General features: G+C 60.7%; 42 protein-coding genes and 1 pseudogene (2 of these 43 only partly in view). 13 read left to right on the top strand and 30 right to left on the bottom strand.

What is annotated here, in order from left to right:
- The 3 genes from mnmH to AC5SEM_RS15600 all read right to left on the bottom strand — a co-directional run.
- A protein-coding gene (gene mnmH, locus AC5SEM_RS15590; RefSeq protein WP_495470746.1) for a tRNA 2-selenouridine(34) synthase MnmH crosses the window boundary here: on the bottom strand, nucleotides 1–249 show its start. 855 nt of this gene lie to the left of the window's left edge; the window shows 249 of its 1,104 coding nt (coding positions 1–249); the start codon lies at nucleotides 247–249; its stop codon lies off the left edge, out of view.
- A complete protein-coding gene (gene selD, locus AC5SEM_RS15595; protein WP_212621473.1) occupies nucleotides 249–1,283 on the bottom strand; it encodes a selenide, water dikinase SelD in 1,035 nt (344 codons plus the stop codon). The genes mnmH and selD overlap by 1 nt, the downstream gene beginning before the upstream one ends.
- 248 nt (nucleotides 1,284–1,531) lie before the next feature.
- Nucleotides 1,532–12,055 (bottom strand): autotransporter-associated beta strand repeat-containing protein, encoded by a 10,524-nt coding sequence (locus tag AC5SEM_RS15600; RefSeq protein WP_495470747.1) that lies wholly within the window; start codon nucleotides 12,053–12,055, stop codon nucleotides 1,532–1,534.
- Between the two features lie 510 nt (nucleotides 12,056–12,565).
- Between AC5SEM_RS15600 and AC5SEM_RS15605 the strand changes: the two genes are divergently transcribed.
- Together AC5SEM_RS15605 and AC5SEM_RS15610 are read left to right on the top strand one after the other, a co-directional pair.
- Nucleotides 12,566–13,525 carry a nucleoside-specific channel-forming protein Tsx gene (locus AC5SEM_RS15605; RefSeq protein WP_495470748.1) on the top strand — a complete coding sequence of 320 codons (960 nt, stop codon included), beginning with the start codon at nucleotides 12,566–12,568 and terminating at the stop codon, nucleotides 13,523–13,525.
- 15 nt (nucleotides 13,526–13,540) lie between these two features.
- Nucleotides 13,541–14,563, top strand: a complete 1,023-nt coding sequence (locus AC5SEM_RS15610) for a purine-nucleoside phosphorylase (RefSeq protein WP_495470749.1) — start codon at nucleotides 13,541–13,543, stop codon at nucleotides 14,561–14,563.
- Nucleotides 14,564–14,687: 124 nt separating this feature from the next.
- Here AC5SEM_RS15610 and AC5SEM_RS15615 read toward each other — a convergent pair whose 3' ends face one another.
- From AC5SEM_RS15615 to AC5SEM_RS15625, 3 genes are all read right to left on the bottom strand, one after another.
- A complete protein-coding gene (locus AC5SEM_RS15615; RefSeq protein ID WP_495470750.1) occupies nucleotides 14,688–15,644 on the bottom strand; it encodes a quinone oxidoreductase family protein in 957 nt (318 codons plus the stop codon).
- 30 nt (nucleotides 15,645–15,674) lie between these two features.
- Nucleotides 15,675–15,848 carry a DUF1427 family protein gene (locus AC5SEM_RS15620; protein WP_007969534.1) on the bottom strand — a complete coding sequence of 58 codons (174 nt, stop codon included), beginning with the start codon at nucleotides 15,846–15,848 and terminating at the stop codon, nucleotides 15,675–15,677.
- A 220-nt stretch (nucleotides 15,849–16,068) separates the two neighbouring features.
- Nucleotides 16,069–16,851, bottom strand: a complete 783-nt coding sequence (locus AC5SEM_RS15625; protein WP_495470751.1) for an AraC family transcriptional regulator — start codon at nucleotides 16,849–16,851, stop codon at nucleotides 16,069–16,071.
- A gap of 136 nt (nucleotides 16,852–16,987) precedes the next feature.
- Here AC5SEM_RS15625 and AC5SEM_RS15630 point away from each other — a divergent pair, with 136 nt between their 5' ends.
- Both AC5SEM_RS15630 and AC5SEM_RS15635 read left to right on the top strand, forming a co-directional pair.
- A complete protein-coding gene (locus tag AC5SEM_RS15630) occupies nucleotides 16,988–17,215 on the top strand; it encodes a DUF6555 family protein (protein ID WP_034154602.1) in 228 nt (75 codons plus the stop codon).
- Between the two features lie 39 nt (nucleotides 17,216–17,254).
- Nucleotides 17,255–17,527: a hypothetical protein gene (locus tag AC5SEM_RS15635; RefSeq protein ID WP_077573616.1), complete on the top strand. Its 273-nt coding sequence runs from the start codon at nucleotides 17,255–17,257 to the stop codon at nucleotides 17,525–17,527.
- Between the two features lie 26 nt (nucleotides 17,528–17,553).
- Here AC5SEM_RS15635 and AC5SEM_RS15640 read toward each other — a convergent pair whose 3' ends face one another.
- The 3 genes from AC5SEM_RS15640 to AC5SEM_RS15650 form a co-directional block, all read right to left on the bottom strand.
- The gene (locus AC5SEM_RS15640; RefSeq protein ID WP_077573617.1) at nucleotides 17,554–17,718 is read right to left on the bottom strand and encodes a metallothionein; all 165 of its coding nucleotides are present in this window, start codon (nucleotides 17,716–17,718) and stop codon (nucleotides 17,554–17,556) included.
- A 1,072-nt stretch (nucleotides 17,719–18,790) separates the two neighbouring features.
- On the bottom strand, nucleotides 18,791–19,243 hold the full coding sequence (locus tag AC5SEM_RS15645) for a DMT family transporter (RefSeq protein ID WP_495470752.1): 453 nt from the start codon (nucleotides 19,241–19,243) through the stop codon (nucleotides 18,791–18,793).
- A gap of 3 nt (nucleotides 19,244–19,246) precedes the next feature.
- The gene (locus AC5SEM_RS15650) at nucleotides 19,247–19,732 is read right to left on the bottom strand and encodes a DMT family transporter (protein ID WP_016987941.1); all 486 of its coding nucleotides are present in this window, start codon (nucleotides 19,730–19,732) and stop codon (nucleotides 19,247–19,249) included.
- A gap of 114 nt (nucleotides 19,733–19,846) precedes the next feature.
- Between AC5SEM_RS15650 and AC5SEM_RS15655 the strand changes: the two genes are divergently transcribed.
- The gene (locus AC5SEM_RS15655) at nucleotides 19,847–20,782 is read left to right on the top strand and encodes a LysR family transcriptional regulator (RefSeq protein WP_495470753.1); all 936 of its coding nucleotides are present in this window, start codon (nucleotides 19,847–19,849) and stop codon (nucleotides 20,780–20,782) included.
- Nucleotides 20,783–21,005: 223 nt separating this feature from the next.
- Here the strand turns inward: AC5SEM_RS15655 and ctpM are convergent, their stop codons facing one another.
- Entirely contained in the window at nucleotides 21,006–22,688 is a 1,683-nt protein-coding gene (gene ctpM / locus AC5SEM_RS15660; RefSeq protein ID WP_123595127.1) for a methyl-accepting chemotaxis protein CtpM, read from the bottom strand.
- A gap of 196 nt (nucleotides 22,689–22,884) precedes the next feature.
- Nucleotides 22,885–24,201 carry a Na+/H+ antiporter family protein gene (locus AC5SEM_RS15665; RefSeq protein ID WP_495470754.1) on the bottom strand — a complete coding sequence of 439 codons (1,317 nt, stop codon included), beginning with the start codon at nucleotides 24,199–24,201 and terminating at the stop codon, nucleotides 22,885–22,887.
- Between the two features lie 1,517 nt (nucleotides 24,202–25,718).
- Between AC5SEM_RS15665 and AC5SEM_RS15670 the strand changes: the two are divergent.
- Nucleotides 25,719–25,865: pseudogene (locus AC5SEM_RS15670) on the top strand (HAMP domain-containing protein); the annotation flags it as partial.
- Nucleotides 25,866–25,967: 102 nt separating this feature from the next.
- Nucleotides 25,968–26,723 carry a methyl-accepting chemotaxis protein gene (locus AC5SEM_RS15675; RefSeq protein ID WP_371857720.1) on the top strand — a complete coding sequence of 252 codons (756 nt, stop codon included), beginning with the start codon at nucleotides 25,968–25,970 and terminating at the stop codon, nucleotides 26,721–26,723.
- A gap of 386 nt (nucleotides 26,724–27,109) precedes the next feature.
- On the opposite strand, the gene AC5SEM_RS15680 is transcribed toward AC5SEM_RS15675, so the two are convergent.
- The 4 genes from AC5SEM_RS15680 to AC5SEM_RS15695 are packed head-to-tail and all read right to left on the bottom strand — an operon-like array spanning nucleotide 27,110 to nucleotide 29,711.
- Nucleotides 27,110–28,423 (bottom strand): sensor histidine kinase, encoded by a 1,314-nt coding sequence (locus tag AC5SEM_RS15680; protein WP_212621465.1) that lies wholly within the window; start codon nucleotides 28,421–28,423, stop codon nucleotides 27,110–27,112.
- Entirely contained in the window at nucleotides 28,420–29,088 is a 669-nt protein-coding gene (locus tag AC5SEM_RS15685) for a response regulator transcription factor (RefSeq protein ID WP_016986295.1), read from the bottom strand. Before AC5SEM_RS15685 ends, AC5SEM_RS15680 begins: the two co-directional genes overlap by 4 nt.
- Before the next feature lie 3 nt (nucleotides 29,089–29,091).
- Nucleotides 29,092–29,403: a PepSY domain-containing protein gene (locus AC5SEM_RS15690; protein WP_064118601.1), complete on the bottom strand. Its 312-nt coding sequence runs from the start codon at nucleotides 29,401–29,403 to the stop codon at nucleotides 29,092–29,094.
- Nucleotides 29,403–29,711, bottom strand: a complete 309-nt coding sequence (locus AC5SEM_RS15695) for a PepSY domain-containing protein (RefSeq protein ID WP_371044120.1) — start codon at nucleotides 29,709–29,711, stop codon at nucleotides 29,403–29,405. The genes AC5SEM_RS15690 and AC5SEM_RS15695 overlap by 1 nt, the downstream gene beginning before the upstream one ends.
- Before the next feature lie 246 nt (nucleotides 29,712–29,957).
- Here AC5SEM_RS15695 and AC5SEM_RS15700 point away from each other — a divergent pair, with 246 nt between their 5' ends.
- The 5 genes from AC5SEM_RS15700 to codA all read left to right on the top strand — a co-directional run bounded on the left by AC5SEM_RS15700 (nucleotide 29,958) and on the right by codA (nucleotide 35,345).
- A complete protein-coding gene (locus AC5SEM_RS15700) occupies nucleotides 29,958–31,037 on the top strand; it encodes a patatin-like phospholipase family protein (RefSeq protein ID WP_495470755.1) in 1,080 nt (359 codons plus the stop codon).
- Between the two features lie 85 nt (nucleotides 31,038–31,122).
- Entirely contained in the window at nucleotides 31,123–31,479 is a 357-nt protein-coding gene (gene queD, locus AC5SEM_RS15705; protein ID WP_007915588.1) for a 6-carboxytetrahydropterin synthase QueD, read from the top strand.
- A gap of 201 nt (nucleotides 31,480–31,680) precedes the next feature.
- A complete protein-coding gene (locus AC5SEM_RS15710) occupies nucleotides 31,681–32,493 on the top strand; it encodes an alpha/beta fold hydrolase (protein WP_495470756.1) in 813 nt (270 codons plus the stop codon).
- 317 nt (nucleotides 32,494–32,810) lie between these two features.
- Nucleotides 32,811–34,082, top strand: coding sequence for a cytosine permease (codB, locus tag AC5SEM_RS15715; RefSeq protein WP_495470757.1), 1,272 nt, complete (start codon nucleotides 32,811–32,813; stop codon nucleotides 34,080–34,082).
- Between the two features lie 15 nt (nucleotides 34,083–34,097).
- On the top strand, nucleotides 34,098–35,345 hold the full coding sequence (gene codA, locus AC5SEM_RS15720) for a cytosine deaminase (RefSeq protein WP_495470758.1): 1,248 nt from the start codon (nucleotides 34,098–34,100) through the stop codon (nucleotides 35,343–35,345).
- 247 nt (nucleotides 35,346–35,592) lie between these two features.
- Here the strand turns inward: codA and AC5SEM_RS15725 are convergent, their stop codons facing one another.
- Entirely contained in the window at nucleotides 35,593–36,573 is a 981-nt protein-coding gene (locus AC5SEM_RS15725; RefSeq protein ID WP_495470759.1) for a diaminopimelate epimerase, read from the bottom strand.
- A 288-nt stretch (nucleotides 36,574–36,861) separates the two neighbouring features.
- On the opposite strand from AC5SEM_RS15725, the gene AC5SEM_RS15730 reads away from it, so the two are divergent.
- Nucleotides 36,862–38,013: an MFS transporter gene (locus AC5SEM_RS15730; RefSeq protein ID WP_495470760.1), complete on the top strand. Its 1,152-nt coding sequence runs from the start codon at nucleotides 36,862–36,864 to the stop codon at nucleotides 38,011–38,013.
- Nucleotides 38,014–38,098: 85 nt separating this feature from the next.
- Here AC5SEM_RS15730 and AC5SEM_RS15735 read toward each other — a convergent pair whose 3' ends face one another.
- The 14 genes from AC5SEM_RS15735 to AC5SEM_RS15800 all read right to left on the bottom strand — a co-directional run.
- Nucleotides 38,099–40,525 carry a TonB-dependent siderophore receptor gene (locus AC5SEM_RS15735; protein WP_495470761.1) on the bottom strand — a complete coding sequence of 809 codons (2,427 nt, stop codon included), beginning with the start codon at nucleotides 40,523–40,525 and terminating at the stop codon, nucleotides 38,099–38,101.
- Between the two features lie 98 nt (nucleotides 40,526–40,623).
- Nucleotides 40,624–41,607, bottom strand: a complete 984-nt coding sequence (locus AC5SEM_RS15740; protein WP_495470762.1) for a FecR family protein — start codon at nucleotides 41,605–41,607, stop codon at nucleotides 40,624–40,626.
- An 88-nt stretch (nucleotides 41,608–41,695) separates the two neighbouring features.
- Nucleotides 41,696–42,187 (bottom strand): sigma-70 family RNA polymerase sigma factor, encoded by a 492-nt coding sequence (locus tag AC5SEM_RS15745; protein ID WP_368968686.1) that lies wholly within the window; start codon nucleotides 42,185–42,187, stop codon nucleotides 41,696–41,698.
- A gap of 101 nt (nucleotides 42,188–42,288) precedes the next feature.
- Nucleotides 42,289–42,894 carry an anthranilate synthase component II gene (locus AC5SEM_RS15750; RefSeq protein WP_495470763.1) on the bottom strand — a complete coding sequence of 202 codons (606 nt, stop codon included), beginning with the start codon at nucleotides 42,892–42,894 and terminating at the stop codon, nucleotides 42,289–42,291.
- Nucleotides 42,875–44,398: an anthranilate synthase component I family protein gene (locus AC5SEM_RS15755; RefSeq protein WP_123595112.1), complete on the bottom strand. Its 1,524-nt coding sequence runs from the start codon at nucleotides 44,396–44,398 to the stop codon at nucleotides 42,875–42,877. The genes AC5SEM_RS15750 and AC5SEM_RS15755 overlap by 20 nt, the downstream gene beginning before the upstream one ends.
- 141 nt (nucleotides 44,399–44,539) lie before the next feature.
- Nucleotides 44,540–45,151 (bottom strand): glutathione S-transferase family protein, encoded by a 612-nt coding sequence (locus AC5SEM_RS15760; RefSeq protein WP_137218740.1) that lies wholly within the window; start codon nucleotides 45,149–45,151, stop codon nucleotides 44,540–44,542.
- A gap of 92 nt (nucleotides 45,152–45,243) precedes the next feature.
- Nucleotides 45,244–46,056: a glutamate racemase gene (gene murI, locus AC5SEM_RS15765; protein ID WP_495470764.1), complete on the bottom strand. Its 813-nt coding sequence runs from the start codon at nucleotides 46,054–46,056 to the stop codon at nucleotides 45,244–45,246.
- Between the two features lie 31 nt (nucleotides 46,057–46,087).
- On the bottom strand, nucleotides 46,088–46,753 hold the full coding sequence (locus AC5SEM_RS15770; RefSeq protein ID WP_161986593.1) for a LysE family translocator: 666 nt from the start codon (nucleotides 46,751–46,753) through the stop codon (nucleotides 46,088–46,090).
- A gap of 29 nt (nucleotides 46,754–46,782) precedes the next feature.
- Nucleotides 46,783–47,496, bottom strand: coding sequence for a glutamine amidotransferase-related protein (locus AC5SEM_RS15775; protein WP_077573779.1), 714 nt, complete (start codon nucleotides 47,494–47,496; stop codon nucleotides 46,783–46,785).
- A 46-nt stretch (nucleotides 47,497–47,542) separates the two neighbouring features.
- Nucleotides 47,543–48,721, bottom strand: a complete 1,179-nt coding sequence (locus AC5SEM_RS15780; protein WP_495470765.1) for a 4-hydroxybenzoate 3-monooxygenase — start codon at nucleotides 48,719–48,721, stop codon at nucleotides 47,543–47,545.
- A gap of 117 nt (nucleotides 48,722–48,838) precedes the next feature.
- Nucleotides 48,839–49,213 carry a c-type cytochrome gene (locus tag AC5SEM_RS15785; protein ID WP_116030947.1) on the bottom strand — a complete coding sequence of 125 codons (375 nt, stop codon included), beginning with the start codon at nucleotides 49,211–49,213 and terminating at the stop codon, nucleotides 48,839–48,841.
- A gap of 1,832 nt (nucleotides 49,214–51,045) precedes the next feature.
- Nucleotides 51,046–55,515 carry a hemagglutinin repeat-containing protein gene (locus AC5SEM_RS15790; RefSeq protein ID WP_495470766.1) on the bottom strand — a complete coding sequence of 1,490 codons (4,470 nt, stop codon included), beginning with the start codon at nucleotides 55,513–55,515 and terminating at the stop codon, nucleotides 51,046–51,048.
- A gap of 109 nt (nucleotides 55,516–55,624) precedes the next feature.
- On the bottom strand, nucleotides 55,625–57,352 hold the full coding sequence (locus tag AC5SEM_RS15795; RefSeq protein WP_495470767.1) for a ShlB/FhaC/HecB family hemolysin secretion/activation protein: 1,728 nt from the start codon (nucleotides 57,350–57,352) through the stop codon (nucleotides 55,625–55,627).
- 108 nt (nucleotides 57,353–57,460) lie between these two features.
- Nucleotides 57,461–57,671, bottom strand: the 3' portion of a protein-coding gene (locus AC5SEM_RS15800) for an MFS transporter (protein ID WP_495470768.1). 923 nt of this gene lie beyond the right edge of the window; the window shows 211 of its 1,134 coding nt (coding positions 924–1,134); its start codon lies beyond the right edge, outside the window; it ends in the stop codon at nucleotides 57,461–57,463.

The raw sequence follows: 57,671 nt of genomic DNA on the forward strand, positions 1-57,671 counted from the left end.
ATCGGCCCAGGCCTGGATACGCTCGGATTTCAGCGCTCCCGAGACCAATTGATGACCCAACTCGATGGCGGCCTGCTGCCCGTGCTGTTTGTAGCAGGTGCCGATCTTCTGCCGTTCGACGTCGTTCATCAGCGGCAGGTTGATCACACCGGGGAACGCACCCTTGTGAAACTCGACCGGCGCGCGGGCATCCATCAGCGGCCGGTCGTTGAGAAAAATATCACGGTAGTCAGTGCAGTCGCGGAGCATCAAATCACCTCGACTGCGTTCGTCTGTCGCTCAACCAGTTCGCCGATTGGCGCCAGGTTCAGGCCCAGTTCGGCCGCAACGGCGAGGAATTCTTCGTTGCCTTCAGGCGTCACGGCGATTAGCAGACCACCGCTGGTTTGCGGATCGCAGAGCACGCGTTTATGCAGCTCCTGCACGCGGCCGACCTTGCTCGCATAGCTGTCGAAATTACGCAGCGTACCGCCGGGCACACAACCCTGATCGAGGTAATACTCGACGCTGTCCAGACGCGGTACGCGGTCATAAGCGATGCGTGCAGTGAGCTGGCTGCCATCGGCCATTTCCACCAGATGCCCGAGCAGACCAAAACCGGTGACGTCGGTCATCGCCGTAACGCCGGCGAGTTTGCCGAAGCGGCTGCCGGGTTTGTTCAGGGTGCACATCCAGTCGCGAGCCACGCCAACGTCGGCGGCGCGCAATTTGCCTTTTTTCTCGGCGGTGGTGAGGATGCCGATGCCCAGCGGTTTGGTCAGGTACAGCAGGCAACCGGCGGTCGCGGTGTCGTTGCGCTTCATGTGGCGCTTTTCCACCAGACCGGTGACGGCGAGGCCGAAGATCGGCTCCGGCGCATCGATCGAATGCCCACCCGCCAGCGCAATGCCCGCCGCGTCGCAAACGGCACGGCCGCCACGAATCACTTCACGCGCCACTTCCGGCGCCAGCACATTGACCGGCCAGCCGAGAATCGCGATGGCCATCAATGGATCACCGCCCATCGCATAGATATCGCTGATCGCGTTGGTCGCGGCGATGCGGCCGAAGTCGAACGGGTCGTCGACGATCGGCATGAAAAAGTCCGTGGTCGAGACCACACCGCGCTCAGCATCGATCTCGTACACCGCCGCGTCATCGCGCGAGGCATTGCCGACCCACAGTTTCGGATCAAGGTTCTGCGCGCCGCTACCGGCCAGAATCACTTCCAGCACCTGCGGGGAAATCTTGCAGCCGCAACCGGCGCCGTGGCTGTATTGGGTCAGACGAATCGGCTCGCTCATGGGGGAGTCTCAGGCTGTTGATGGGGGCGATTCTAGCAGAGCGCGGACGGCCGGACCGAAAGCCAACAGTTATCCGATCGTTCCCACGCTCCGCGTGGGAATGCAGCCCGGGACGCTCCGCGTCCCTTACGGAGCCGGAACGCGGAGCGTCCCTAGAGGCATTCCCACGCAGAGCGTGGGAACGAGCAGCTTGAGGCAAGGCAAAAAAAACCGCCCTTGCGGGCGGCTAAAAGTGCTTCGACCCTAAATCAGAAGCCCAGGCTGAAGCTGATGGTCATCGCATGGTCGTTGCTGTCGTTCGACAGTTGCCCCGAGTAGCCGACGCCGAGTTTGCCGGTCGGGCTGATCTGGAAGTCGACCCCCGCTTCAACAATCGCGCTGTCCTTGGCAATCGGCACACCCTGGGTGCTGAACGAGGCGCCGCCGTCGATGAAGGTCAGATCAGCATCAGGCTTGGTGTCGCCGAAGGCATGGCGCCAGCCGATGGCCGCGCGCGGGGTGAATTGCCCGCCGTTGGCCAAGGTGATGACTTTGCCGGCGCGCACACCGAGGGTCGAGAAGGTGATGTCTTGATCGGCATCCGCCTCCAGGCGCCCTACTCCGCCTTTCTCCTTGGCCTTGTCGGTGTCGTAGTTGACGTAGGCGAGCCCTGCGAACGGCTCAAGGGCAATGCCGCCGGCGTCAATCGTGTAACCGACTTCACCGAACACCTGGGCGCTGCGCGCATCGTAATTGGCTTTCAAGCGATCGTTGTAGCTGCCGACGCTGACGTTGCGTTTGGTCTCGATGTCGTGCCAGCTGTAAGCCGCGCCGAGGCGCACGGCCAGGGCATCGAACTGCGAGTTGAGGTACGCCGCCAGGTGGTAGCTTTCAACGGTGGCATCCGAGCGACGATCATGCGCGTCGAGGTCGCTGCGGGTGTAACCGGCGGCCATGCCCACGCGCCACTGGTCATCGAGTTGCTTGTCGGTGCCGAGCATGAAGCCGCTGAGGTTACGGTCGAGTTTCGCCGCGTTGCTGTCGCCATCCGACTCACCCCAGGCACCGAGTGCCCGCGCCCAGCCAACCATTTCGCCGTGGCAACCGTTGCTGCTCAGTTGGTTGCCACTTGGCGCCAAGGCACGGCGTGGATCATCCGCGGCGCTGCATGACGGTTGGCGCATGCGATCGTTGACAGCGTCACGCACATAGCGCGAATCCTCGAGGATGGCGCTGGCGGTGCTGGCGTGGATCTCACCGGACAGGCTGTCGTAGGCATTACGCGCACCGGCAACACTGAGGTTGACGATCTCGTTCTGCAACGCCGCGCCCGCCGGGCCGTTGTTCGACAGCGCGGTGGCGGTGCGGAACTGGTTGCCAGTGGCGGCGACATCGGCGAAGGAATTGCCGTTGCGGCTGACCACCAGGTTCACCGCATTAGCGTCATACACCAGTGCGCTGTTGAGGAACGCGTATTGCGGCAGGTCTGCGGCGCTGAAGGTGCCGTTCACGCCACCGCCCGCCGTGATCAGCGAGTACGTGGTGTTGCCGGTGAACGGTGCCAGCGAGTTCACTTGCAAGGCGCCGCCCAGCGTTGCGCTGCCGCCGATTGCCAGTGGCGTCGCGGTTGGCGAACTGACCGTCAGCGCCAGCACACCGTCGCTAGCGTTGGTCAGGTTACCGGCCACGCTCAGGGTGCCTGCTTCGGAGCCCGAGGCGACAACGCCATGGTTGACCACCGAACCGACACTGCCATTACCGCTCAGGCCGGCTCCGTTGGCCACGGTGACTTGCCCACCCAACGAAGCCCGCGCCGCACGGCTGCCGACTTGCAGCACGCCTTGATCGACCGCGACCGTGCCGCTGAACGGATTATCACCGGTCAACAGCAAGGTGCCGGTGCCGCGTTTGAGCATCGCGCCAAGTCCGCGCAGCGATCCGTTGAACTGACCATTGAAGTTCTGCAAGAAGAGCAGCGATGCGTTGTTAAGGATATTGCCCTGCAGGCTGGTGGTGTTACCGACCAGCGTACCGCCGCTGACCGTGGTGCCACCGCTGTAGGTGTTGGCGCCGCTCAATACCAGCGTGCCGGAATCAAGCTTCTCGATGCCGCCCGTGCCCACCAGCGGCGCGGAGATTTCCGCACTCGCGCCGGCGTTGACGCGCACCGGTGCAAGGCTGCCGTCCGTGCCGTTGACCGGGGTCAGCGTACCGCCAGCCCCCGGAACCAGGCTGTAGCCGCCGGAGAGGAATTGCAGGCCGGTGAAGTTCTGATTGCCCTGCACGGTAACCGTACCTGCCTGACCGCCGAACACCGCGAACTGACCATTTGCAGCCAGGGCCTGAGTACCGCTCGGATCGGTCCAGTTGGTGCCCGGCCCCCACACGCCGCTGCCACCACCGATGCTGCCGTCCGGATTGGTGGTGCCACCGTTCCAGAACTGCACCTCACCCGGCGTGCCTTGCACCAGCAGGTTGATCTGATTGGCAATCGCGGTTTGCAGGGTCAGATTGGCCGCCGAAACCGGCAGGCTGCCGTATACCAGACCGTTGTCGGTCAGGCTGCCGCCGTAGCTGAACAGTTGATAGACGCCGGTGCCGAAACCGCCGGCATTGCTGATGTTCAGCGTACCGTCGAGGGTCAGGTTGCCGGCGACATTGACCACCGTGGTCGAACTGGCCGCCGAGCCGAGACTGAAATCCAGATTGGTTCCCGAGGACAGTGCCAGCGAACCGACTGACAATGGCGTAGCCGTAGCGCCACCCAGCAGCGTCGCGCCGCTGGCCAGTTGCACGGCACCCCCAAACTGGCCACCGCCGCCGATGCCCGCACCGCTGGCAACGTCGACATTGGCGCTGTTGAGCACGCCGTTGACGATCAGGTTGCCCGCCTGCACCGAGGTGTTGCCGGTGAAGGTATTGTTGCCGGCCAGCAGCAGATCACCCGTGCCGGTTTTGTTCAGCGTACCGGCGCCAGTGAGATTGCCGGTGTAGCTGCCATCGGCGTTTTGCTCGAAGGTCAGGGTCGCGTTGTTGACGATCGCGCCTTGCAGGCTGCTGGTGTCACCGCGCGTCGTGCCGCCGTTCAGCGTGGTGCCACCGCTGTAGGTATTGGCACCACTGAGGACGAGATCACCGCTACCATTTTTCAGCAGACTGCCGGTTCCAGTCACAGCACCGATCAGCGTGGTGTTCTGGTTGCCGGCGAGGGTCAGTTGCGCGCCAAGGTTGATGGCGTTGGCCAGTTGCAGCGCCGAGGTGCTGTCGAGCGTGCCGTTGCCGGTCACGTTGAGCGCAGCGCTGCTGAGGGCACTGTTGTTGCCGAGGATCAGCGTACCGCCGGCGAGTTGAGTACCACCGGTGTAAGTGTTGCTGCCGTTTAGGGTCAGGCTCGAAGCGCCGGCCTTGATCAGGCTACCGCTGCCGCTGACCACGCCGCCGAGGGTCAAGGCATTAGAGCCAGCGACATTCAAGCCACCGTTGAGCACAACATCGTTGCCCAGACTGACGGCCGCGTTGCTGTCCAGCGCTGTGCCGTCAGCAGCAGTCAACAGGCCAGTGCCGAGCGCCGCGTCGTTACCGACCACGATCTTGCCGCCGTTCAGCGCCGTGCCACCGGTGTAGCCGTTGGCCGCGTTGAGCACCAGCGTACCGCTGTCGTATTTGCCCAGCGTGCCGCTGCCGTTGAGCGCGACACCGATGGTTGCCGTGGCATTCGGGTCAACCCGCACCGTGGCATTGCCCAGCGAACCATTGACCAGATTCAGCGAGCCCGCCGTGCCGCTCACCAGGCTGTAGCCGTCGGTGACGAACTGCAGACCGGTGATGGTTTGCGCGCCGTTGACGGTCACTGTGCCGGCCGCGCCCTGGAACACTGCGAAACTGTTGGCCCAGGCCTGATTGGTGGTGCCGTTGACGTCGGTCCAGTTGGTGGTGCCGGTGCCCCAGGTGCCGCTGCCGCCTTCGACCGAACCGTTGGCCACCAGTTGGTTGCCGTCCCAGAACTGCACGGTGACGCCCGGTGCGCTGACCAGCAGGTTGATCTGATTGGCCAGCGCGGTTTGCAGGGTCAGATCGCCCGGGCTGACGCTGCCCGGCAGTGTGCCGAAGAGCATGCCGTTGTCGGTCAGGCCGCCGGTGTAGTCGATCAGGCGATAGACGCCGCTGCCAAAACCACCGATGTCGCTGACATTGAGGGTGCCGTCGAGGGTCAGGTTGCCGCCGACATTGACCAGCGCATTGCCGCCACCGGACACCGGTGTGCCGAGGCCGACGTCGAAGTTTGAGTTGCCGTTGAACAGCAGCGAACTGACGCTCAGCGTACTGCCGGTGACGCCCGCCAGATGACCGCCATCGGCCACCGTCACGGCACCGCTCAAGGTGCCGCTGCCACCGAGAGTGCCGCCGCTGTTGACCAGCACATTGCCGCTGCCCAGTGAGCCGTTGACCTGCAAGGTGCCGGCGTTGACGTTGGTGTCGCCAGTGAGGTCGCTGATGCCGCTGAGGGTCAGGGTGCCGCTGCCGAGTTTGCTCAGGCTGCCGTCACCGCTGAGGATGCCGGCGAAGGTGCTGCTGACGTTATTGCCGCCGAGGCTCAACGTATTGCCCGTGCCGATCAGCGCCGTGCCGCTGCCGGTGAGGCTGGCGAGGCTGCCCGAAGCACCGAGATTGAGCGCCGCGCCGCCCGCGAGATTGACCGTGGCGTTGTTGCCCAGCGCCGCGCCACTCAGCGTGGTCAGGCTGCCGGACGCCACATCGAAGGTGCCGCTGAAGGTATTGCTGCCGCTCAGGGTCACGTCGGCCAGACCGTTCTTGGTCAACGTGCCGGCGCCGGCAATGATGCCGCCGAGGGTCAGGTTGTTGTTACCGGCCAGGGCCAGATTGGCATTGACGTTGAGGTTGTTGGCCAGCACCAGCGGCGCGGTGTTGTCGAGGGTCGAAGCGCCGGCCACGGTCAGTGCGCTGCTGCCCAGAGACGCGCCCGTACCAAGGGTCAGCGTGCCGGCATTCAGCGTGGTACCGCCGGTGAAGGTGTTGATGCCGTTGAGTGTCAGGTTCGACGCGCCGTCCTTGATCAATCCACCCGCGCCGCTGACCACACCTGCGAGGGTCAGGTTGTTGCTGCCGGTGTTGCTCAGATTGGCGTTGAGCACGACGTTGTTGCCCAGGCTCAGCGCACTGTTGCTGTCCAGCGCCGAGGCGCCGGCTACGGTGAGATTGCCCAGACCCAGTGCCGAGTTGCTGCCAGCGGTCAGGGTGCCGGCGTTCAGGGTGATGCCGCCGAGGAAGTTGTTGTTGCCGCTGAGGGTCAGGTTGGCGGCGCCGTTTTTGCTCAGACTGCCAGCGCCGTTGACCGTACCGGCCAGGGTCAGATCCGCCGTGCCGCCGATGCCGAGATTGCCGGCCAGGTTGACCGCGTTGTTAACCGACACCGCCGTGCTCGCATCCAGCGTGGTGCCGCCCGCCGCGTTCAACGTTCCGGAGCCGAGTGCCGAGTTCGACGCCAGAATCAGTCCGCCGGCGTTCAAGGCTACCGGGCCAAGGAAGGCGTTGTTGCCGCCGAGGGTCAGGTTCGCCGTGCCGGTTTTGATCAGGCCACCAGTGCCGCCAATCACGCCGTTGAGGGTCAGTGCATTGCTGCCAACCACAGTCAGATTGCCGTTGAGTGTCGCCGCGTTGGCCAGTGTCACCGCCGCGTTGCTGTCCAGTTGCGTACCGGCATTCGCCGTCAACGTGCCAGTGCCGAGCGCGGTGTTACTGCCGACGATAATCTTACCGCCGTCCAGTTGCGTGCCGCCGGTATAGGTGTTGGCACCACCGAGCATCAGGGTGCCGGCGTCGAGTTTATTGAGGATGCCGCTGCCATCGATATTGGCATTGATGGTCGCCGTCACGCCCGGATCGACGCGCAACGAAGTGGTGCCGCCGGTGCCATTGACCGCTGTGAGTTGTCCCGCTGCACCGTTGACCACGTTGTAGCCGTCGGTGAGGAACTGCATGCCAGTGAACGCCTGCGTGCCGTTCACCGTCACCGTGCCGGCGGTGCCCTGGAACACCGCGAAATCGCCGGCCCACGGCTGATTGACCAAACCGTTGGCATCGGTCCAGTTGGTGCCGACCGCATTCCACGTGCCGCTGCCGCCATCGACCACACCGTTGGCGATGGTCTGGCTGCCGTCCCAGTAACGGATGTTGCTGTTCGGCGCGGAGACTTGAATGTTGATCTGATTGGCGACGCCGGTTTGCACCAGCAGATCGCCGAGGCCGTAGCCGACCGGCACGCTGGCCACGTCCAGACCGAGGTTGGTCAGGGCACCGGTGTAGTTGAACAGGCGATACACACCAACGCCAAAACCGCCGGCATCGGTGACGTTGAGATTGCCGTCGAGGGTGAGGTTGCCACCGACATTCATCAGCGAAGTGGTCGACGGCGTGCCCAACGCCACATCGACATTGCTGCCGGCAGCGAGGGTCAGCGCACCGGCGGACAGTTGGTTGCCCGACGACAACGCCAGATGCCCGCCGCTGTTGACGTTGACGCTACCAAGCGCCGAACCGGTGCCGGTGAGGGTACCGCCGGTGTTGACGTTGACCTGTGCGCTGCCCAGCGAACCGCTGAGATCGACAATGCCGCCATCGATCGCGGTGTTGCCGGTGATGCCGTTGATCCCGGTGAGGTTCAAGGTGCCGGTGCCGACTTTGACCAGGCCGCCGCTGCCGCTGAGATCGCCGTCAAAGGTGCTGGTGACGTTGCCGCCGCCGACGGTCAGGGTGTTGCTGCCGGTCAGTTGCACACTGCCGCTGCCGGTCAGCGCGCCGAGGCTGGCGTCGCTGCCCAGATTCAGCCCGGCGCCGGCGCTGATGTTGACCCCGGAAGTGCTGCCCAGCGCATTGGTGTTGAGCGTGGTGACGCTACCGGACACGATATTCAGCGCACCGGTAAAGGTGTTGCTGCCAGCGAGGGTCAGGTCCGACAAACCGTTTTTGGTCAGGCTGCCGGCACCGTCAATGATGCCGTTCAAGCTCAAATCGTTGTTGCCGGCGATAGTCAGTCCGGCATTCAGCGTAATCGCGTTGCCGATGCCGAACGAAGCGCTGTTATCCAGCGTTGCCGCGCCGCCGACGACCAATGCACCGCTGCCCAGACCGTTGGCATTGCCCAATGTCAGCGTACCGGCGTTGAGCGTGGTGCCGCCGCTGAAGGTGTTGTTGCCATTGAGGGTGAGATTGGCCGCGCCGTCCTTGATCAACTGGCCAGTGCCGCTGGTGACGCCGCCGAGGGTGAGGTTCTGCGTGCCGCCAACGCTCAGTGCGGCATTCAGGGCGACGGCGTTGTTGAGGCTGACCAGCGGCGAATTACTGTCGAGTGTCGCCGCGCCGGCAACGGTCAATGCACCGGAACCGAGCGCCAAACTGTTGCCGACGGTCAGGGTGCCGGCGTTCAGCGTGGTGCCGCCGAGGTAGTTGTTGGCGGCGTTGAGAATCAGATTGGCCGCGCCGTCTTTCACCAGGCCGCCAGCACCGCTGACCAGACCGGTCAGGGTCATATTGGCGGTGCCGCCGATGTTCAAGGCACCGGCGAGTCCCACGGCATTATTCAGGCTGACCGCCGTGTTGGCGTCCAGCGTGGTGTTGGCGGCCGCGTTCAACGTGCCGGAGCCCAGCGCGGTGTTGCTGCCGACGGTCAGTTTGCCGGTGTTCAACGCCGTGTTGCCAAAATAAGTGTTGGCGCCGTTGAGGGTCAGGTCGGCAGCGCCGTTCTTGGTCAGTCCACCGATACCGGCGAGTACGCCGCCCAAGGTCAGCGCATTGCTGCCGCCCAAGGTCAGGGTGCCGCCGAGGTTGACGTTATTGGCCAGCGTTGCCGCAGTGCTGGCATCCAGGGTGGTGCCGTTCGAGGCGTTCAGTGTGCCGGTGCCGAGGGCCGTGCTGGAGCCGACCACCAGCGAACCGGCATTCAGCGCCGTGGTGCCGGTGTAGGTGTTATTGCCGTTGAGGGTCAGGCTCGATGCGCCGGTCTTGATCAAACCATTGCTGCCACTGATCACGCCGCCAAGGGTCAATGCGTTGGCGCCGCCGGCGGTGAGGTTGGCGTTGAGAATCACATTGTTGTTCAGGGTCACGGCGGAGCTGCTGTTGAGTGTGCCCGCACCTTCCACCGACAACCCGCCGGTGCCCAGTGCTGCGCCGTTGCCGACCGTCAGGCTGCCGGCATTCAGCGTGGTGCCGCCGCTGTAGGTGTTGACGCCGCTGAGCGTGAGATTGGCGGCGCCGTTTTTGACCAGTTGGCTGGCGCCGCTGATTACCCCGCCGAGGGTCAGCGCGTTGCTGCCGCCAATGCCCAGGCTGTTGTTGAGAATGACCGCGTTGTTGAGTGTCACAGCGGCATTGCTGTCCAGAGTGGCCACGCCGCCGACGGTGATGTTGCCGCTGCCGAGCGCCGCGTTGGCGCCCGCGGTGATCGTGCCCGCGTTCAACGCGACCGCACCGAGGAAGGTGTTGGTGCCGTTGAGAATCAGGTTGGCCGCGCCGTTTTTGGTCAGCCCGCCGCTGCCGCTGACAATCCCGCCCAAGGTCAGGTTGGCGCTGCCGCCGACGTTGAGGTTGCCACCCAGGGAGACCGCGTTAGCCAACGCCACTGCCGTGCTGGCGTCGAGGGTAGTGCCCGCCGCCGTGGTCAACGCGCCAGTGCCCAGCGCGGTGTTGGAACCGACAATCAGCGTGCCGGCATTCAGCGCGGTGCCGCCAGAAAAGGTGTTGTTACCACTGAGACTCAGGTTCGCCGTGCCGTTCTTGATCAGGTTGCCGGCGCCGCTGACGACGCCACTCAGGCCCAATGCCTGCGTGCCGCCAAGGGTCAGATCGCCTGCCAACGCGACGGCGTTGGCCAGGGTCACCGCCGTGGTCGCATCCAGTGTGGTGCCCGCCGCCGCATTCAGCGCGCCAGTACCCAGCGCGGTGTTGCTGCCGACCAACAGGCTGCCGGCATTGAGCAGCGTGTTGCCACTGTTGCTGTTGTTGCCGGTCAACGTCAGGCTGGCACTGCCGGATTTGGTGATGGCGCCGGTGCCGGACAACACGCCACCGAGGGTCAGCGCATTGCTGCCGAGCACGTTGAGCGCGCCGGTCATCGCGATGTTGTTGGCCAGGGTGACGTTGGCGGTGCTGTCGAGACTGGTACCGGTGGCCGTGTTCAGCGCGCCGCTACCCAGCGAGTTGTTGTTGGTCACCAGCAGGCTGCCGGCGCTGAGGGTGGTGGTGCCGGTGAAACCGGTATTGGCACCGCTGACGGTCAGGCTGCCGCTGCCGGTTTTGGTCAGGCCGCTGCTGCCGCTGATCAAGCCGCCGAGGGTCAGCGCACCAGTACCGCCGGCCGTCAAGGTGCCGCCGAGGCTGATGGCGTTGGCCAGGCTGATCGTGCCCGGCGCGCTCAGGGTCGTCGCGCCGGTGACGTTGAGCGCGCCGGTACTGAACGCCTGATTGTTACCCAACTGCACGGTGCCGCCATTGAGCGTGGTGTTGCCCAGATAGGTGTTGGCGGCGCTGAGGTTTAGCTGGCCGGTACCGGCCTTGGTGAAACCGCCGCTGCCGGAAATCACCCCGCTCAGGGTGGTCGCATTGCTGCCTTGCACGGTGACGCCGCCGGCACCGAGGGAGATCAGATTGCTGATGTTCAACCCGGCATTGCTGGCCTGCAGAGTCCCGCCGTTGGAGGTGATTACGCCGCTGCCGAAGGTGGCGTTGTTGTTGAAATTCGCGATACCGCCGTTGAGCGTGGTCGCGCCACTGACCAGTGGCCCCTGCAAGGTCCAGGTGCCGCTGTTGAGGGTCAGGTTGTTGAAGTTGATGTAGGTGGCGCTCGATGCCGTGCCAGTCCCGGTGATACCGCCGCCGACGCCAGCCGGGTTTTGCAGGATCAGGCTGTTGGTGCCGCCCGCCCCGCCATCCACCGTACCGGTCGGGGCGAAGGTCAGGTTGATGCCGATCAATCCGCCTAGGCCGACGCTGATCTGTACACCGTCACCGACGTTGACGCTGGAGCCGGTCACCGCAGTGAAGGTGTTGGTGCTCGCCGCGCCCATCGACACACCGCCGGTAATCGCACCGGCGTTGGTGAAGGTGTTGCCCGCCGCCGAGGTTTCGAAGGCGATCCGGCCGTTGATCACACCGGTGCTACTGTTGGTCATGTTGACCTGCGAACCACCGTAGACGCCGACTACCGGAGTGTCGGCCAAGGTGATGCCGCCGATCGAGAGTCCTGTCGAGGTGATGGTGCCGTTGTTGGTGATGCTGGTGGTGCCGGTTGCCGCGTTGTTAACCGAAAGGGCCAGGCCGTCGATGCTGGTCAGGTTGAGCCCGAGCAGCATGCCCGTACCACGGATGATCCCGCTGGCGTTATTGAGCACACTGACCGTGCTCGTTGCACCGGTGCCGATGAACGCGCCGCCGCTCAACACCGAGACCAGGCCAAGCAACGCCGGGTCAATCGTGCCGGAGTTGTTCAGGGAGATGTTCACCCCGGTCAGGTCCATCACATGGCCGCCGAGGGTCGCATTCATCTGCGCCCCACTGTTGACGTTGACCGTCAGGCCACTGGTGGCACTGGAGAAATTGTTGAGAAACAGCGGCAGGCTCGGCACGCCGGTACAGGTCACCGTTGAACCCGCCGTGGAGCACGTGGCCAGCGCAGGTGCGCTGACGCCGCCAAACAACAGCCCGGCGACGCTCAGGTGCACAGCAAGGGATAGAGGGGAAAAACGCGAAACGAGGGCGACACCAAACCTTGCTTCCACGGGCTACTCCTTGTCGTGGCCAATTTCTTCCTTGAGGGCGCGCAGAGCCGTGCTTATTCCACACGCGAATCAAGACTGCGACGGTCATCACAAAACCGTTGATTGGGGACAAAGCTAGTAGACGCCCGGCAATGGGGCACGGATTAAATGGTGTTAATACTTTAATACTAGAGGGGTCTGGAATCAGCGTTTCAGCCCGTATCCATGGGTCTTCGGCCTGTCGCAGAACCTGTAGGAGTGAGCCTGCTCGCGATGGCGGTGTGTCAGTCAGCCCACGTTTTATTGATAAACCGCTATCGCGAGCAGGCGAAGGCCTACAGGGGTTTCGCGGTGAGCAGGCATACCTGATCAATCCGTCAGTTAAATTTGCGAATTCATCGATATTTCATGACATTGAGAAAACTGGTACGCCTTGTGCAAACGTTTGCGTAACGTCAATACCAACGTTTTCGTAACAAAACCGTACAAGCCCACGGAACACGGGCCTTGATCTGCAAAAAAGGACTTTGAATGCCCATCCCATGCCCTTTTCGCGCACCGTTTGCGCGCACGCTCGCTGTTTCCCTGCTACTGACCGGCGTTACCGGACTTCTCAGCCACAGCGTTCTGGCGCAACCGGCGCCAGTCGAAGAATCCGCCCAGGGCGAAGCCCTCAGCCCGGAGGCCAGTCCGCCGAAAAAAGGCGCCTACCTGTCGGACTGGTACAACCAGGACTTGATGTTGATTGGCAGCAAGGACATCAGCTTCGGCCCGCAACCGGCCGACGACATCTATCTGGAATACGAGTACTTCGGCCGTAAAGGCCCGTTCGAACTGTACGGCTACGTCGACATCCCGAAGATCTTCAATATCGGCAACAGCCACGACAAAGGCGTGTGGGATCACGGCTCGCCGGTGTTCATGGAGCACGAACCACGCATCTCCATCGACTACCTTGCCGGCCGCAGCCTGGCCATCGGCCCGTTCAAGGAATGGTATGTAGCCTTTGACTGGATCTACGACCATGGCAGCCGCAAAGAGAATCGCGCCAACACCCTCTACAGTGGTTTCGGCACCGACATCGACACCCATTCGCGGGTCAATCTGTCGGCCAACCTCTACGGTCGCTATCAGTGGGAAAACTATGGCGCCAGCAACGAATATTCCTGGGACGGCTATCGCGCGCAACTGAAGTACATCGTGCCGATCGACAAATTCAGCAACGGCGCCTCGCTGACCTACATCGGTTTCACCAACTTCGATTTCGGCTCGGACATCCACAAGGACAACCCGGCGCGCACGGCCAACGCAACAGTGGCGACCAACGTCTTGCTCTACTCGTTCACCCACTTGCGCTTCACCCTGGTCGGCCGTTATTTCCACAACGGCGGCAACTGGGAGGACGGCAGCGAGCTGAATTTTGGCGACGGCAATTTCCGTGCGCGTTCCAACGGCTGGGGTTACTACGCCGGCGTCGGTTATCAGTTCTGAATCAAGGAGTTTTCCATGCAAGCAATGATGCGTTTGACCCTGGCCGGCGCGGCCCTGCTCTCTTCCACCGCGTGGGCCGCCGAGGCGCCGATTCAACCGAAAGTCATGCTGATCACCATGTTCGCCCCCGAGGCGCAACACTGGATCGATCGCCTGGAGCTGAAGCAGGAAATCCGCGTGCCGGGCCTGTCCGCCGAGTACCCGAACATCCGCTGCAACGCGCAGCAGGTGTGCCTGCTGACCACCGGTATGGGCCAGACCAACGCCGCCGCTTCGACATTGGCGTTGGCGCTGTCGCCGAAATTCGACCTGCGCAAAAGCTACTTCCTGATCGCCGGCATTGCCGGGATCAGCCCGAAACACGGGACCATCGGCACCGCTGCATGGGCGCACTATCTGGTGGAGTTCGGCACGCAATGGGAGATCGATTCGCGCGATGCGCCGTCGAGCTGGCCGACCGGGTATCTGGGCATCAACACCAAAGGCCCGAACGAAAAACCGCCGCTGGACTACAAGACCGAAGTCTTTGAACTCAACCCGAAATTGCAGGCCAAGGCCTTCGCCCTGAGCCACAAGGTCGAGCTCAGCGAGAGCAAGGAATCGGCAGCATGGCGCCTTAAATATCCGTCAGCCCCGGCCAATCAACCACCGGTGGTGACGCGCTGCGACACACTGGCCGGCAACACCTGGTTTTCCGGCACGCGCCTGAGCGAACGGGCTGAGGTCTGGACCAAGTTGCTCACCGACAACAAGGGCGAATACTGCACGACGCAGCAGGAAGACAACTCGACCTATGAGGCCTTGCTGCGTGCCAGTCGCGAAGGTCTGGTCGACGTGCAACGCCTCGCCGTGGTGCGTGCAGGCTCCGACTTTGACCGTCCTGAGCCGGGCGGCAGTGAAGTGGATAACCTGCTCAAGTACGCCGATCAGGGCGGCTTTGTGCCGGCGCTGGAGAATCTTTATCGCGCGGGTAATCCTCTGGTGCAGGACATCCTGAAAAACTGGTCGGCATGGGAAAACGGCGTCCCGCAATCCTGAGCTACACACAGTAAAAATGTGGGAGCGAGCCTGCTCGCGAAGAGTTTGTGTCAGTCGATCAAGATGTTGGCTGACAGACCGCTTTCGCGAGCAGGCTCGCTCCCACAGGTTTTTTTGGGGTATGTCAGGGAATTAGGATGACCTTGTCACCGCGGCCCTGATTCACATCCGTATAACGCTGTAGTCCCTCGGCCAACGGCGCCTCGACCAACCCTTGCGGCAACGGCAACAACCCTTCATCAAAGAACCGCCCGAACTGCTCGAGCATCGCCGCACACGCTTCTACGCCATACAACAACGAATTGATCCCGACCACCGAACCGCCCTTGCGATACAGCGCCAGTGCCGGCAGTTGCACATGCCCGTCCACCGGCGCGGCGATGATTGCGATCCGGCCGAAGGTAGCCAATGCCGCCACCGACGCCGGCAACCAGAAACCGGTGGTGTCGAAGATCACATCGGCGCCGCCGCGATATACCGCGTTGACCTGCGCGCCGAGGTCTTCGGGCTTATCCAGCTGGATCGTCTGATAACCCTGAGCCTGCAAATCCGCCACCTGCTCCGGGCGCCGCGCCGCCGCCAGCAACTGCGCGCCACGCACTTTCGCCAGCGCCAAAGCAGCGGTGGCCACCGCCCCGCCGCCGATCACCAGCAAACGCGTTTTGGCCGCTACCAGACTGCGTTCCAGCGCATCCCACGCTGTGGTGTAAGGCACGCCGAGGCTGGCCGCCTGGGTGAAACTCAGGTGCGAGGGTTTGTGTGCGACGCCATTGGCCGGCAGTTTGACGAACTCGGCGTGCGAGCCATCGGCGAAAAAGCCGAGCTCACGGCCAGTGCCCCAGACTGCCTGACCGATCAACGCTTGCGGGCCTTCGACGACGACACCGGCGAAATCGCGACCGGGAATCCGTGGCAGCGTGGTGTAGGGGAAGCGGCCGAGGACGTTTTTCACATCGCTGGGATTCAGCCCGGCAGCCTTGATCTGCACCAGCACTTCGTCAGCGCCGGGTACCGGGGTCGGCACCTCGACGTAACGCAGGGTAGACAGGTCGCCGGTTTTATCGAATTGCAGTGCTTTCATGAGGACATCCACCGAAGGAAAAGAGGAAATTCAGGACAACCAACCGGCGACCAATTGCCGGCCCATCGGCCACAACTGTTCACCGGCCAACATGCCGAGCAAACCGACCAGCGCGATGGCCGGTGGCGCCGGAGAACGGAAGTCCAGCGCGCCGTAGAGCAGGCCGACGCCGAGACCGATGGCCAGCGAAATCAGGTAGTTCATGGGGGTAACTCCGCCGTTTGAAGGGAATGGACAGAGTTTAGGGAACCGGCCGGGATGGCATCGGCCAAGGACTTCTGAATTTCGGACAAACCTCTGCAGCCAACACAAACCCTTGTAGGAGTGAGCCTGCTCGCGATAGCAGTCTGTCAGTCACAGATGCATCAACAGACACACCGCTATCGCGAGCAGGCGAAGGCCTACAGGTCTTAGGCCAGTCTGATCATCCGCTGTGAGTCATGAATTGTGAGGGGGCGACCCCCAATTCGCGGCGAAACATGTCGCTGAAACTACTGGGTGAATAGCCGAGCTCCCGGGCAATCACACTCACCGCCACGCCCTGAATCAGTTCCGCCACCGCCGTCGCCAGTTGCACCTGCCGCCGCCACTCGGCGAAGCCCATGCCGAGGCTGTCCTTGAACAACCGCGCCAACGTGCGCACGCTGGCTCCGGCATTTTGCGCATGCTGTTCGAAAGCAATCTCCAGCGACGGCGCCGCCATCACCGCCTGACACAGATTCATCAAGCGCCGGTCGGAGTCGTCCGGCATCGGGATCTTCAGCTGCGAACGCCTTGCGCGTTTCAGCTCCAGCAAGGCCAACCCGACCAGTGCCTCGTAATACGCCGGATCACCACTGTCGCCCTGCTCCACCAGCCCGACAATCAACTCGCGCAACAAACCGCCGACCTCGATCACCTGCACCGTCTGATCCAGTGTCGCCGACAACGCCGGGCGCAGGTAGATATTGCGCATCTGCAGATCCGACACCACCCGAATCCCGTGCGGCACGCCCGGCGGCAACCACACCGCCCGCTGCGGCGGCACCACCAGTGCTTCGTGCGGCGTCTCGACCCACATCACCCCGCTCATCGCATACAGCAACTGCCCCCAGACATGCTCATGCGGCTCGATAAACAAGCCGCGCGGATAGGTCCGCGCCACACGTTGCACGGGCACATCGGTATCACTGAGATCGGGCGGTGCTGCAAGGGCCATGGCGAGCATTCATTGGGGTTGGCGAAAGCCCCATGGTAACCAGTGCGCCACGGCGTCGCCAACGATAGAGACCGTCGGACAATCCGAGTGAATTTTCCCGGTGCGCCGCGATCCCTCTATTACCACAGGGAGGAATACGGGCTTTATGAACAACGCAAAACTCTATGTCATCGACTACACCCTTCACGGCACGCCCAAGTCGTTCATTATCCGCTCGGACAAGATGGACAACGCCGAGGCGTGGCACTGGGCAAGCTGCGACGCCGGGGTCGGCCGCATCCCGCGTTTTGGCCGTGAGAAGGTGCAGAAGACCAGCAAACCGATGGCGGAAAAATTCGGCGTGGAAAACGTCGTGTGGCGACCGACCAGCTAAGCTCTGCCTGGCGATCGGCATCATTCGGGGGAATGCACCATGAGCAACATCAGCAGCCCGGCGCATCTGGACTACGGCCTCGATACGCTGTTCGGGCGGATCACCAAAAGCGTGGACTGCCGCGTTGGGCTGGAGGCGGTCGAAGATGATCCGTTTTGCTTTGCCCTGCGAGTGCCGGCACCGCTGCCGGAAGATCTCGACCAGGCGAAAACCGTGGTGGTCAGGGTTGAGGGCCGACGGCTGCAGGGCACGGTGCGGCATACCGAGCGGCTGGAGGATGAAAGCCTGAAACTGGAAGTGGAGCCTGATTAGGCTCCACTTTTTTTATGCGTCGCTCTTCATCCGTGGGCGCATTTACAGCCCTTGGTTGAACACTCTTCGCCACTTTTGTGGTGGTGGGCGCAGGCCTCGCAGCAATAGTGTTTGCCGTGGACGGCGTAGGCATGATCGCCTTCTTTGATGGTGCACTTGCAGTTGGGACAATCGCATTTTCTATCGGGCATGGGACAGACTCCTTGGGTGGGGGTTGTCTGGGGCTTGAGGGGCGAGCCGTGATAATCAGTGTAGAAGCTGTCGGAGATTTGGGGGGTTGGGGGATTTGGGGGTTTGGGGGCATATCCGTTGCTGCGGTAACGGCTGCTTAGGGTTCCGCCCTTACGGCGGGTCACTTTTTCCAGACGCCGAAAAAGTAACCAAAAAGGCTTGCCCCGGCGTACGGCACTTCGCTGAGGCTCAGTGTTCCCTCGCTACGGTGTCCATCCGGGGGCATCGCCTACGGTTTGCTTCGCTGCACCTCCTCTCGATGTGTGCAGCTTCGCCGCACGGCGCTGCGCGCCTAACCCCCGGATGAACACCTACGCTCGGCCTGCCGAAGGGGCAAAAGATCAAAAGCCGAAGCAAGATCAAGAGCCATATCAAGAGCCCCTCACCCTAGCCCTCTCCCGGAGGGAGAGGGGACTGACCGCGTGGACTGGAAGAGAAACGCCGACTTGGGATACCGAGGCAAACTCAGATTCTGAAAGGCCCACCATCGGCTCCCTCTCCAGATCAAGAGCCCCTCACCCTAGCCCTCTCCCGGAGGGAGAGGGGACTGATCGAGGTGTTTGGTAGAGGTACGCCGACGTGCAATACCGCGTTGAACTCAGGCTTTGAAAACCACACATATCGGCCCCCTCTCCCTCCGGGAGAGGGCTGGGGTGAGGGGAAAATCCACCACAAATCCAAAGCCGACCAAGCTGTGCTCCTCACCACTCAACAGGATGAGCGTTAGCTCGGCTGCGGCTTTTGATCTGTAGGGCGACGTCGGAAGGCTGAGTGGAGGGATTGATCCGGGCGTGGGAGCGTAGCGACCGTTTGGCGCAGCCAAACACAGCGAGAGGAGGTGCAGCGAAGCAAACCGTAGGCGCTGCGCCCGGATCGATCCCGCAGCGAAGGAACCCCGAGCCCCAGCGAGCGGGCCGCACGTAGGAGCAAGCCTTTTTGGTTACTTTTTCGGCGTCTGGAAAAAGTGACCCGCCGTAAGGGCGGAACCCTAATCAGAAACACCCGAAGCAACGGATATGCCCCCAATCCAAATCACTCAGCAGCACGCGAACTCCTATACATAAACACCAAAGCCCCCCCCAAACACACCATCGCCAAAATCCGCGAACCAGACAGCTCAATCGCCGGATTCCCCAACCAGCCAAAATTATCAATCAACATCCCCATCCCCAACTGCCCGACAATCACCGCCACCGTCGCCACAGCCGTCCCAACCACCGGCACCGCCCCGACCATCACCATCATGTACACCACGCCAAACAACGCCCCGGTCAACTGCCACTTCGGCACATCCAACAGGCTCACCGCATGGGCCGGCTCAAAAAACAAAATCAACAACCCCGTCGTCACGGCGCCCACAACAAACGTCAACAAACTACTGCGCAACACCCCGACCGACTCGCCCAGACGCCCATTGATCGCCGCCTGCACACTCAACACCGCACCGGCCAACACCACCACCGCCAACAAAATAATCAGACTCATCACTCACCCCCGCGCAATCAAAACCAAAGCCACCACAATCAACCCCAACGCCAGCCAGCGCTCAGCGTTGACCTTCTTGCGCGTCGCGCCGAACCAGCCGAAATGGTCAATCAACACACTCTTGCCCACCTGACCCGACAGAATCGCGATCATGGTCATGGCAATACCGATATGCGGCGTCGCCAACGTCAGCACCACCACATACATCGGCCCGAGAAAACCACCGATCAACTGCCAACGCGGCAGATCAGTCAGGGCCGGGCCTTTTTGCGGGCCAGCGAACAACAGCAGCAAAAACAGAATCGCCGAGCCGACCCCGAAGATGCTCAAGGTCGCCCACAGATGTCCGACCTGCACGCCCAACGGCCCGAGCAACCCCGCCTCCACCGACAAGCCCATGCCCGCGAGAATCACCAGCGGCAGCAACAACAAGCGCAATCCGGATTTCGTCGCCGGCGCGCTAACGCTCACCTCATCCAACGTCTGCATAAACAACCTTCCACTCAAGTAAACGATGGCGCGGATTATCGGCTGGTCAAGCTGTGCGATAAATGGGAGCATCCGGACAACACTTTTGCGCAACTCGCACAGCAGGACAAAACGATGCACGGGCTCAACGAACTCGGATTCAAGGCACTCAGGCTGTTTGTCGCCGTGCTCGATCACGGTAGTTTTTCCGAAGTCGCCCGCCGCGAAGGCGTGGCGCCCTCCTCGATCTCCCGGCAGATCCAGTTGATGGAGCACGCGTTGAACCAGCAATTGCTCTACCGCCACACCCGCGCCGTCACGCCGACCGAAGCCGGGCGCATGCTCGGTCATCATGCGCGGCTGGTACTGGTGCAACTGGAAGAAGCCGAACAAGCGTTGCAAGAACAGCAAAGCGAACCCACCGGCCTGGTGCGCATCAACGCCCCGGTAGTATTCGGCCAGCGCCATCTGACGCCGTGGCTGGGCAAGTTATGTGCGCGTTATCCGAAGCTGCAACTGGATATCCAGCAGACCGACCATTACGTCGACCCGTTGCAGGAAGGCGCCGACCTGTTGTTCCGCATCGGCCCGTTGCACGATTCGAGCATGCAGGCACGGATCCTGGCGCCGCACCGCTTTCAGGTCGCGGCCAGCCCGGCGTATCTAAAGCGCCACGGTACACCGCAGAAACCCGAAGATCTGGCGCAACACCAATGCCTGGCCTACAAAGGCGCGACCGGCCAGCAGCGCTGGTTTTTCCGTCGTGATGGTGAGGAATGGACGCCGTACTCGGTAAAAGGCCCGATCACTGGCAACCACGCCGACACGCTTACCCAAGCCGCCGAGCAGGGGTTGGGCCTGGTGATGTTTCCGTCGTGGCTGATTGGCGAAGCGGTGCGCGACGGCACGCTGGTGCCGGTGCTGGGGGAGTATCAGGTGTCGAACAGCCTTGAGCCGCAGCAGATTGCGGTGTTGTGGCCGGGGAGCCGGAGGTTGTCGGTGAAGGTGCGGACGGTGATTGATTTCTTTGTCGAATGCTTTGGTGAAGTGCCCTACTGGGATCGACCTTGAGTCTTTGAAGATCAAAAGCCCCTCACCCTAGCCCTCCCGAAACGTCGGACCGCCCGTAGGGAGAGGGGACTGACCGAGGTGTCTCGGGTCATCCATCGACCGGAAAGATTCTGTCGATTATGGATTCGGTAAAGCTGTTTCAGGTCGGCGTAGTTCCAAAGCATCCCCCAATCAGTCCCCTCTCCCTCTGGGAGAGGGCTAGGGTGAGGGGCTTTTCAGGCTGTCAGATCCGGAACTGACCGACGAGTTTGCCAAGGCGCTGCCCCAGCTCCGCCAGACTGCGCGACGTCTGCGCACCCAACTGCGTTTCATCGGCCACGCTGTCCACCGCCACCGCAATCTGATGCACGCTGCGGTTGATCTCTTCGGCCACCGCCGTCTGCTCCTCCGCCGCGCTGGCAATCTGCGCGTTCATCGAGTTGATCGTCGCGATCAGCTCGGCCATCGCATCCAGCGACGCCCCGGCCTGATTGGCTTGCTGTGAAGTGCCGTCACCCGCCTCGCTGGAGCGGCGCATCGCCTCGACCGCCGACTGCGTGCCCGCCTGCAAGCGATCGATCATGCCCTGAATTTCCTGGGTGCTGATCTGCGTTCGACTGGCCAACGCCCGTACTTCGTCCGCCACCACGGCAAAGCCGCGCCCGGCTTCACCAGCCCGCGCCGCTTCAATCGCCGCGTTCAATGCCAGCAGGTTGGTCTGCTCGGCAATCGAACGAATCACCCCGAGCACGCCGACAATCGACGTCACGTCCTGCTGCAGGCTGTCGAGCGACACGCCGCTGCTACGAATATCATCGACCAAGGCATGAATCTGTTTGATGCTGCCGGCCACCACACGCTTGGCGCTCTGGCCTTCTTCGTCGGTCTGCTGGGCGGCGACAGCGGCGTTCTGCGCGCTCTTCGCTACTTCTTGTGCGGCGGCGGACATTTCATTGATGGCGGTGGCGACTTGATCGGTTTCGTGACGCTGACGCTCCATCGCCTGATCCGAACGCTGGGCCTGATCTGACACCTGCGTCACCAGCCCGGTCAGTTGCGTGGTCATCTCGGTGATCTGCCGCACCAGGCCATGGATCTTGTCGACGAAGCGATTGAACGAGCCGGCCAGTTCGCCGAGTTCGTCCTGGCTGGTGATGTTCAGTCGACGGGTCAGATCGCCCTCGCCCGCCGCGATGTCATCGAGGTTGGCCTTCATCAAATTCAGCGGACGCAAAATGGTATTGGCCAGCAGCATCCCCGCTGCCGCAATCACCAACAACACCACCACCGCCACGCCGACGATGCTCAGCACCACGCCTTGCACACGTTCCTGCACCTGCGCTTCGACCAGTGCCACTTGCGCTTCGATGCCGTCGAGGTTGACCGACGTACCGACGGCCATGTCCCATTTCGCCAGGTATTCGGTGTAACCGAGTTTCGGCACCAGCACCTTGGCATTCCCCGGCAGCGGCGAGCTGTATTGCAGATAGTGCGTGCCGTCCTTCGCCACTTTCACCAGACCGAGATTGACGTAGACGCCGTTCGGATCGCGGTTGTCCTTGAAGCTTTTGCCCACGCCTTCCGGGTCGTTGGCCTTGAACAGACGCACGGTCTCGGAGTCGTAGCCGAAGAAGTAGCCATCCTTGCCGTAGCGAATACCCGACAGCAGTTTGATCGCCTGCGCTCGCGCCTCGTTATCACCGGGAGCCGCCGCGTCGTACAGCGGTTTGATCGTGGTCATGGCCACGGCGACGTAACTTTGCAAAGTGGCTTTGGCATCGCCGAGCAGACGTTCGCGGGTCTGTTCGACCTCTTTGTGCGCCTGTTCCTGGAGGATGAACAGCGTGGTCAGGCTGATGACCAGCGCAAAGAGCAACACCGGGAGAACGGCGAGGGACAGGACTTTAGCCTTGAGGCTCAGGCGCATTGTGGGAGCTCACTCTTTTGGTTTTATTGGCGTGGTTAAAGGCTTTAACGGCACGCGCAAGCAAAAGTTGAGTCAGGGATTTCCCCAATCCCCTGTGGGAGCGAGCCTGCTCGCGAATGGGCCGGCTCAGTCACTCTCATTGTGAATGCCACCGCTTTCGCGAGCAGGCTCGCTCCCACAATTGGTATTTTGCAGATCAGAGGACCATCGCGGCCACCCAGCCGAACGCCAGCAGCGGCAGGTTGTAGTGCAGGAACGTCGGCACCACGGTGTCCCAGATGTGGTGATGCTGACCGTCGATATTCAGACCGGAGGTTGGGCCCAGCGTCGAATCCGAAGCAGGCGAACCGGCATCGCCCAGCGCGCCGGCGGTACCAACGATGCACACGATCGCGATCGGGCTGAAGCCCAGCTGCACACACAACGGTACGAAAATCACCGCCAGAATCGGTACGGTCGAGAAGGACGACCCAATGCCCATGGTCACCAGCAACCCCACCAGCAACATCATCAAGGCACCAATGCCCTTGCTGTGATCGATCCACGCCGCCGACGTTTGCACCAGCGTCTGCACTTCCCCGGTTGCCTTGATCACTTCGCCAAAACCGGAGGAGGCAATCATGATGAAGCCGATCATCGCCATCATCTTCATGCCTTCGGTGAACAGATCATCGGTCTCACGCCACTTGACGATGCCGGACGCCGAGAAGATCAGAAAGCCGACCAGCGCCCCGATAATCATCGAGTCCAGCAGCAACTGCACAATGAACGCGGCGGCAATCGCTACCCCGGCAATCGCCAGGCTCAGCGGGTTGTACTGCACCGCCACCTGTTCGACTTGCTCGATCTTCGCCAGGTCATAAACGCGTTTCTTGCGATAGCTGATAAAGGCAATGCCCAGCCCCACCAACATGCCCAGCGCCGGAATGCCCATGGCGTGGGTGACGTTGATGCCGCTGATGTCGACGCCGCTGCGCGCAACATTCGCCAACAAAATCTCGTTGAGGAAAATGTTACCGAAGCCCACCGGCAGGAACATGTACGGGGTGATCAGACCGAACGTCATGACGCAGGCGATCAAGCGGCGGTCGAGTTGCAGCTTGGTCAGTACATAGAGAAGCGGCGGCACCAGCAGCGGAATGAACGCGATGTGGATCGGCAGGATGTTCTGCGAAGCGATCGCCACCACCCACAGCAAGCCGATCAGCAGCCATTTGACGCTGCCACCGCCAGTCGCATGCTGGCGATCAACCATCGCCAGCGCCTTGTCAGCCAAGGCGTGGGCCAGGCCCGACTTGGCAATCGCCACGGCGAAAGCGCCGAGCAACGCGTAGGACAACGCCACCGTCGCCCCGCCGCCCAGGCCGCTGTTGAACGCCTTGAGCGTGGCGTCGATGCCCAGACCACCGGTCAGACCGCCAACCAGCGCGCCAACGATCAAAGCGATCACGACGTGCACGCGGGACAGGCTGAGCACCAGCATGACGCCGACCGCCGCTATGACTGCATTCATTTCACTTCCTCGAAAAACAATGCGGTGGAAAACCGACCGCCAGACAGAATGAGTCCGCCAAAGCTTAACCGGCGGATTTGCAAAGAGGGTCTTATTAGAAGGGCGCGCACTGTGCCGCAGAGTGGCCGCAGTGTCAAAGTGAGCGGGCGATTGATCGTTCCCACGCTCTGCGTGGGAATGCCTCAATGGACGCTCTGCGTCCGCTTTGGGACGCGGAGCGTCCGGGGCTGCATTCCCACGCAGAGCGTGGGAACGATCACGTACAAAGCATGACAGTGCGGCAATTGGTCATATTGAGTTTCAAGGATAAAGAAAGCCGATTTGCGGCCGTTACAGTGCAAAGTCTCAGATATTTATCGAATAAGGACGTCTCCATGTCGCTCAGACAACTTTCCATCCAATGGAAAATCACCCTGCTCGCCGGCCTCTGCCTGGCCGGTATCGTGACCCTGTTGGTGGGTCTTTCGCTGTATCGCATGGAGCACAGTTCTGCACTGGTGAAAGCTTCGAGCATGGAAATGCTCACCGAGTCGGCGCAAGCGCGCATCGAGTCGCAAGGTGAAGTGCAGGCTGCCGGCATTCGCCAGCAGTTCATGGACGCCTATCAATACGGCCACGGTTTCTCGCGCCAGGTTTTGTTCCTGCGTGAACAGGCCGAGAAACGCTTTCTCGATGCCTTCGACCTGCGCGAAGACATGACCCGTCAGGTCAAATCGGCGTTGCAGGCCAACCCTGACCTGCTCGGCCTGTCGCTGGTGTTCGAAGCCAACGCGCTGGACGGCAAGGATGAACTGTTCGCCGGTCAGGCTGAACTGGGCAGCAACGACAAGGGCCGTTTCGCCCTGTACTGGTCGCAACCAACACCGGGCAAAGTCACCTCGATGGCCCTACCGGAAAGCGACATGGCCGACACCAGCACCGGCCCCAGCGGCCAAGCCGCGAACGCCTGGTTCACCTGCCCGCGCGCTACGCTCAAGCCGTGTGTGATCGAACCCTACTTCTATGTGATCGACGGCCAGAACGTGCTGATGACCAGCATCGTCTTCCCGCTGATGGTCAACGGCAAAGTCATCGCTTCGCTGTCGGTCGACATCAACCTCAACAGCCTGCAAGCGATCAGTCAGGGCGCCAGCAAAAAGCTCTATGACGGTCAGACCGCCGTGAGCATCATCAGCCCCGCCGGCCTGCTCGCCGGTTACAGCCCGGATGCCGGCAAACTCAGTCAGCGTCTGGATGCCGTGGACAAAATCAGCGGCGCCGAACTGCTGAGCAAACTTGCCTCCACCAGCAGCGTCAGCAGCCTGCACAGCAACGGCCAGTTGAAAGTGCTGTCGCCGTTCCCGCCGATTCCCGGGGGCCCGTCGTGGGGCGTGTTGCTCGACGTACCGGAAAAGGTCCTGGTCAGCCGCGCCGAGGCGCTCAAGCAACAACTGGATGCCAGCAATAACTCGGGCACTTTGATCGAGCTGAGCCTTGGCGTGCTGGCGGCGTTGATCGGCCTGCTGCTGGTGTGGCTGATGGCGCGCAGCGTGACCAAACCGATCCTCGGCGTGGCGCACATGCTCGAAGACATCGCCAGCGGCGAAGGCGACCTGACCCGCCGTCTGGCCTACGACAAAAAGGACGAACTCGGTCAGTTGGCCGGTTGGTTCAACAAGTTCCTCGACAAGTTGCAGCCGATCATCGCCGAGGTGAAACGCTCGGTGCAGGATGCGCGCAACACCGCCGATCAGTCCTCAGCGATTGCGACCCAGACCAGCGCTGGCATGGAACAGCAATACCGTCAGGTCGATCAGGTCGCCACCGCATCCCACGAAATGAGCGCCACTGCGCAAGACGTCGCCCGCAGCGCCGCGCAGGCTGCCGAGGCGGCCAAGGATGCCGATCGCGCTACCCGTCAGGGCCTGACCGTGATCGACCGCACCACCGCCAGCATCGACACCCTCGCCGCCGACATGAGCGCAGCGATGGTGCAGGTCGAAGGCCTCGCCGCCAACAGCGAGAAAATCGGCGCGGTGCTGGAAACCATCCGCGCCATCGCCGAACAAACCAACCTGCTGGCGCTCAACGCCGCGATCGAAGCGGCGCGTGCCGGTGAGGCTGGCCGTGGTTTTGCCGTGGTCGCTGATGAGGTACGCAACCTCGCCCGCCGCACACAGGAATCGGTGGAAGAGACCCGTCAGGTCATTGAGCAACTGCAAACCGGTACGCAGGATGTGGTCGGGTCGATGGGCAACAGCCATCGTCAGGCTCAGGGCAGTGTCGAACAGGTTGGCCAAGCGGTGACTGCGTTGCGCCAGATTGGCGATGCGGTGACGGTGATCAGCGACATGAACCTGCAGATTGCCAGCGCCGCTGAAGAGCAAAGTGCGGTGGCTGAGGAGATCAACAATAACGTGGCGACGATTCGCGATGTCACCGAGTCGCTGTCCGGGCAGGCGAATGAGTCGGCGCGGGTGAGTCAGTCGCTCAATAGCCTGGCGAATCAGCAGCAGAGTTTGATGGATCAGTTTCGGGTTTGATTCTGGATTGGGGGGTGTCAGGTAGATCCTTACCCCCTCACCCCAGCCCTCTCCCCCAAGGGGGCGAGGGGGAAAGGGAGCCGATCTCCGTGCCATTCAAAACTTGAGTCCGACTCCATATTTCAGATCACGAGGATGCTTTCAAAATCTGAGTTCGGCTCGGCATTTCAGATCACGAGGATGCTTTCAAAATCTGAGTTCGGCTCGGTATTTCAGATCACGAGGATGCTTTCAAAATCTGAGTTCGGCTCGGTATTTCAGATCACGAGGATGCTTTCAAACCCTGAGTTCAGCTCGGTATCTCACGTCGGTGTACCTCGAACAAACACCTCGGTCAGTCCCCTCTCCCTCTGGGAGAGGGTTAGGGTGAGGGGCTTCTAAAAGGCTCACCGCCGAGGCAACTCGATCACCACCTTCAACCCGCCCCACTCACTCTCGCCCAACACCAGCAACCCGCCCCAGGTCTCGACAATATCGCGGACAATCCCCAGCCCCAGGCCATGCCCATGGGTCTGTTCATCCAGCCGCGTGCCACGACTGAATACCTGAGCGCGCTGTTCTTCGGGAATCCCCGGGCCGTCATCTTCCACGCTCAGGGCAAAGCCATCCGTACGTTCGATCACACTCAGACGCACCTCGGCGTCCGCCCACTTGCAGGCGTTGTCCAAAAGATTGCCGAGCAACTCGAGCAAATCCTCTCGATCCCACGGCAACTGCAACCCCGCCGGCGCGACATAACTCAACGCCAAATGCTCGCCATGAATCATGTTCAACGTCGCCAACAACCCCGGCAGCTCCGCATCGCAATCAAACAGCGCCCCCGGCAGTGCATCACCGGACAGCCGTGCCCGGTTCAATTCACGATTGAGCCGCTGCTGCACCTGCTCCAGCTGTTCCTTGAGGACCTTGCGCAGCTCGGGATGGGCATCGAGTTTTTCGCTGGACGCCAGGCTCAACAACACCGCCAGCGGCGTTTTCAACGCATGCCCGAGATTGCCCAAGGCATTGCGTGAACGCTTGAGACTGTCTTCGGTGTGCGCGAGCAAATGGTTGATCTGCGCCACCAGCGGTTCCAGCTCCACCGGTACCTGATCATCGAGTTGTGAACGCTGGCCCTGCTGCAATTGCGCGATCTGTTCGCGGGCCTTTTCCAGCGGCTTCAACGCGCGGCGTACGGTCAAGCGCTGCAAGAACAGAATCAGCAGCAACGCCGCCAGCCCAAGGCCGAGGCCGATCTGACGCATGCGCTGAAAGCTCTCGCGCACCGGCGTGTAATCCTGCGCGACGCTGATCGAAATCGACTGGCCCAGGCGTCGATAGTCTGAACGCAGCACCAGCAATTGCTGGCCGTCCGGGCCCAGTTGCAGATTGCTGTGCAGACCGGGATGGTCGAGCAGCGGCAGGTCCTGATCCCACAACGAGCGTGAACGCCAATGGCTGTCGGCAAAATCGATACGGAAATAATGCCCGGAAAACGGTCGCTGATAGGCCGGCGACAGATGCCGCTCATCCAGTTGCAAGCCTTGCGGTCCGCGCACCAATGCCACCAGCAAACTTTCGCTGTCGTTGCGCAAACCGGCTTCGAGATAACGCTGCAAACCCACTTCGAACAACCACAGACTGGTTTGCGCCACCACTACACCGACGACCACCATCACGCTGATCAAACCCAGGCTCAAGCGGCGCTGGATCGACCTCACGAAGCTTGCCCGCCGAACAGGTAACCCTGGCCGCGACGGGTTTCGATCACGCTTTTGCCGAGCTTGCGGCGCAAGTGATTGACGTGCACTTCGAGGACGTTGGAGTCGCGCTCGGTTTCACCATCGTAAAGGTGTTCGGCGAGGTGGCTTTTGGAGAGGATCTGCTCCGGATGCAGCATGAAATAGCGCAGCAGACGGAATTCGGCGGCGGTCAGTTGAATGTCGGCGCCATCGCGAACCACGCACTGGCGGCCCTCGTCCAGATGCAGCCCCGCAGCCTGCAAGGTCGGTTGATTGGACTGGCCCTTGGAGCGGCGCAACAGCGATTGAATGCGCAACTGCAACTCTTCGGGGTGGAACGGTTTGGTCAGGTAATCGTCGGCACCGGCTTTCAGACCTTCGATGCGCTCGGCCCAGGAATCGCGCGCCGTGAGGATCAACACCGGAATCGCCAGGCCGCCGGCACGCCACTGCGCCAGCACTTCAAGCCCCGGCACGCCGGGCAGGCCGAGGTCGAGAATGATCAGGTCATACGGCTCGCTGCTGCCCTGATACAGCGCATCACGACCGTCCGCCAGCCAATCCACCGCATAACCCTGGCGTTGCAGGCCGGCGAGCAGTTCGTCGGCCAGCGGTACGTGGTCTTCCACCAAAAGCAAACGCATCGATCAATCTTCCTTGTCTTTCACCAGTTCGCCGGTATCGGCCTTCAAGTGCAGCTCTCGGGCGACACCTTCGACGGTCAGCAACTCGACTTCATAAATGTAGACGTCGTGTTTTTCTTCCAGCTCGACTTCCAGCAGTTTCGCGCCGGGATAGCGATCCATCGCCTGCTGCAGCACTTGCTCCAGCGGCAGGATCACGCCCTGCTTGCGCAAATTGAGCGCTTCGTCCGGGCCGAGGTCGCGAGCCATCGCCGTCGAGCAACACATTACCAGCGCCAACGCCGTGCGGCGGGTGGCGCGAACATTAACCTTCATTACGTATCCTGATGATCCTTGAGAACCTGCCCAGTCACCGCGTCTAATTCCAGATCCCACTCCAGCCCCTGCGGATCACGAATTTCGATCTGGTAGATGTACTTGCCGTACTGCTCTTCCAGCTCGGTGCCGGTGATCGTAGAGCCCGGATGTTTGGCCAGCGCGGTGGCGTTGAGCTTCTCGAAGGAGACGATAGTACCAGCGTCGCGCAGACGCAGGGCTTCGTCAGGGCCGAGATCGCGGGCGTGAACAGTGCTGGCAGTGAGACCGATGATCGAGGCAATGGACAGGGCAGTCAGGGTTTTCATGGTGTCTCCGTATTTTTATGTGTTGCTTAACGGTGGGCACCTTAACGGGATCAACTTAACTGAAACTGAATTGCCATCATTGCTCTGAATCAACATACAACCCCTGTAGGAGTGAGCCTGCTCGCGATAGCGGTCTATCAGTCAAATAAGTGTTAACTGACACACCGCTATCGCGAGCAGGCTCACTCCTACAAGGTTTTGTAACATGTGCTTATAATTGTTCGCTTGCTAACGATCGAGACCGGTATGACCGACATCCACATCAAATTCCCCGCCCTCACCCTCAAGGCCGGCCCACGCGCCATGGCGCGCATTCGTGCCCAGGGTTTGAACGCCGCCGACGTCGGTACCCTGCCCGGCGCTGCCGGTGGGCCGAAGGCGTTGGGGATTCAGGGGCTGGATCTGGCGTTGTTCGGTGAATGGCTGCCGAGCGCGCCACGTGAACGCTCGCTGATCGGCGCCTCGGTAGGTTCCTGGCGCTTCGCCAGTGCCTGTCTGCCGGACGCCGCCGAAGGCATCCGTCGTCTCGGCCATCTGTACGCCGAGCAGAACTTCAACAAAGGCGTGACCATGGCCGAGATCAGTCAGAGCTCGCAACGCATGCTCAATGACCTGCTCGACGGCCGCGACGCGAGCATCCTCGACAACGCCCATTACCGCTTGAACATCATGGTGGTGAAAAGTCAGGGACGTCTGGCCGATGACCATCGCGGGCGACTAGGTCTGGCACTGGGCTCGGTGATCGCCGACAACCTGCGCGGCCGCGCGCGTCTGTCGCGGCACTTCGAACGGCTGATCATCCACGACCCGCGCCTCGCCCCGCCGGTGAATGCGCTGAACGATTTCCCGTCGCGCTTCGTCGCCCTGAATGTCGGCAACCTGCGCCAGGCCCTGCTCGCCTCGGGTTCGATCCCGATGGTCATGGAAGGCGTGCGCGATCTGCCGGGCGCCGGTGCCGGCACGTTCCGCGACGGTGGTCTGCTCGACTATCATCTGGATCTGCCCTACAGCGGCGACGGCATCGTGCTCTATCCGCACTTCACTGATCGAGTGATTCCCGGCTGGTTCGACAAGACTCTGCCATGGCGCAAGGCCTCGGTGGAGCGCTTGCAGGACGTGCTGTTGCTTGCACCGTCGAAGGAATATCTGGCGCGCCTGCCCTACGGCAAACTGCCCGACCGCAATGACTTCAAACGCTTCATGGGTGATGCGCCGGGCCGGCAGAAATACTGGCACGCGGCGATGGACGAAAGCCGCCGCCTCGGCGATGAATTCCTCGAACTGACTGCCAATGGTCGCCTCGCCGAGCGCTTGCTGACCCTTTAGTCAGCACGGCCAAACACAAGCTGGTAAACTCGCCGCCTGCCCGAATCGCTGCGGCGAACGCCATCTGAACAGAGCCGAAAATACTGTGGAAATCTTCAAGGAATTTACTTTCGAATCCGCCCACCGCCTGCCGCATGTCCCGGACGGCCACAAGTGCGGGCGTCTGCACGGTCACTCGTTCAAAGTGGCGCTTCACCTCAGCGGCGACCTTGATCCGCACACCGGCTGGATCCGCGATTTCTCCGAGATCAAAGCGATCTTCAAGCCGCTGTACGAACGTCTCGATCACAACTATTTGAACGACATTCCCGGTCTGGAAAACCCGACCAGCGAAGTGCTGGCCAAATTCATCTGGAATGAAATGAAGCCGTTGCTGCCGGAACTGAGCGCGATCCGTATTCACGAGACGTGCACCAGCGGTTGCATCTATCGCGGTGAGTAACTTCTAACACCCCAACTATCCCTGTGGGAGCGAGCCTGCTCGCGAAAGCGGTGTGTCAGCCGACATTGATATCGACTGATACGCCCTCTTCGCGAGCAGGCTCGCTCCCACAAGGAAACAGTGTTTTGCCAGAGAACAGCCTTCACGGCTGTTTTTTTACGCCTATGCTTTTTGGCTCCCACCCGCCAAGAGGACAAGCCCATGACGGACTGGCTGCTGGATCAGGTCTTTGACTTCAATGGCCGACAGGTGCGTTACGCCGTACACGGCGACGGCCCGCCGCTGGTGTTCGTGCATGGCACGCCGTTTTCGTCGTACGTGTGGCACCGGATTGCACCGCATTTTTTCGCCAGCCATCGTGTGCATTACTTCGATCTGCTGGGCTACGGGCTCTCCGAGCAGGCCGACTCCGATGTTTCCCTCGGTGTGCAAAATCAACTCTTGGCGCAGTTGCTCGACCACTGGAATCTGCAACGCCCGGATATCGTGGCTCACGACTTTGGCGGCGCCACTGTGCTGCGTACGCATCTGCTCAACGGCAAGGATTATCGCAGCCTGACGCTGATCGATCCGGTGGCGCTGACGCCGTGGGGTTCGCCGTTCGTGCAGCATGTTCGTCAGCATGAAGCGGCCTTCAGCGGCCTGCCCGATTACATCCAGCGCGCCATCGTGCCGACCTATATTCGCGGGGCGATTCACCGGGATATTCCTGACGACGAACTCGCTCCCTATGTACAACCGTGGCTCGGCGATCCGGGGCAAGCGGCGTTCTATCGGCAGATTGCGCAGATGGACGAACGCTACACCCGCGAGGCCGAACCGCTGTACCCGACAATTCGCTGCCCGGTGCAGATTCTCTGGGGCGAAGACGATCAGTGGATTCCCATCGAGCGTGGCCGGGCGTTACATCAGATGATCCCCGGATCACAATTCCAGCCGATTGCCAACGCCGGCCACCTCGTCCAGGAAGACGCCCCCGAAGCCATCGTCGCCGCCCTGCTGCGCTTCCTCTGACAGGCCCCAAATGCCCCTGACACCGATCGTTCCCACGCTCTGCGTGGGAATGCCTCAACGGACGCTCCGCGTTCGGCCTTCGATAGGGACGCGGAGCGTCCCGGGCTGCATTCCCACGCAGAGCGTGGGAACGATCTAAACAAGATCAAAAGATCGCAGCCTTCGGCAGCTCCTACATTGGGGCTCCGGTGTATTCAGGTGCACTGTTTTCGCGCTTGCCGACGCGACTCGTCTATACATAACCCGCGCCAACCGGCATTTGGCACGACCACTGCAACCCTCCCCCGCGTCTCCTCTCTTCCAGCAAGGACCGCCCCATGACGCAGAACGATCCCGGCAACGATTACCCCCTCAGCGAAGTCCCCATGCACGCGCGCAAAGGCCTCGCCTCCACGGCCATGGTGTTACTGGGCTTCACGTTTTTCACCGCGACCATGTTTGCCGGCGGCAAGCTCGGCGTGGCGTTCAGTTTTGGCGAGATGATGGCGGTGATCATCGTCGGCAATCTGCTGCTGGGTCTGTATGCGGCGGGCCTGGGTTACATCGCTTTCAAGAGCGGCCTCAACTCGGTACTGATGGGGCGTTTCTGTTTCGGCGAAGTCGGCAGCAAGCTCAGCGACCTGATCCTCGGTTTCACCCAGATCGGCTGGTACGCCTGGGGCACGGCGACCGCAGCCGTAGTCATCGGCAAATACTTCGATCTCGATGAAGGCACGGTACTCGGGCTGATGGTGTTGTTCGGCCTGATGTTCTGCGCCACGGCCTATGTCGGTTATCGCGGACTGGAGATTCTGTCGTACATCGCGGTGCCGGCGATGATGTTGCTGCTGATGCTGTCGATGTGGGTGGCGACGGTGAAAGTCGGTGGGTTCGAGGGGTTGCTCAGCGTGGTGCCGAGCGGATCGCTGGACTGGTCGACGGCGATAACCCTGGTGTTCGGCACCTTCGTCAGTGGCGCCACTCAGGCGACTAACTGGACACGTTTCTCGCGTTCGGCGCGCGTCGCGGTGCTGGCCAGTCTGATCGGTTTTTTCATCGGCAATGGCCTGATGGTATTGATCGGCGCGTACGGCGCCATCGTCTATCAACAACCGGACGTGGTTGAAGTGCTGCTGTTGCAAGGTTTCGCCATGGCCGCGATGGCCATGCTGTTGCTGAACATCTGGAGCACTCAGGACAACACCATCTACAACTTCGCCGTCGCTGGTTGCAACCTGCTGCGCACCGGCCGACGCAAAACCGTGACCCTCGCCGGCGCAGTGATCGGCACCCTGCTCGCCTTGCTCGGTATGTACGACATGCTGGTGCCGTACCTGATTCTGCTCGGCACGGTGATTCCGCCGATTGGCGGAGTGATCATGGCGGACTTTTTCTACCGCTGGCGCGGGCACTATCCGCGTCTGGCCGACGCACGGTTGCCGGCGTTCAACTGGCCGGGACTCGGGGCCTATGCGGTCGGCACCGTCGCCGCGTTCAACTCGCCGTGGGTTGCGCCGCTGGTAGGGATCGCTGCTGCCGCGCTAACGTATGTCATCGTCACCGGCGTGCTCGGCGCACGCAGCGCGGCCGCGCCACTCCAAGACCTATAAAAAAGGATTCGCCTGATGCACATCATCAACGCCCGTTTGCGCAACCAGGAAGGTTTGCACGAGTTGCACCTTGAAGACGGTCTGATCCGCAGCATCGCCCGGCAGACCGAAGCGCCGACCCTCGGCCCGGATGACCTCGACGCCGGCGGCAATCTGGTGGTGCCGCCCTTCGTCGAGCCGCACATTCACCTCGACGCCACCCTCACCGCTGGCGAGCCGCGCTGGAACATGAGCGGCACGCTGTTCGAAGGCATCGAGTGCTGGGGCGAGCGCAAGGTCACCATCACCGAAGAAGATACCAAGACCCGCGCCAAGAAGACCATTCAGACATTGGCGGCCCACGGCATCCAGCACGTGCGCACCCACGTTGACGTCACCGACCCGCAACTCACCGCACTGAAAGCCATGCTCGAAGTGCGCGAGGAAAGCCGTCACCTCATCGACCTGCAAATCGTCGCGTTCCCACAGGAAGGCATCGAGTCGTTCCGCAATGGCCGCGAGCTGATGGAAGAGTCGATCCGCATGGGCGCGGACGTGGTCGGCGGGATTCCGCATTTCGAGTACACCCGCGATCAGGGTGTCAGTTCAGTGAAGTTCCTGATGGACCTGGCCGAGCGCACCGGTTGCCTGGTCGACGTGCATTGCGACGAGACCGACGACCCGCACTCACGCTTTCTTGAAGTACTCGCCGAAGAAGCACGCAGCCGCGACATGGGCGCTCTCGTCACCGCCAGCCACACCACGGCGATGGGCTCCTACGACAACGCCTACTGCGCGAAATTGTTTCGTCTGCTCGGGCATTCCGGGATCAGTTTTGTCTCCTGCCCGACCGAAAGCATTCACCTGCAAGGGCGCTTCGACAACTTTCCGAAACGCCGTGGCGTGACCCGCGTGAATGAGCTGCTCGAAGCAGGGATGAACGTGTGTTTCGGCCAGGATTCCATCGTCGATCCATGGTATCCGCTGGGCAACGGCAACATCCTGCGCGTGCTCGAAGCCGGACTGCACATCTGCCATATGCTCGGTTACCGCAACCTGCAAAGTGCGCTGGATCTGGTCACCGACAACAGCGCCAAAGCAATGCATTTGGGTGAGCTATATGGCCTGGAACAGGGGCGTCCGGCGAATCTGCTGATTCTCTCGGCGGACAGCGATTACGAGGTGATCCGCAGTCAGGGCTTGCCGTTGTATTCGATTCGCGGTGGCAAGGTGTTGATGAAGCGGCAGATGCCGGTGGTGGAATTCAGTGGTGAGCTGACCTGAGATCTGTGTCGGGGCTGATGGCCTCATCGCTGGCAAGCCAGCTTCCACAAGGATCTATGGCGCACCACAGATCCAATGTAGGAGTGAGCCTGCTCGCGATAGCGGACTGGCATTCAATACAGATGTTGCCTGATCTACTGCTATCGCGAGCAGGCTCACTCCTACAGGGGTTCAGTGGCGTACACAAATGAGTGTTCAACACAAAACCCTGTGGGAGTCTGGCTTGCCAGCGATGACGGTTTTGAATTCAGTCCATCAACCGCGCCGTACCGAACAGTCTGACGCGCAGCAATTCACCGTCTGCTGCTTCGAGCAAAATCGGTGCCGTGCCACCGGGCATGACCACTTGCACTTCTCCTGCGGCAACCCAACCCACCCGCCATACCGCGCACGCTACCGCACTGGCACTGGTGCCGGAAGCCGCCGTCGGCCCCTCACCGCGTTCGAACACCCGGGCGAGGATTTTCTGTGGTGATTCCAGCACTGCCCATTGCAGATTGACGCCTGCCGGGCATGGATCTCCGGCGCCGGTCGGCATGGCGTAGGCGATTTCGGTCAGGCCTTTGTTCAGGGGTGATTCACGCATTTGCTCGTTGCTCGGCAAAGCAGCCGCATCGCTGAGCAGCGTTACGCAATGCGGGTTGCCGATACGCACGAATTGGCTGTGTCCCCAGGCAGGATCAAGTTGTGCCAACGGTTGGACGTGGCTCACTTGCTGACCGTTGAACGCAATGCCGTCAACAGTCTGTGCACCGACGGCATCCGGCCCGAAACCGGGTTGGCCAAGGTCGAGCCAGTAACCTTGAACACCTTCGACTTCAGCCGGTTTCACCGAGGTTTCCACCGCGTCACCCTTGTCATGATGCACGCGCAACAACGCGCCCTCCTCCGGCATCAAGCCTTGTTCGGTCAGCGCCTGCGAGAAAATCGTCAGGCCATTGCCGCTGCGCTCGGCGAGCGTACCGTCGGTGTTGACGATCAATACGTCGAACGGCGCCGACGTCTGGAATGGGCCGATCAGCAGGCCGTCGCTGCGATGGGATTTGCTGGTCGCCGGGCGTTGGTCTTCGGGCCAGTCGCAGCACAGCGTGATGGCGGCGCGGCTCCAGGCCTGTTTCGACGCAGCACACTGCGCGGCACTGGCCGGTAAATCAATGCCCGCCTCGCGCAATGACTGCGGCGAAATCACCCCGTAAATATTGCCCCGTGCATCGTAGAACTGCGTCATCACCGGCCCTTGCTGTTAGATTCCCTCAAGCCTCCACTGTAAAACGCAATCCCTTGTGGGAGCGAGCCTGCTCGCGAATGCAGTGTGTCAGTCGATATATTTTTCAGCTGACACTGCGCCTTCGCGAGCAGGCTCGCTCCCACAGGGGGATGTGCATGACCGCTTATTGGTGAGTCTCCATTCCCACAGGTTACGATGTTGCCTGTACTTCCCCGAATGGCCGGCGATCGAACCTCATCGCTGAATCACTGTCCTTCGGGGACGCGAAGTTTTTTGCCAAGGATCGATATGACCAGCCTCAACCCTCAAGACAGCTTCGTCCCCGGACGCCTGCAACAGATGTCTACGCGCATCGCCTTTTTCATCGCTGGGCTCGGCATTGCCGCGTGGGCGCCCTTGGTGCCGTACGCCAAAGCGCGCGCCGGACTCGATGAAGGCACGTTGGGTTTGCTGTTGTTGTGCTTGGGGGTCGGTTCGATTCTGGCGATGCCGCTGGCGGGGATTCTGGCCACACGCTTCGGCTGTCGCCGCGTCGCCACCGGCGGCACGTTGTTGATCTGCGCGGCGCTGCCGTTACTGGCGACGGTGTCGTCGATACCGGCGCTGATCGCCACGCTGTTCATGTTTGGCGCCGGCCTCGGCACGGTGGATTCGACGGTGAACCTGCAAGCCGTTATCGTCGAGCGCGCCAGCGGCAAGAACATGATGTCGGGTTTCCACGGCTTGTTCAGTCTCGGCGGGATTGTCGGCGCGGCGGGTGTCAGTGCCTTGCTCGGCCTGGGTTTGACGCCACTGGCCGCCATGCTGGTGGTGGTCGTCGTGCTGATCGCGGCGTTGTTCAAGTGCGTGCCGCACATGTTGCCCTACGGCAGTGAAAGCTCGGGCCCGGCATTCGCCATCCCGCACGGCATCGTGCTGTTTATCGGCGGGATGTGCTTCATCGTCTTTCTCACCGAAGGCGCGGCACTGGACTGGAGCGCGGTGTTTCTGGCGCAGGAACGCGGGATCGACACGGCGTACGCGGGGTTGGGTTATGCGGCGTTTGCCCTGACCATGACGGCCGGGCGTTTGATGGGTGACCGGATTGTGCGGATTGTCGGTGCAACGCGGATCATTCTGTTTGGTGGTCTGTTGGCAGCGGCCGGTTTGTTTCTGGCGACATTTGCACCGAGCTGGGAAGCGGCGCTGGTCGGTTATGCGCTGGTCGGCGCGGGCTGCTCGAACATCGTGCCGGTGCTGTACACGGCGGTAGGCAAGCAGACGGTGATGCCGGAGAGCATCGCCGTGCCGGCGATTACCACGCTCGGTTATGCCGGGATTCTGGCCGGGCCGGCGGTGATCGGCTTTGTCGCCCATGCCAGCAGTCTGAGTTTCGCCTTTGGCTTGATGGCAGTGCTGTTGGTGGCGGTGGCCATTGGCGGGAAAGTTCTTAAAGTCTAAAAGCTTCGCGAGCAGGCTCGCTCCCACAGGATCTCAGTGATCCATGTGGGAGCGAGCCTGCTCGCGAAGAAGCTGATGCGGTCTATCAGAAACCGGCGCTGGCCTGCACAAAGAACGTACGCGGTGCGCCGACATACATCCCCGAGTTGTTGTCGCTGGAGCGGGTGAAGTACTGCTTGTCGAAGACGTTTTTCACCCCGGCGCCCAGCTTCAAATTCGACACCTGCGGCCCGAAGTCATAACCCCCGCGCACGTTCCAGGTCACGTAACCCGGGATGTCGCCGTATTGCCCGTCCGCCGTGCCGTCAGTGATGTAGTTGCCGTTGAAGCTGCCGTCGGCATTCACACCGGTGCCCGGCGAGCGCTGTTTCGATTGAGCGAAACCGTCGAGGTTGTAAGTCCAGCGGTTGATGTCGTAACGCAAACCGACGGTCGCCACCTGCCGCGAATAGAACGGCAGATCACGACCCTTGAAGCCCGGAATCTCGCCCTCATACGTGGCGCGGGTGTAAGTGAAACCAGCGTTGGCGGTCAAACCGTCAAGACGCGGATCCAGCGCTGCCATGTCGTAATGTACCGAGGCTTCGATGCCTTGGTGCTTGGTCGCGCCGAGGTTGGTCCAGCCGACGTCGTTGCTGATGTATTGCAACTCGTCGTCAAAGTCGATGTAGAACAGCGTCACTTCACCGCCCCACACGTCATCGTTGTAGCGTGTGCCGATCTCGTAGGTCTTGGCCTTTTCCGGCTCCAGACCGTTGGCAGTCTGGTCACCCGAGCCGCCCTGGCCGAGCTGGAAATACTGCAGGCTGCCGAACGAGGTTTCGTAGTTGGCGAACAGTTTCCAGGCGTCCGACAGGTGATACATCACGCTCAGCGCTGGCAGCGGTTCATTGCTCTCGATGCTGCGGTTTTTCGCCTGCACCGGTTTGCCCGCCGTATCGAGCACCGCGCGGTCATGCCAGTCGGTGCTGATGTGTTCGAAGCGAATGCCGGGAGTGATGGTCCAGTTACCGACGTCGATTTTGTTGTCGAGGTAGACCGAGTTGGCCTCGGTGCCGCCCGTGCGGTCCTGGAACACATGGCCGTCGGAGGTCGGCGTGAACACCGGCTGGTTGTTGACCAGCGCCACACGGCTCGACGATTCGTGCATCGCCTCTTTCAGGTAGCGATAACCGACGCTGACTTCCTGGGTGGTCGGGCCGACATCGAAAACCCGCGATACTCGTGGCTCGATGCCCAGCGTGTAATACGAGCGCGGGTAGGAGCTGAGGGTTTTCTGGTCGCGGGCGGCGATGGTGCTGCCACGGAAGCTGTCGGTGTAATACGTCAGAATTTCCGCTTGGGTGCGCTCGTCGATCTGGCGGATCCACTTGAACGACACGTCTTTGCGCCGCCCGGTGAATTGATCGTAGTCACGCACCGAATCGTACGGTTTGTCGTCGTACTGTTTCTGCGTCAGACCGCCGGGCATGTCGGCCGTGGCGTCGTAGTAGTGGAAGTTGAGGCTGAAATCGTCCTGATCGGTCGGCGCCCAGTGGGTCTTGAGCAACACGTCATCGATGTCGTTGCCGTTGTTGCGCTCGCGGTAGCCGTTACCGTTGACGCCGGAATACAGCAACGCCACGCCCATGCCGTTGTCGGCAGTGCCGCCGAGGAACGCGGTGTCGATGTGTTTCCAGCCACCGTACTGAGTGGTTTCCAGTGTGGTGCCGATTTCACCGGTGGCTTTTTCCGGAATCGCGCGGGTGACGAAGTTGATCACCCCGCCGACGTTCTGCGGCCCATAACGCACAGAACCGGCGCCACGCACGACGTCGATGCTGTCGAGGTTGCCCGAGGAAATCGGCGCCATCGACAGTTGTGGCTGGCCATACGGGGCGAACGCCGCCGGCACGCCATCGATCAGCACGGTGGAGCGCGGCGACAGGCGCGAGGTCAGACCGCGCACGCCGACATTGAGGGAAATATCGCTGCCGCCGGTGCCGTTGGAATCCTGAACCTGCACGCCCGGCACACGCTTGAGCACGTCACTGACGTTCATCGCGCCCTGCTCGACCATCGCTTCGCGGCGGATCACCGTGCGCGCGCCGGGGTGGTTCTGCACCACGGCGGCATTGGCATCACCGAGCCAGTCGCCGACCACCTTGATGTCGGTCACGCCCAACTCCAGCGGACCGTTGCTGGCGGCGGAAGTTGCCGCTGGCGACAGGGTCACCGAACCTTCGTTGATCTGATAATCCAGACCGCTGCCCTGCAGCAATTGGCGCAACGCCTGCTCCGGCGAGATATCGCCGTCGACTGCCGGCGCCTGTTTGCCGGCGACCAGGTCCGGACTGAAAAACACTTGCAGCGACGTCTGCTGACCGAGTTCGCTGAGGGCCTGACCCAGTGGCTGTGCGCGGATATGGATCGCTTCGCCAGCGAATGCCAGTGGCATGGCTGCGTTGACCGCCAGCGCAAGGGCCAGCGGTAACCAAGGGGATTTTTTGTTGTTGGCTGTGGTGTTTTTCACGTCGTACGTAGTCCTGTGGATCGCAAGAGTGTGCGGCTGTTAATGCAAACCAGTTGCAGTTGAACAGGAAGACGATGAACTCGAAAAAAACCTGAATTTTATTTTGAAATTATTTCCTGACTGCCATCCGCGAGGGTGCGCACGGCCACCGGCAGAATGCTCGGCAAGGCTTTGAGCAAAGCGTCGGTGTTGTCGGATTTGAACACGCTGGTCAGGCGCAGGCTGGCCACGGTCGGGTTGGCCACGGTCAGCGGCTTCTCACGATAGCGCGACACTTCGGCCACCACTTCGCTGAGGCTGGCGTTGTTGAACACCAGTTTGCCGCTGCGCCACGCCGTCAATTCCGCCGCGTTGACCGCGTAGGCGGCGGCGACTTTGCCTTGCGCATCGACATAGGTGCCGAGGCCCGCGGTCAGGCTGATGATCTGATTATCCGGCGCATCGCGTCCCTGCACGTTGACTGTGCCCTGCTCCACCGCCACGCGGGTTTGCGTGACGTCGCGGCGCACATCGAAACGCGTGCCGGTGACCGTGACCTTGCCATGGCCGGCTTCGACCACAAACGGTCGCGAAGTATCGTGCGCGACGCTGAACATCGCCTCGCCTTCGCTCAACTCGATGACTCGGCGATCCTGTTCATAGCGCACCTGCAAGCGGCTGCGGCTGTTCAGATCGATCACCGAACCGTCCGGCAGCGCCACATGTTTGCGCTCGCCCAACGCTGTGGCGAACTCGGCGCTGTAGCCGCCCGGATGATTCAAACCACTGAACAAACCCAGCCCGAGCGCCACCGCCAGCACACTCGCGGCCACGGCATAACGCAACAACGGACGGCGTTCACGGCGGGTTGGCGGCGTTTCAGCAAGCGCTTTGAGGCGTGGCGCTGGCAGCAAATCAGCCGCCGTCCACAGCCCCTGCAGCAACTGGAACTCATCACGGTGCTGCGGATGTTGATTCAGCCAGGCGTCGAAGCGCTGCTGCTCGTCGGCACTGACGGCCGGCTCCTGCAAACGCACAAACCAGCGAGCCGCGTCATCGCGCACCGTTGTTTGCCCGCACGCGCAATCACGCGTATCCATCATGGAATGTCCTGTTTGGCCGGGAATATAAAGACACACAGCCCTCTGTAGGAGCTGCCGAAGGCTGCGATCTTTTCGCCATGAAGCACATTCACGATTGCAGCCCGTCGAGGCGATCACGCAGATGCCGCAGGGTGCGGATCATATACTTTTCGACCATGTTCTTGGACAGCCCCAGGCGTTCGGCGATTTCGGCCTGGGTCAGGCCTTCGATCTTCTGCCAGACGAAAATCTTCCGGCAATTGACCGGCAGCTCGCTGAGCGCCCGCTCGATCGAGTCGGCCAGCTGGATCGCCTGCATGTAATGCTCCGGGTCGCCGGACGACGACTCACTGTGATCGATTGCCTGCGACTCCATGGCGCCGCGCCGATCCTCACGCCGATAGCCGTCGACCGCAATATTGCGCGCGGTCTGATGCAAATACGCCCGTGGCTGCTGCACCCCTGCCGAATCGGACTCAAGCACCCGCACAAAGGTGTCGTGCGCCAGATCCTCGGCCTGCGAACGGTTGCGCAGGCGACGAGTCCAGGTGCCGATCAACTCTTCGTAATGCTCGAAAAAGCCGGGTCTGCGGGGACGCATGGGGGGTTGGCGACGTGCTGAGGAAAGGGGTGTGAATAGTAATGGTTACTATTAAGGCGAAGCAATGGATTCCTCAAACCGACCGTCCGGGCAGCAAGCGCTCAGGGCGCGCCCATGGTCAGACGGCCTCGCTCAACCAGTTGCAGGTAATTGGCCAACATCGCCAGACCTTGCGGCGTCATCAATGACTCGGGGTGAAACTGCACGCCATGGATCGGCCATTCGCGGTGCCGCAGCGCCATGATCTCACCCGGCATGCCGTCGTCATCCAGCACGTGCGCAGTAGCCAGCAATTCGTCGGGCAAGACACCGGCCACCAACGAGTGATACCGCGCGACTTGCAAGTTGTCAGGCAAGCCGTCGAACAGGTCACGACCGTCGTGACTGATACGGGAAACCTTGCCATGCAGCACCTGCCGCGCCCTGCGCACCTCACCACCGAAAGCAGCAGTGATGCATTGATGACCCAGACAGATGCCCAATATCGGCAAACGGCCTGCGAAACGATGGATGACCGCAAGGGAAATGCCCGCTTCAGTTGGCGAGCACGGCCCAGGGGAGACAATCAAGGACTCTGGCGCCAGCGCTTCGATGTCGGCCAAGGTCACTTCGTCATTGCGACGCACTTCAACCTCAGCCCCGAGCATGCCCAGGTACTGCACGATGTTGTAGGTAAAGGAGTCGTAGTTATCGATCATTAAGTGCATACGGCAACTCCTGACGTTGGGCGATCGATTGACAGCGGCCGGCGGCAACCCGCAGCAACTGGCTTTTCTCCAGCGTTTCCTGCCACTCGCGATCGGCTACCGAATCCTGCACCACGCCGGCGCCAGCCTGAACGTAGAGTCGAGCGTCGTGCAGCAGTCCGGTTCGAATGGTGATCGCCAGATCGGCGCGGCCGCTCCAGTCCAGATAACCGATCGCGCCGCCATACACCCCGCGAGAATGCGGTTCCAGTTCGGCAATGATTTCCAGTGCACGCACCTTCGACGCGCCACTCAGCGTGCCTGCAGGGAAAATGCTTTTGAGCAGATCCAGCCCGGTGACGTGGTCAGTTACGTCGCCGGTCACGGTTGAGACGATGTGCATGACATGGGAGAAATATTCCACATTGAGCAACTGCGTCACCTGCACACTGCCGACGCGGGCCAACCGGCCGAGGTCATTGCGCGACAGATCGACGAGCATCATATGCTCGGCAATTTCCTTCGGATCAGCGAGCAGTTCATCCCTGAGTCGATGGTCTTCGACCACCCCACTGCCCCGCCGGCGTGTACCTGCCATTGGCCGGGTGGTCACCGTTTGCTGATCCTGCCGAAACAACATTTCCGGAGAGGCGCCGACCACCTGGCAGTCGCCCAGATTCAACAAGTAGCGGTAGGGTGTGTGGCCCAGATCAGCCAGGGACCGGTACAGCGCGACAGCGTCCTCCTCGAAAGGCAGGCTCATGCGCTGGGATAAAACCACCTGCATCACATCGCCCGCCGCGATGTAGTCCTTGATCCGTGCCACGGCCTCCACGAACGCAGGCTGCGGGAACGCCGACTCGGCGGCCGGTGTTGTCACCTCAAATACGTGTCCGCCGGGTGCAGGCGGTACGAGCAGTGGACGCAGATGTGCGACGAGTCGATTGAGCCGGTCCTGGCCACCTTGATAATCGCCCAGCGCCTTCGGGCGTTCATGCACGATGCAATAAGCCAGGTGCGCGCGATGGTCCAGCACGACCAGATCCATGCTGATCAATTGCAATACATCAGGCAGCTGAAAACCTGAGGGCTTGCGCGGCACTCGACGCAGACGCGGTTCGATCAACCGAGTCGTTTCGAAACCGAAATAGCCAAAGAACCCACCACTGAAAGAAGGCAGACCCGGGCATTGCGGGATACGAAAGTCCTGCTGCAACTTGCCCAGTTCTGCCAACGGATCAGCGCATTCAATCGTCGCCGAAATCTGCCCGTCGCGGTACACGCGCAAGACGCCCTCATCGAGTTCGACGCGTTGACTGCAAGGCAAGCCAATCACCGAGTACGCCTGCTCGAACACACCCTCGTGCCAGTGCCCGGTTTCGAACAGATAGTCTTGCCCGCAGTTGGCTAAAACCTGGTATAGCGCAATGGCTTCGACCCCTGTCGGCAACGGCAGGCTCTGCCAAAGCGGCACGTGGGTATACCCCGCTTCGCCGTAGGCAAAAAAATCTTCTAGGCTCAACATCCTTGTGTCTCCGGTTGATCACGCAGTAACCGATCGGCCAAGAGCGTCAAAGCCCTGCGATCAGATTTGCCGTTGCGATTGAGAGGGATTCTGTACGGTGCGGTGATACGGCCTGCCCCGACACCGGGGCAGGCACAGGGCTTATTTCAGGGGCGTAGCAACAAACTCCGGCAGTCGCTCGACCTGGTCAGCGTACGCGGCAAGCGCGGTATAACGTTGGACCTCGACCAGGTGGGACACCCTGAACTGGGTGAAGCGCCAGGCAGCGGCCACGGTGACATCGGCCTGAGACAGCTGTGCCGTTGCAAGCCAGGGATTGGCGCTGGCTGCAGCCTTTTCCAGAAGCGCCAGTGCGGCATGCAATTGCTCGGTGACGCGCGTTTGCCAAGGCTCATAGTGATACGCGACCGGTTTGTTGTACTCATATTCAAGCTGAACCGCTTTTTCGCAAACCGCGAGACCAAGGCCAATCAGTGAAAGTACCTTTTGATGCTCCGCCGAATCTTTCGGCATCAGACTGCGGTCCGGTGCGACCCGCGACTCCAGATAATCAAGGATCATCGATGAATCCATGATCATTTCGCCGTTTTCGCAAATCAGCGTCGGCGCCTTGACCACCGAATTGATGGTTCGAAACTCATCCGTATCGCGGAACACCGAGATCTGCCGATGCTCATGTTCCAGCCCCATCAGCCGCATCGAAACGGCCACGCGCCGAACATAGGGTGAGCCCATCATGCCAACCAGTTTCATCGCTTTCTCCTGAAGTATTGATTATCCGTTTTTATCTAACCTTCCACTCCGTGTGCCACGGGGGGACAAAGAGCGAAACTTGCTGCGATCAGCTACACATCAATGCTTGAAAACGCCACCCTCGCCCCGTAGAACAAAGAAGCCCGTTGTGAAACTGTTTCAACGTCGCCGGTCGTCAAGAACGTGTTGCCGCCCGCTCTTGCACTGGAAAAACGAGGGTTGCTTTTCAGGTATTCAACCAGGCTCTCAGCGGCGGCGTTGGACTGGGAAATCAGCCGCATGGAATCCGGCAGTTCGCTGCGCCATAGATGTTCAACAATCGGATAATGCGTACAGCCCAGTATGCAAACGTCCGGAACGTGTGGAGCAGCGTTCAGGAGCGCATTGATATGGTTACGAATCTCAGTTCGCACTACGTCCTCAGGCGCACTTTGCTCAATGAGCAACGCCAGGCCCTGACAGGCTTGTTGGTAGACTTTTATAGCGGGACGCCGGTGACTAATTTGCAGCGCAAAGATATTTGACTGAACCGTGTGCTGGGTCGCGAAAACCGCGACGCTCTGCACCGGATCATCACAAGTAGCCTTGGCGATCTGTTCGGCGACAGGTGCAACAACGCCGATGACCTTGCGATCGGGATAAACCTCAGGAAGCCACGTCTGCTGCAATCTTTGCAGACTGGTGGCTACCGCCGTATTACAGGCGATGATTACCAGTGCGCAGCCATACTTGAAAAGGCGCGTCATGGCAGCCTGGGTCAGATCATGGATATCGTCGGCGGCATCATTGCCATAGGGCGCGTTTCCATGATCGCCCAAATAGACGAACTGCTCATTGGGCAAGACCGCCTCAAACGCACGCATCACTGTTAAGCCACCGCTGCCGAAATCAAATACGCCAATCAATCTGAATCCCTCCTTGAATGCTCATAAGTTTTCAGATGGTGGTCGCAATGGCCGCAGCGACGCCGACATATAAAACACCTGTCACCACACTCATTTGGCGTTTTGTGCGAAGAATCTTCGCCGCATGCCCCGCCATCAGCATATACAGGGCATATACCGAGGTAGAGATGAATATCGCCGTCGCCACCAATGCAATGCACTGCGGGATATAGGGCAAGCCCTTATCGATGAACGTCGGGAACAAGATGATGTTGGTCAAAATACCCTTGGGATTTGTAAATGAAACAATCATGGCCCCGGTAAACATTTGCAGAGGGGTACGCTTGCGCGAAGTTGCAACTGCAACCTGGGAGTGCGAACGCAACGCTTTAAAAGCGAGGTAGAGCAAATAGACAACACCCAGCCATTTCAGCCAGAACAAAATACCGGGGTTATCTCTTACCAATATCCCCAGACCGGATAGAACTATAACGGCGTGCCCGCCACTGGCCAGGCCGAAACCAATGGCACCCGGAAATGATTCCTTGAAACCGTGATCCAGGGCTTGTGCCATGGAAAAGGCAACATTCGGCCCAGGCAGTATCGCGGCCGAAAGAAATACCACGCAAAACAATATCCAAAGTTGAAAGTCCATACTGCGCAATCCCCGCACACGTAGCGAATCCAGGATAATTAATTCATCACTGATGTTATTCATCCGGGTTTTGATACTCGGACACTCAGTTATCAAGCAGGCGAGCCGATCCATTTGGGAAGAAACGCTTTGATCCAGGTCGCCACCGCGGAGTCATGTTGATGCCAACCCGCAGTATGTTCGGCTGCAGGCTTGGTACCCGGCGCTTTGAGGCGTTCGGTGCCCAGCGTCGACCAACGATCGATCGTCTCGTAAGTCACTTCCGGGTGAAACTGCAACGCGTAGGCGTTAGTTGCATATCGATAGGCTTGAACCGGAAAGGTCGAGCCTGCGGCAAGTTGCGTGGCGCCTGTCGGCAAATCGAAGCCTTCGCTGTGCCATTGATAAACATGGTCGGGAAAAGGTGCACAGGCGTCAGCCGTTATCTCGTGAGCAGCAGCCAGCGGTGTTATCGGGTAATAACCGGCCTCCGTTGTCCCGCTATCCAGTCGGTAGACGCGTGACCCCAAGTGTCGAGTCAGCATTTGCCCGCCCAGACAAAGCCCCAGCAACGGCTTGCCTTCCTTCAATGGCTTGGCTAACCAGTCGATCTCGTCGCGAATATACGTGTCGTTGTCATTGGCGCTCATCGGGCCGCCGTAAATGGCCACGCCGGCGTGCTCTGCCATGCACTGCGGAAGCGGATCACCGAATCGCGGCCGGCGGACATCCAGCTCAAATCCCATTTGACTCAGGAGGACACCTACCCGGCCAGGCGTAGAGTGTTCCTGATGCAAAATAATCAGGACCTTGCGTGTTTGATCCATTGCACAACTCCCTGTGTTCAGTTGATCAACTTGATCCCGGGTTGATTTAAATCGATGCGGCGAAGGGAGGATTGCCGACCCACAGTTCGGCGAAATTCTGCGCCGCCGGGCCAGACCCGAGAATGCGATCAAGTTCAGCGATCTGAAGTCGTCTGTGGAATTGAGCGTTGTCATCGTAACGATGCAGCAACATCGCCATCGAGTGGGAAAATTGCACATCCCGCCACACCTGCTTCAAGGCAATGTCGGAATACGACAGCAAGAGATCATCCTTGTCGTTGGCATAAAAATGCTCAAAGGCGCGAGCAAGAATGTTGGCATCGGAGACGGCCAGGTTCAGCCCCTTGGCTGCAGAAGGCGGCACGATGTGCGCGGCATCGCCCGCGAGGAACAACCTGCCCTTCTGCATCTTTTCAGCAACAAAACTTCTCAGTTGCACAATACTTTTTTCGATGATTGCCCCGCCGTTGACTTTCTCCGGCCGTCCTTCAATCCGTGATTGCAAAAGCTCCCAGATGCGTGTGGCAGACCACTCATTGGGATCTTCGTCCGGAGCACACTGCAGATAAATTCTTGAAACTTTCGGGGAGCGCATGGTGAACAATGCCAACCCGGTTTCATGGCTGGAAAAAATAACATCCGGTGAAATGGGCGACATTTCGGCGAGAACCGCCAGCCAGGCAAAAGGATAGGTGTGCGAAAAACAGGTCAGCGCGTCAGCGATGTGTGGGCGGCAAATGCCGTGAAAGCCGTCGCAGCCGACAACAAAGTCGCACTCAAGCGTCTGTTGTCTGCCGTCATGCCTGAAGGAAACGGCAGGCGCGTTTCCATCGGTATTGTGAACCTGAACATCGGCAGCATCGAACAGCAGTGGCGACTCGCTTTTTAAACGGGCTGCTACCAGGTCCTTGATAATTTCCTGTTGCCCGTAAATGGTCACCGTGCGTCCGGTGAGCGCCTGGAAATCCAGCTCGCGTGTCGCTCCGTCATAATGAAACTGCAGCGCAGAATGCACCATTCCTTCAGAAGCAATCCTCGAACCGACACCACTTTCAGTGAGAATCTGCACCGTGGCGGGGGTAATCTGGCCGGCGCGACTGCGGCCTTCTACGTATGCTTTTGATCGACTCTCAACAACGACGTTGCTGATATTCATAAGCGTAAGAAGCTGCCCCAACATCAATCCGGCCGGGCCTGCTCCAACGATTGCAACCTTTGTCCGCATGGGTTTGTCCCTCTGAGTTATAAGGTCTGAAGCGAAAAGCTTTTCACTGAATAACGTGTTCGCAAACACCTTGAAGCGGCTCTTGGATTAACGTGTCCATCGCTCACTTCAAGATGGTCATTTCTTTGAAATCAATCCACTCATGTACTGATTCAAATCGCGCAGATCATTGATAGTCCAGGCATGTGGCGGGATCTTCACAGCATTCTCTCGCAAGGTTTTTGGAATCAGACTTCCACTTGGACGAAGTATGATCGACGAAACAATAACGCCCGGATAATCATTGAGGCGTTTCTTGAAAGCGGCAGTGGTCAGATCAGGTGTTGGGGGGGTGCTTTTTCTGGCCAGTGGCCCTGTACCCTTGATATCGGCTCCGTGGCATACGGCACATCTTTGTGAATAAAGGTTCTTGCCGTTGCCCATATCCGCAAAGGCAAGTGACGTTTGAATCAGTGTTAATACAGCTAATAAAGGAATTAATGTCTTTTTCATTTTGACTCTGGCCTTGCTGAACACATCAGCTCTTGATTTGCCGCTATTCCCCGCAAAGTCTCCAATCACCAGCATCAATTCAAAGACAAAACAAACCACACACAACTACGCACACAACCAAGGGTTGTGTCGCAGGTACTTTTTTATCGAGCTGTGGTAAACGGCAGAGAAACTATCTCGCAACCGGGACGTAATAAAACCTGTCACGGGAACGCCGTCGAGGAAAAATAAAAAATGCGCGGAGTGCCTTGGGGGAAAAGGCAAGCGGAGGTGAGTACGTATTTACAACGGAGGTATGAAACATGCCAATCCCTGTGCGCTTATAATTTTTATTGCCACGAGTACATCCTTACTCGTGGCCGGTAATCTCACACTTGTTTCCGAATATGTCAATATTCAAAAATTAAATTTGACAGTCCCATGTGCAATTTATGCACTGCCGAGTACGAATAGCAGCCTGCATTGTGGACGCCCAGCCTCTGAGACACAGAAGCTGACCGAGGTCTAACCTCTCACGCAAAACCAATGTGGGAGCGAGCCTGCTCGCGAAGGCGCGACACCAGCCACTTACTGCATTGGCTGAACGGACGCTTTCGCGAGCAGGCTCGCTCCCACAGTTTTTACCGGTGTTGAATCAGCCTTGGCGCTGAGATTCAGAAGCTGGTCACGGTTAAACGACCGGCGCAAAACCAAAGTGGGAGCGAGCTTGCTCGCGAAGGCGCTACATCAGTCACCATTGCATTGACTGGATGGACGCTTTCGCGAGCAGGCTCGCTCCCACAGTTTTTACCGGTGTTGAGTCAGCCTTGGCGCTGAGATTCAGAAGCTGATCGCGGTTCACCGACCGGCGCAAAACCAATGTGGGAGCGAGCCTGCTCGCGAAGGCGCTACATCAGTCACTTATTGCATTGACTGAACGGACGCTTTCGCGTGCAGGCTCGCTCCCACAGTTTTTACCGGTGTTGAATCAGCCTTGGCGCTGAGATTCAGAAGCTGATCGCGGTTCACCGACCGGCGCAAAACCAATGTGGGAGCGAGCCTGCTCGCGAAGGCGCTGCACCAGCCACATATTGCATTGACTGAACGGACGCTTTCGCGAGCAGGCTCGCTCCCACAGTTTTTACCGGTGTTGAATCAGCCTTGTCGCTGAGATTCAGAAGCTGATCGCGGCTTAACGACCGGCGCAAAACCAAAGTGGGAGCGAGCCTGCTCGCGAAGGCGGTACATCAGTCACCATTGCATTGACTGAACGGACGCTTTCGCGAGCAGGCTCGCTCCCACAGTTTTTACCGGTGTTGAATCAGCCTTGGCGCTGAGATTCCGAAGCTGATCGCGGTTCACCGACCGGCGCAAAACCAATGTGGGAGCGAGCCTGCTCGCGAAGGCGCTATACCAGCCACTTACTGCATTGACTGAACGGACGCTTTCGCGAGCAGGCTCGCTCCCACAGTTTTTACCGGTGTTGAGTCAGCCTTGGCGCTGAGACACAGAAGCTGATCGCGGCTTAACGACCGGCGCAAACGAATGTGGGAGCGAGCCTGCTCGCGAAGGCGGTACATCAGCCACTTACTGCATTGACTGAGCCGACGCTTTCGCGAGCAGGCTCGCTCCCACAGTTTTTACCGGTGTTGAATCAGCCTTGGCGCTGAGATTCAGAAGCTGGTCACGGTTAAACGACCGGCGCAAAACCAATGTGGGAGCGAGCCTGCTCGCGAAGGCGCTACATCAGTCACTTATTGCATTGACTGAACGGACGCTTTCGCGAGCAGGCTCGCTCCCACAGGGTTTGGGGGTGGATGCAGGTTCAAGTGCATCCACCACGGGCCATTGGATCAGCCTTTTTCGTCGATCCCGGCTTGCAGGGTCTGGGTGTCCAGATGCCCGCTGAGGGTGACCGGACCGACTTTCAGGTTGCCGTTTTCCAGGGAAACCTTCGGTGCGTTTTCCTCGGTTTTATGCGGCAGATCCAAGCCCGCTTTCACACCGTAGTCACGGTTGCTCAGATCAGTGCTGCTGACCTTCGAACCACCCAGATCGACCTGCCCTTGCGTCGCCGAAATCCGCGCGCCGGTCAGTTGTGTCGCGCCGCCAACTGCGAGGCTCACGCCTTGGCTGGCATTGATCCCGGACGCCTGCGCCACGCTGTCCTTGTGCGCATACTCACCCTGCGCTTTCAGTGTCGGTTTGTAATCAGTGCCGGCGAGCTTCTCTTTATCGCTCGGTGGATTTTTCTTCGCAGTCAGGCCCAGATCGACATCGACCTTGGCGTGGTTGCTCGCGTCCTGACGGCTTTCGACGCTCAGATCACCCGCGACCTTGCCGCTGACAGTTTTAGCGTCGATCCGCGCACCCGCCAGCTGTACATCTCCACCGCTGTTCAGCACCACGCCGTCAGCCTTGATCTGGCTGTTCTGCTGCGTGCTGCCTTGCAAGTAATCCACACCGACTTTCGCCCCGGCATTGAAACCGTGATCGCTGCTGGCCTTCTCATCCTCGGCGGTCGGGGTTTTGCTGCTCAGGTTGCCGCCGGCATTCAGCGCGACATTCCAGTTATTGCGGTTGTCAGTGGACTGTGCCGACTCCTGCACGTAACCGCCCTTCTGCGCATCAATGCTGACGTTCGGTGCGCTGACTTGCGTGCCCTGCAGATGAATCGAGTCACCGCTCAGCGCGATGCCGTTCTGACTGTTGAGCTGGCCACCGCTGAGGGTTTTCGAATCCTCGTTGACCCGACCGATATTGAAATTGCCGCTCAGATTACCGCCCTGATCACGGCTCTTCTCGCTGCTGGTTTTGCTGCCGCCACCCTTCAAGCCGCCGCCGAGGTTGCTGCCGGTGGCGGTGTGGGTATCGGTGGCTGCTTGCAGATCAAGTTTGCCGTCGGCGTGCAGATCGATGCCGCCCGCACTGTCGATTTTCGTGCCTTGCTGCAGCTGATTGCCGCCGCTGCTCAACTGCACCGGGCCGTTGCCGCTGATGCTCGCAACGTGAGCCTGGGTGTCAGCACTCTGCTTGCCGGTGTGATCGAGCTGGAAACCGGCGCCGAGGTCGACGTTGGTGCCATCGGTACCCGGCAAGGTGCCGACCGTCAGCGAGCCATTGCCGCGCAGACTACTGTCATTGCTGCTCTGCCGGTCGTTGGCCTGATTCAGCGCCAGATCGCCGCCAGTCTTGATGCTTACACCGCCCTGCCCGCCGTCGAAACGGCTGCCTGCGAACTGCGCATCACCGCCGACCTTGATGTTCACACCCTGGCTGCCGGCATAAGCGCCGACCACGGCGGTGGAACTGTCCTTGCTCGACGCACTGCTGCCACCCGCGCCGCTGCCGGCGACGTTCACGTCTTCACCGGTCTTGGTGTAGACGCGCACATCGACCTTGGCATCCACCGCGTTGGCGCTGCTGTTGTGCGTGTTGCTCGCGGCATCGGCAAGCAGTTGGTCTGCGCTGATGTTCACTTGGCCGGCACTGGCGTTGTATTGCGTGCCTTGGTCGTGCAGCGTGCCAGTGGTCTTCACATCGACAGTGCCGCCATCAAAACGGCTGACTACGGCGTTGTGGTTTTGCTCGGTTTTGCTGGCGCTGCCGTGACCGACTGCGACGTCGATACCAACGTTCGGCTGACCTATATTGGCCAGTGCGTCCTTGTCCGGCACCTTGCCGTTGAGCACATCCTTGACCGCGCCTGCGATCGGCCGAGCAATGTCTTTGTATTCGACGTTGGCGCCGATGTCCGCCGACCAGTTGCTGTCGTTGTGCGTGCTGCTTTCGCTGTTGCTGGCGGCACGGTTGTCGATCTCGTTGGCGGCGACGTTCAGACCGTCGCCAGCCTTGAGTTGCGCACCTTCAGTCGCGAGTTTGTCGGCATTGATCGTCAGGCTGCCGCTGCTCTGGACGCTGCTGGTTTGCGCGGTAGTTTTACTGGTCGAATCCTGCGCCGTGCTGTGGGCGAAATCGACGCCACTGCCGGCACGGTCGAGGCCGCCGGTGTAGTAGAAACCACCGCCGGTGCTGGAGGTGTCGGTGGAGGTTTGGTGACTGTCGGCTTCGGCCAGCAACGATACATTTTTACCGCTCAACGTCGTGTCGCCAGCGGTGGATTTCACTTCCGTGCCTTTGAGCGTGACGTCACCGCCCGCCTTCACCTGCACACTGCCGCCGCTGAGGCTGGAGCCTTGTTGAGTGACGTCGTTGCTAGTGACGGTTTGCTGTTTGTCTTCGTAGTGAATCCCGGCGCGATATTGCTCCGGCGTTTGCTCTTTGGCGTACGCATCGAAGCCACGGGTTTGCGTGGTGTCAGTGCTGTCATGAGTGTTCTGCGCAGCATGCACATTGACGTCACCCACCGCGTCGGCTGTCAGCGCGCCGTCAGCCTTGACCGTCGAACCCGCCACTTCAATGTCCTTGGCGCTTTTGAGCTTGAGGTTGCTGTCAGACACCAACTCACTGCGCACAGTGCTGCTGTCTTGGCTGTTCTGCCGCGACTCGTCCTTGCTGATGCCGAAGAACTTGCTGTCCTTGTCGTGGTGGTTGCTGTGCGAGGTGTCCTGCACGCCGTCGATGACCAACGAACCCTTGTCGCTGATCACACTGGCATCGCTGCCGCCACGCACCTGGCTGCCGCTGATGCGCACATCGTCAGCCTTGACGATCAGTTTGCCGGCGGCGTTGATTTTGCTGCCTTGATGCTGGGTCCTGCCCTTGTCGGCATCGCCGGTCTTGCCGAAGAAACCACCGCCGACCAAGTCACCGGAATAACGGTTGTCATTGCTGCGATTGGCCCGAGTTGCGGTGGTGATTTCCACCTGTTTGCCAGCCAGTTGCACATCGCCGGCGCTGCTCAGCTCGGCGCCTTCGGTGCGCAAAAGTGCGGCGGTTTGCAGGGCGATATTGCCGGCCTTCAACTGGCTGGTGACGCTGCGCTGCTCTTCGCTGCTGCTGTTCCAGTCGGCTTTCCACAGGTGCTTGCGGTGGTTGCCTTGATCGGTTTGCGTGTGGCTTTCAGTGGCGGCGGTCAGGCGCAGATCGCCGCCGCTTTGCACGTCGAGATTGTTCGCTGCTTCGACTTTGGCGGCTTTCAGTTCGGTGTCTTTGCCGGACGACAGTTTGGCGTCGCGGCTGGCGATAATCTGGCTGCCATGCTGACGCGATTCACTGTCGGTCTGGGTACGATCGTAGGTTTCCCAGGTGATGCCGATGGTGCTGTTGTTCCAGTTTTCACGCTTTTCCTGAAGCTTGCGGCTTTCGACCGTCGACAGGGTCAGGTTGCGTTTGGCGTCGAGTGTGACATCACGAGCGTTGACATCAGTGGCGGCCAGAGTCAGGTCCTTGCCGCTGTGCAAAGCGACGTCGCCCTGACTGCTGCGAATACCGGCGCGGGTCACGTCGAGGCTGTTGGCCACGGCTTCACCGCTGACACTCAAGTCACCGGCCGAGCGAATCTGCACGCCGTCACGCCCGGCCACTTGCACCGCGCCAACCCGCACGCCTGCACCTTCGGCGGTGCTGACAATATTGATACGGCCGGCCTGCATCGCGCCAAACAGGCTGGCGTCGATGCGCTGATCGGAAGTATTGCCCGATGGATCGACGTTGCTCACCTGACCGCTGGCGTAATCAACCTGATTGCGCCCGGCCGTGAGGTTCAACTGATCGCGTGCCGTGATCGCGCCCTGGCTGTCGATACGCGGCGCAATCAGGTTGATCGAGCCCTCGCCGTTGCGCAGGCCACCGCTGTGAATCTGCAACTGACCACTGGCGTCGCGGGTATTCAGGCTTTGCAGTTTGCCGTCATTCAATTCCGGACGACCGACCACGAGATTGGCGTTCGGTGTATTGATGAAACTGCCGCCGTTGACCGAGATGCCGTTAGGGTTGGCCAGCACGTAATCGGCGGGCCGGCCGAAGATTTCCTGCGCGCCATTGATGGCGGACGGGTTGCGGCTGATCACTTCGTTGAGGATCACGCTCGCCGCCTGGCCTTGCAGTTGCGGGTTGGCCGCCAGTTGCCCGGCCAGTTGCGATTGCCCGGCCTGCAAGGCGTTGTTCAGCACCAGGCCCTGACGGTCGACGTTGTAGTCGAGGAACTGGTTGTGCGACAGGCCCGAACCGTTGGGCGCGACGATGTTGACGATGGGCACACCGCCCTGGGTCTGCAATTGCGCGGTGCCGCCGGGTCCCGGGGCGACCACGACGCCGCCGGCCATCGCGCTCGGCAGGTGCACGGCGAAGAACAGGCTGGCAATCGCCCAGCGCAATTTGCCCCGAGGCGAAAGATGAAATGCAAAGGTGTGTGCTGGCATAAAAACGTCTCCATGTGAGTACGGCATCACGTTGCGCGTTTAGTCTTGGCCGTGGCTGACGCGCTCAGATCCGACGGCTGTTTGTTCACTGCTTTGTTCACTGCTTTGTTCAGATTTGCAGGCCCACGCGCATCAGCCAGGTTTCAGGCTCGTGCTGCAGACCGTTCGGGGTGTTGAGGGCGCGTTGGTAATCGACGTCCACTTGCAGATTCTTCCAGCCCAGATTCACGCCGACACTGGCGCCACTCAGGCGTTGGCCCTGCGCGCCGTGATCGGCCTTGATCCAGCCGTGGTCGAGGCCCACGCGCGGGGTGATCTGCAGCGGCCATTCGCTGCGCAGCGGCAGGCGCAAGGTGTTGCGCCAGATCGCGCCGCTGGCGCCGGAGGCACTGCTGACCCGGTAGCCACGCACCGCCGAATCGTCGGTGCCGAGCAACTGTTCAATCGCTGGCAGCGGGTCCGGGCTGTACTGCAAATTGAGTTGGCTCTGCCACTGCCAGGCCTGCGCGCCGAACTGACCGTTGCGCCACTGGCTGAGGCCGGCGCGGTACTTGCGGAACTGCGCCTTGGGCAGGTTGTTGATCTGCTGCTGCGAGTCATCGTCGGCGCCGAGCCAGCGCAGGCCCTGGGCGTAATTGACGTCGAGGTTCCACACCGCGCGGTCGAGCCAGAACAGATTGAGCCCGGCTTCGGCCACGGTCAGGGTCGGGCTTTGAATGCCGAGGCGAACGTCTTGCAGATAGCTGTCGACATCCTTGTGCGCCAGTTGCAAGTTGGCGCTGAGCTGACGGCTCTGGTCGCGCCACAACACACGGTCGGCGCGCAGACTGACCTGATCGGTGATGCCGGTGTTGTGAAAAGTCACGCTCGGCAGTTTGAACGGCGCGCGGTATTCGGCGTGGCTGGCGAACACGCTGTAGGTCCAGTAGCCGTAAGGAATCGCGTAGTACAGGCTGGCATTGCGGCTGTAGCGGTCGCCCTGATTGAGCGTGTCGCTGGCGCTGAGGCTCAGCAGATCGTTGAGTTGCAACGGGCTGTCGAGACTGAGGCTGACGGTGTCGCGATCACGTCCGGTGCTGGCGCTGCCGAGATTGTCGATCCCGGCGTTCAAGGCCCAGCGCGAATGCGCGGAAGTGCGCGAACGCAGAATGATCCGCGAGGCGCCGGGCTGGCTGCCGGGGGCGATGTCGGCGGTAAGATCGATCGAGCGCAGGCGATTGAGTTGATCAAGGCCCTGCTCCAGATCGCGCAGGTTCAGCGGCTCGCCGAGCATGTTCGGAAACGCGCCACCGAGGGAAACCGGCAGACTTTGATCGGCCAGTTCAATGGACTCGATGTAGCCTTCGTCAACACGGATATCCAGCGACTGCCCCGCTGCCGGTGCGCTGAGCAGATACGGGCGGCTGGCGATGTAGCCCTTGTCGACGTAGCTCGCGGTGATAGTCGCCAGCAGATGATTGATCTGGCCGACACCCATGCAAGGCGCCAGCAGCGGTTTGATTCGCGCGTTGAGTTTGTCGCTGTCGATCAGCGTGACGCCGCCGATGCGCGCGCCGCTCAACGGCCAGCAACGTTCATCGGGAGCAACCGCTTGCGGCATGGCCGGAGTGATCGGCGTCGGGCCGAATGCACCGCGCTGCAATTGCCGTTTTCTTTGCTCAAATTGCAGTTGTTGCAGATCGCGTTGTTGCTGTTGCTGTTGGCGCAGCACTTCCTGACCCGGCGCGGCAGGTTCGGCCGCTTCATTCGAGGAGGCACAGACACTCAACACAAAGGCCGACAGCAGCGGGCAAAGCGCGGAACGACGGCGGAAAACAGCGCGAAACGGATACGGCACGCAACATCCTTGCGATCATAAAATGGCGTAATGCCATGTCATCAATGATCGTGATAGTCGGAGCCCTCCTACACAAATGCAAGACGCTTCCTACAGCGCTTACATTTCTTAAACAATTGCTTTGCCTGACTTTATTGTCAGCAGCAAGGCCACGGCACTGCACGCTATCAGGGTTTCCCCGAGGGCTTGAAACCAGCCCGCGAGCATCAGCCCTGTGCCGATCAGCAAGTAATACATCAAACCCAACAACGCCCCGGCGGTGCCCAGTCGATCAGCGTAATCGGCCAGTGCCGAACCGAGAACGTTGGGGATCGCCAAG

The sequence above is a fragment of the Pseudomonas sp. CH61 genome, from assembly GCF_059429415.1.

Coding starts and splice junctions, on each gene's coding strand:
- selD (WP_212621473.1), bottom strand. CDS start 1,283: ATGAGCGAGCCGATTCGTCTGACCCAATACAGCCACGGCGCCGGTTGC.
- AC5SEM_RS15605 (WP_495470748.1), top strand. CDS start 12,566: ATGCCCATCCCATGCCCTTTTCGCGCACCGTTTGCGCGCACGCTCGCT.
- AC5SEM_RS15610 (WP_495470749.1), top strand. CDS start 13,541: ATGCAAGCAATGATGCGTTTGACCCTGGCCGGCGCGGCCCTGCTCTCT.
- AC5SEM_RS15615 (WP_495470750.1), bottom strand. CDS start 15,644: ATGAAAGCACTGCAATTCGATAAAACCGGCGACCTGTCTACCCTGCGT.
- AC5SEM_RS15620 (WP_007969534.1), bottom strand. CDS start 15,848: ATGAACTACCTGATTTCGCTGGCCATCGGTCTCGGCGTCGGCCTGCTC.
- AC5SEM_RS15625 (WP_495470751.1), bottom strand. CDS start 16,851: ATGCTCGCCATGGCCCTTGCAGCACCGCCCGATCTCAGTGATACCGAT.
- AC5SEM_RS15630 (WP_034154602.1), top strand. CDS start 16,988: ATGAACAACGCAAAACTCTATGTCATCGACTACACCCTTCACGGCACG.
- AC5SEM_RS15635 (WP_077573616.1), top strand. CDS start 17,255: ATGAGCAACATCAGCAGCCCGGCGCATCTGGACTACGGCCTCGATACG.
- AC5SEM_RS15640 (WP_077573617.1), bottom strand. CDS start 17,718: ATGCCCGATAGAAAATGCGATTGTCCCAACTGCAAGTGCACCATCAAA.
- AC5SEM_RS15645 (WP_495470752.1), bottom strand. CDS start 19,243: ATGAGTCTGATTATTTTGTTGGCGGTGGTGGTGTTGGCCGGTGCGGTG.
- AC5SEM_RS15650 (WP_016987941.1), bottom strand. CDS start 19,732: ATGCAGACGTTGGATGAGGTGAGCGTTAGCGCGCCGGCGACGAAATCC.
- AC5SEM_RS15655 (WP_495470753.1), top strand. CDS start 19,847: ATGCACGGGCTCAACGAACTCGGATTCAAGGCACTCAGGCTGTTTGTC.
- ctpM (WP_123595127.1), bottom strand. CDS start 22,688: ATGCGCCTGAGCCTCAAGGCTAAAGTCCTGTCCCTCGCCGTTCTCCCG.
- AC5SEM_RS15665 (WP_495470754.1), bottom strand. CDS start 24,201: ATGAATGCAGTCATAGCGGCGGTCGGCGTCATGCTGGTGCTCAGCCTG.
- AC5SEM_RS15675 (WP_371857720.1), top strand. CDS start 25,968: ATGGAACAGCAATACCGTCAGGTCGATCAGGTCGCCACCGCATCCCAC.
- AC5SEM_RS15685 (WP_016986295.1), bottom strand. CDS start 29,088: ATGCGTTTGCTTTTGGTGGAAGACCACGTACCGCTGGCCGACGAACTG.
- AC5SEM_RS15690 (WP_064118601.1), bottom strand. CDS start 29,403: ATGAAGGTTAATGTTCGCGCCACCCGCCGCACGGCGTTGGCGCTGGTA.
- AC5SEM_RS15695 (WP_371044120.1), bottom strand. CDS start 29,711: ATGAAAACCCTGACTGCCCTGTCCATTGCCTCGATCATCGGTCTCACT.
- AC5SEM_RS15700 (WP_495470755.1), top strand. CDS start 29,958: ATGACCGACATCCACATCAAATTCCCCGCCCTCACCCTCAAGGCCGGC.
- AC5SEM_RS15710 (WP_495470756.1), top strand. CDS start 31,681: ATGACGGACTGGCTGCTGGATCAGGTCTTTGACTTCAATGGCCGACAG.
- codB (WP_495470757.1), top strand. CDS start 32,811: ATGACGCAGAACGATCCCGGCAACGATTACCCCCTCAGCGAAGTCCCC.
- codA (WP_495470758.1), top strand. CDS start 34,098: ATGCACATCATCAACGCCCGTTTGCGCAACCAGGAAGGTTTGCACGAG.
- AC5SEM_RS15725 (WP_495470759.1), bottom strand. CDS start 36,573: ATGACGCAGTTCTACGATGCACGGGGCAATATTTACGGGGTGATTTCG.
- AC5SEM_RS15730 (WP_495470760.1), top strand. CDS start 36,862: ATGACCAGCCTCAACCCTCAAGACAGCTTCGTCCCCGGACGCCTGCAA.
- AC5SEM_RS15740 (WP_495470762.1), bottom strand. CDS start 41,607: ATGATGGATACGCGTGATTGCGCGTGCGGGCAAACAACGGTGCGCGAT.
- AC5SEM_RS15745 (WP_368968686.1), bottom strand. CDS start 42,187: ATGCGTCCCCGCAGACCCGGCTTTTTCGAGCATTACGAAGAGTTGATC.
- AC5SEM_RS15750 (WP_495470763.1), bottom strand. CDS start 42,894: ATGCACTTAATGATCGATAACTACGACTCCTTTACCTACAACATCGTG.
- AC5SEM_RS15755 (WP_123595112.1), bottom strand. CDS start 44,398: ATGTTGAGCCTAGAAGATTTTTTTGCCTACGGCGAAGCGGGGTATACC.
- AC5SEM_RS15760 (WP_137218740.1), bottom strand. CDS start 45,151: ATGAAACTGGTTGGCATGATGGGCTCACCCTATGTTCGGCGCGTGGCC.
- AC5SEM_RS15770 (WP_161986593.1), bottom strand. CDS start 46,753: ATGAATAACATCAGTGATGAATTAATTATCCTGGATTCGCTACGTGTG.
- AC5SEM_RS15775 (WP_077573779.1), bottom strand. CDS start 47,496: ATGGATCAAACACGCAAGGTCCTGATTATTTTGCATCAGGAACACTCT.
- AC5SEM_RS15780 (WP_495470765.1), bottom strand. CDS start 48,721: ATGCGGACAAAGGTTGCAATCGTTGGAGCAGGCCCGGCCGGATTGATG.
- AC5SEM_RS15785 (WP_116030947.1), bottom strand. CDS start 49,213: ATGAAAAAGACATTAATTCCTTTATTAGCTGTATTAACACTGATTCAA.
- AC5SEM_RS15790 (WP_495470766.1), bottom strand. CDS start 55,515: ATGCCAGCACACACCTTTGCATTTCATCTTTCGCCTCGGGGCAAATTG.